Raw genomic sequence first — 57,671 nt, 5'->3', positions numbered from 1 at the left:
TGATCAGGAGATACCCATCTCCTTCATATCCAGGAACCGGTCGCCGATACGAGGGTGCAGGCGTCCACCATCGGAGGCACCAATGGCGATGACGATTTCGTCCGGTGCCGGAGCATCCGGAATGCAGAACTCCACAGTCAGGAAGTGCGAGCGTTTGCCCACTTCCGTCTTATGGGTCATCGGCAGGGATATCTTGGCTCCCATAGGGCCGCGAGTGTTCGTGAAGCTCAGATAGGTGGTCCCCTCGACGGCCTCGCGGAAGATGTTGCCAAAGCGCAGGGTGTGAATCAGGGCCGAGCCATGCTCGACCTCCCCATTGGCTCCTACCATGGCTGCCTTGCCATAGGCTTCTATCCGGTTGGCCGGACATACGGCCGTCAGGCGGGTTACGAGTTCCTGGCCCAGAATGGGGGCGAGGCGCAGGATTTCAGGGCGCAGGTCCTCGACGAACCCTTGGCCGCCCCAGGGATTGGCGCAGATGGCGGCCACTACCACGCTCGTCACCGGCCGGTCCCCTGCCTTGCCACCCTCGACAAACGTTTCCTCGATATAGCGGACGATCTTGCGGACCTCTGGGGTCATGAAACGGCCTCGGCTCTTGGGTTCGTCGATACTTCCCGTAGAGTTTAGGGGTGCTGCTCACACACGTCCTCCTCCGATCTGAAGGAAGCTTAGCATCCGCTCTCCTCCGAACAAGTGCAAGAGGGGCTGTACCCTTCCACGATCCTACGTTAGGCTGAAAGAAAAGTGGGTATGGAGTACAATGGACTACAGATCGCATTTTCGCATGCTCCGTGATGTAGCCAGCCTCATCAACGCCAGCAGCGATCTGAACACCACTCTCAGGGATATCATTCGCGCCGTCTGCCTTCACACCGAGTGGTCGATGGGAGGCATCATGAGCATCGACCGCAAGAGCGGCCTTGCCTATGTGATCGCCCGGCACGACCCCAACCTGCTCGGTGACATCTATCAGAACCAATGGGAGCTCAAATCGAGCCCGACAATCCTCGCCCTGCAGCGGAACGAGCCCGTTGTCATCAACGATGCGCAGACCGCCGACGAGTTTCCAGGATATCAGCAGGAGGCCGCCTTGCGGGGCTACCGGACAGTGGCCGTGCTCCCCATGGGCTGCAAGGACGCCCAGGATCGCGCCGTGGTGCTGTCCGTCCAGTCGAGCAAGGTCATCGACGTCACGGAAAGCAATCTCGCCCTCCTGCAGACCATCGTCCATATGGGGGCCATTGCGGTCGAGAAGGCTCACCGGCTTGCTGCCGAGAATGCTTTCGCGGCGCGTCTCCAGGGAACGCTTTCAGCCAATGCCGCCCTCATGCAGCAGGTGCTTTCCAACAGCTCCGTTGCGTCCTCCGCCGCCATGATCGGCGGGATCCTGCCGAACCCGGTCCTTGCGGTGGACCTGACGGCCAACCTGGTCGTCCCCGGACGCTCGCCCAAACCCGGCGAGATCGACGACAGCGCCTGGGAGGCCATGGTGCGCCAGACCCTGTCGAGGCAGATCATCGAGATGTCCCGGGCGGTTGCCCAGGGCCGTACCGCCCAGACCCAGGATGTGCTCTTCAGGGAATTGAAGGCGCCTCTGATCCTCCCCACGCTGATCGAGCCGCTCTTCGTCGACAAGGAAGTCGTCGGTGCGCTCTGGATCTTTCCCATCAAGCAGGACTTCAGCGACCTCGATCACCTGCTCCTCGACAGTGCGAAGTTTGCGCTGAGCGTCCAAATGATGCGGCACCACATCCGCTTCCAGAACGAGGCGCAGACCCTCAGCGACCTGTTTCAGGAGCTCGTTGAGAAGCGCTGGCGGACGCTCGACGACGTCAAGCTGAAGGCCATGCGGCTCGGCATCGACCTGGAGGCCGCCTCCCGCCTCGTGGTGGTCGGCTTCAGGAGCGAAGGGGAGGATTTCTCGGAGACATCGCTCGAGCTTCACCGGTCCTTCGCCCGCGTGGCCCAGCAGCGCTCGGCCCAGGCCACGGTTTTCTCCTTCGACAACCTGATCGTGTGCCACCTCCCGATGAAGGGGGAGAACCAGACGGATGCGGCTCTGAGCGGCTTCATGCGCCGCTTGATCGAAGAGGCCCGCTGGATCGCCGGGGATATCCCCTACGTGGTCCTCAGCAGAACCTGCCGCTCCCCGGGAGATTACAGCTCGGCTTGGCATGAGTGCCGGCGCCTGCTCCACCTGGCGCGCCGGTTCAACCGCACCGGGATCATCTCGAGCCGGGATTTCGGCCCGCTTCCTGTCCTCCTCTCGGCCGCAGACACGCGCGAGGTGTTCGAGTTCATGAACGACGCCATCGGGCTCATGGTGCGCCATGACGCCGAGCACGGCACGGCCTATGTGGAAACGCTGAAGAGCTATCTCGACAACGGCTGCCGCAGCCAGCAATGCGCCGACGCTCTTGGGCTTCACGTTACCACGTTGCGTTACCGACTGACGCGGATGACCGAGCTCTTTGGGCTCGATATCGACTCCCCGGAGCGCCGTTTCTCCCTGGAGCTGGCGATCCGCCTCCACGCCATCCTTGCCCAGGAGAACAGCGGGGCGAATGTCCCCTATGCTCCGTGACGGAGCAAGCCGAGGGCGGATCCTCCTCCCGAGCAAAGGAAGCCGCATCGTCATCTGCGGGCTAGCCTCTCCTCAGTTAGACCTGAGGCGCATTGATGCTGGCCACGAACGACCGTGAGATCCCGATCGATCCTTTGGAACTGCGGCGCGCGCTCGGAACGTTTGTCACAGGCGTCACCGTCGTGACCACGCGGGATCGGGACGGCCAGCCTCGCGGCATGACGGCCAATTCCTTCACCTCCGTCTCGCTGGATCCGCCCCTGCTGCTGATCTGCATCGGCAAGAGCGCCGGAAGCTTCCAGGCTTTCAGCACGGCGTCCTCGTTCGCCGTGAACATTCTCCATGAGCAGCAGACCGAGGTTTCGCGCCTTTTCGCCTCCAAGGCACCCGACAAATTCGCCGGGGTGAGCTACGATACCGTGCACACCGGCGCCCCGATCCTAACGGATTGCCTGTCCTGGTTCGACTGCACCGTTCACAACACGGTCGATGCCGGCGATCACCTGGTGATCATCGGATGTGTGCAGGCGTTCGGGACCACCCCGGCGGCTCCGCTCGGCTTCTGCCGAGGGCGCTACGCGCATCTCAAGGATCCGCTGCCCCCGGGCTGGATGCCGGCGCGCGACATGGTTGCAAGCTACCTCGTCGTCTCCAACGGACGCATTCTCCTGCGGGAGGACGAGGGGGGCTGGACCCTGCCCACCGGTCGCCGCCAGAGAGCGGGCAATCTCGTCACCTTGAACGAGAACGTCACTATCTCCCTCCTGCCCGACGAAACCTTCTTGTATTCGGTGTTCGACGTGGCCGACAAGGAGCCTGGCTACATCGTCTACAGGGGTGTCCTGGCCGATGGCGGTCCGGACGATCTCCAGGCTTCCTGCTCCCTTCGTTTCTTCGCGCTTGCGGATATCCCCTGGGACAGGATCGCCGTTCGGCAGATCCGGACCATGCTTCGGCGCTTCGTTCACGAGCACAACCAGGCCCGCTTCGGCATCTACATCGACACGGACGATGGAGGCCGCGTGGCCATGATCGAGGGGCCGCCAAGACCCTGGCATACGATCGACACGGCATTGGGCAAGTAACTTCTCAGCGGGGATACGATGGACAGATCCTTGGACAGCATCGAAGGTTCGCGGCAGACAATGTTGATCGGCGGGGAGTGGGTCGAGCCGAAATCCGGCCGCTACCTCCCCAGCTACGATCCGACCAACGGCCAGCCCTGGTATGAGGCGGCCGACGCGGATGCCGCCGACGTGGATGCAGCCGTGGCGGCCGCGCAGAAGGCCTTCACCAGCCCGGACTGGCGTCGCATGACCCAGACCCAGAGAGGCAAGCTCATTCGCCGCCTCGCCGAACTCGTCGCCCGGAACGGCGATATGCTGGCCCGGATCGAGACGCGGGACAACGGAAAGCTCCTGCGGGAGATGCAGGTCCAGCTCCAAGGGGCGCCCGACACCTATCACTATTTTGCGGGCATGGCCGACAAGCTGCACGGCGACACCATTCCCGTGAACAAGCTCGACATGCTCAATTTCACGCTGCGCGAGCCCATCGGCGTGGTCGGCATGATCACCCCGTGGAATTCTCCGTTGATGCTCCTGACTGGCACGCTGGCGGCCTGCCTTGCTATCGGAAACACCGTCGTCGTCAAGCCGTCCGAACATACCTCCGCGTCCACCCTGGCCCTGGGGGAGCTCTTCGAGGAGGCCGGCTTCCCGCCCGGGGTCTTCAATGTCGTGACCGGCTACGGCAATACGGCCGGCGAGGCGCTGGTCCGCCATCCCGGCCTCGCCAAGATCGCGTTTACGGGAAGCACCCAGACCGGACGCCGTATCGCGGCCCATGCGGCCAGCAACCTCGTGCCGTGCCAGATGGAGCTGGGCGGCAAGTCGCCCCACGTGGTCTTCTCGGACGTCGATGTGGATCGCGCCGTGAACGGTGTGGTGGCGGGCATTTTCGCCGCTGCGGGCCAGACCTGCATCGCAGGATCGCGCTGTTTCGTCGAGGCATCGGTCTATGACCAGTTCATGGACCGACTGATCCAGCGCGCCAACGAAATCCGCATCGGCCACCCGATGGATGAGGAGACCCAGCTAGGTCCCGTGGCTCTCCACGCGCAGCTGGAGAAGGTCGAGTCCTATGTTGGAATGGGGGTTGCCGAGGGCGCCACCATCGTCGCCGGCGGGCACCGGCCCCAGCGCGAGGACCTGATCCAGGGCTGGTATTTTGAGCCGACGATCTTCGCGGGCGCCAAGAACAACATGCGCTTCATGCAGGATGAAATCTTCGGCCCGGTCGTGGGCGTCATTCCCTTCAGCGACGAGAAGGAGCTGATCGCCCTGGCCAACGACACCCGCTACGGCTTGGCTGCCGGGATCTGGACCAAGGATATCGACCGCGCCATGCGCTTCGCTCGCGAGGTCGATGCCGGCACCGTCTGGATCAACACCTATCGCTCCGCAGCCTACATGTCACCGTCCGGCGGCTTCAAGGAAAGCGGCTACGGCAAACGGGGCGGGTTCGAGGTCATGCGTGAGTTCTCCCGAGTCAAGAACGTGGTGGTGGACTATTCCGGCGCCAACCAGGACCCCTTCGTCATTCGCCTCCGCTAGCCCCAGCCCGAGCGACGGGTACCCTTCTAGAGCAGCAAGGAACCGACCATGAAATTCTCCATTGCGATCCATATGGAGCGCTTCTCCCCCGAGGAGAGCATGAAGGACGTCATGTCCAAGACCCTGGAAGTGGTCCGCATGGCCGACGAAGGCGGGTTCGAAACCGTCTGGTCCGCGGAGCACCACACGATCGAGTTCACGATAGCGCCCAATCCCTTCACCATCCTGACATGGTGGGCCGGGCACACCGAGCGGATCCGCCTGGGCACGGCAACGGTCGTGGCTCCCTACTGGTCGCCTATTCGTCTGGCCGGCGAGGCCGCCCTGTGCGATCACCTGACCGGCGGCCGGCTCGAGCTCGGGATCGCCCGCGGCGCCTATCAGTACGAATTCGACCGGATGGCGGGCGGCATCCCGCAGCAGGAAGGCGTGGCCTACCTCAAGGAGATCGTGCCTGCCGTGAAGTCCCTTTGGGCGGGCGATTATGCCCATGAGGGGAAGTACTGGAGATTTCCCACCGCCACCTCGGTGCCGAAGCCGCTGCAGCAGCCGTCTCCGCCGATCTGGGTGGCCGCACGCGATCCCGGAACGTTCGACTGGGCCGTCCGCAACGGCGCGAACATTCTCTCGACGCCTCTCTCCCGGCCGGTGTCGGAGGTCCAGGTCCTGGCCGACAAGTTCAACGAGGCCGTCGCCAACAATCCGGGCGTTCCGCGTCCGCGGTTCATGATGCTGCGGCGTACCTGCGTCTACGAGCGCCCCGAGGACTGGGAGGTCCCGGTCCGCGCCAGCATCGACTACGGACGCGCTTTCGAGAACCTCTTCCAGAACATCGGAATGGTGCGGAACGGCTTCCCGGAGTCGATCAGCTACGAGGCGGTCAAGAACCGGACCGAGTACGATCCGAGAAGCATCCGCGACAACCTCGTGTTCGGGACCCCGGACGAAGTGATCGAGAAGCTGATGGTCTACGAGGCGGCCGGCGTCGATCAGTTCAGCCTGGGCCTTGGGTTCAATCTGCCGATCGAGGTACAGAGAAAGTCCCTCGACCTGTTCATCCGTGAGGTCATGCCTGTCTTCGCAGCCCGCGAGCGTGAGCGGGAGGCCGCGACAAAGGCGGCTCAGCCCGCACCGGCCCTGGCCGGCTGAGCCCCGCGGAACCGGCAAGGGGGACCAAGATGCCGACGATGACGTTCGACGCCGACGGAGTTGCGCTGAATTACCAGGTGAGCGGGCAAGGGCCTAACCCTCTAGTCTGTATCCACGGGGTCGGCTCGTATCTCGAGAGCTGGGATCGCGTTGTTCCCATGCTCGAAGACGAATTCCGCATCCTGCGCTTCGATCTTCGTGGTCATGGCCAGTCCGCGCGGGTGAAGGGGCGGTACGAGATCGACGACTTCGTCCAGGATACGATCCGCCTTGCGGATCATCTCGGCTTCGAGACCTTCGACCTTGCCGGCTTCTCCCTGGGAGGGCTGATCGCCCAGCGCCTCGCCCTCACCCATGGAGCCAGAGTGAGGCGGCTGGTTCTCCTCAGCACCGTGGCCGGGCGGACGTCGGAGGAGAAGGAGCGCGTTCTGCAGCGCCTGCAGGCCCTGCAGACCCGCGAGGCCGGCTCCCACTATGACGCCTCGCTCAGCCGTTGGTTCACGGACGCGTTTCAGAAGGCCAATCCCGCTCTCATGGAGGAGCTACGCCGCAGGAACGCAGCCAACGACCCGGATTGCTATGCAGCCGCCTACCGTGTTCTTGCGGAGACGGATCTCGGCGAGGAGCTCCACCGGATCGCGTGTCAGACGCTCATCGTGACGGGGGAGGCGGACCAGGGCTCGAACCCCCGCATGGCCAGATTGATGCATGAGCGCATCCGAGGCTCGCGGCTGACCATCTTGCCGGGGATGCGCCACTCCATCCTCAATGAGGCTGCGGACGCCGTTGCACGTCTCATGCGCGAGTTCCTGCTGGAGCAGGATGGCTCCGGAAAGAGCCGCAGCGGGATGGAAGCCGATGCGCCGGGGTCTGTTTGAGTCCGAGTATCGGAGCTGGTGCGAAAGAGGCCTCGTTTCATGATCATCGAAGAGAGAATCTATCGCATCAGACCTGGCCGTCTGGCCACTTATCTCCGTCTGGTTCGCGAGGAGGGCTTGGCGATCCAGCAGCCTATTCTCGGAAACCTGATTGGCTACTTCCAGACGGATATCGGTCCGCTGAACCATGTGGTCCACTGGTGGGGATACGCCGATCTCAAGGATCGCGCCGAGCGGCGGGAACGGCTGGCGGCGGATCCCGCTTGGCAGGCATTCACTCCGAGGCTTTCGGAGAATATCGACACAATGGAAAACCGGATTCTGGTCCCGACCGACTTCTCGCCTCTACGATGAGGCGGCGAGGGAGCCGGCGCCCAGACCCGGCGCGCCTGCGACCATGCCGGCGACCTGCTCGGTCGTGAGCACCCAGCCGAAATTCCGATCGAATGCGGACAGAGCGGCGGCATGGCCCATGTCGTCGTTAGACGAGACGGCGTCGGAGACAACCGCCGTCGGAAAGCCGAAATGGACTGCATGGCGCGCTGTGTCTTCCACGCACATCTCCGTCACGGTTCCCGTAATCACTAAGGAACTGACGCTCATGGCCCTGAGCCTCTGACCGAGATCGGTGAGATGAAAGGCGCTGAAATAGATCTTGTCGACGATCAGGTCGTCCGGCCGCGGTGCGAGTTCGTCGATGATCGCCGTCGTCTCCCGTTCCCCGGCCGCATCGCCGTACTGCCTGAACACGCCAGGCACACAGGCTTGCACCGGCGGCTTGAGCTTCGCGATCCAGGACAGGCGCCCCTGGAGCGGGAGGTAGAGATCGTCGGCGATGTAGCGCGTGTAGATCACCGGAAGCGAAAGGTTACGGAACAGGGTTGCAAGGGCCTGGATCCTCGGCACCGTTGCAATGGCGTTCGGAACCTCGAACGGTGCGCCGTTGCGGACGAAGTCGTTCTGCATGTCAACGATGATCAATGCCGGCCTGTCCAGAACAAACATCGTACCCTCAAATTTCAGCCCATCGGGACGATGCCGGATCGGAGGCGGAGAGGCTTGCTCCCGAACGGAGCATAAGCCACCACTTTGTTCCTAGAAATCGAGGGAAGACGCCCTCCGAATTCAAAAGCGTAATATTGCCTTGCCAGCTTGTTCTTGAGAGCCTGTTTTCAGCATACCATTACGACAGAAGGTAAGGACACGCGCATTGAACCGGATCAGGATTGAGCGTCTTTACAAGATCTTCGGGGATGCTCCGAAGCGGGCCTTCGACATGCTGGCGGCTGGCTCCGGCAAGGATGCCGTACTAGCCACCACGGGGCATGTGGTTGCTCTCAACGATGTGAACATCGAAGTTCCTGCCGGCTCGATCTTCATGATCATGGGTCTTTCGGGATCGGGCAAGTCCACGCTTGCCCGATGCATCAATCGCCTCATCGAGCCCAGTGCAGGTTCGATCCTCCTCGACGGCGAGAACATGCTGAAAGCCAACGACGCGCAGCTGCGCGAGATCCGCCGCACCCGCATCTCGATGGTGTTTCAGCATTTCGCCCTTCTTCCGAACCGCACCGTCCTGGAGAATGCGGAATTCGGCCTCAAGCTGCGCGGCGTTCCCATCGATGTGCGTCGCAATAAGGCCCGCGAGGTGTTGTCCATCGTCGGTCTTTCGGCCTGGGAGAACAAGTATCCCAGCGCACTCAGCGGAGGAATGCGCCAGCGCGTGGGCCTGGCCCGCGCCCTGGCCACCGACGCCGATGTCCTCATCATGGACGAGGCCTTCAGCGCGCTGGATCCCTTGATCCGCGGCGAGATGCAGGACGAGCTTCTGCGGTTGCAGCGGGTCCTGCAGAAGACGATCCTGTTCATCACCCATGACTTCCAGGAAGCCCTGAAGCTCGGGAACCGGATCGCCATCATGTCCGACGGCGCCGTGGTCCAGGAGGGAACGCCTCAGGAAATCGTTGCGGCGCCGCAAAACGATTATGTGGCGGCTTTTACCCGTGACATTGACCGAGCCCGGGTTTTCGACGCGACGGCAGCCATGGTCGAGGAGCATCCTCTGATCATGGACACTAAGGGATCCCTCGAGGCAGGAGGCGCAGCGGCCCCAGGGCGGTTCGTCATCAATCCTCAGGGCCGGATCCTCGGCGTGATCTCGGAGGAGGGAGCCCGGATCCACGTGGGAGCTCCGTTGAATGGGGGCGCCCTGTCGCAGAACTTCGCCACTGTCAGCGCGAGCGCCAAACTGATCGAGGTTGCCGGCGCTTGCAGAGGCAACCGCCCGGTTGCCGTGGTCGACGATGAAGGGAAGTATCGCGGACGCGTGGATCCGTCCCAGCTTCTTGCGTGCATCGCCTCCCAACCCGCAACGGCACAGCCCAAGGGGATCCATCCCTGATGTTCAATCCCGACGATCTCTACATCCTTCCTATCGACGAGTGGATCCAGGCGGCTGTCCAGTGGACGGCTCTTCATTTCAGGCCGTTCTTCACGGTCATCAAATGGCCGGTCGAAACCCTCCTCGCTTCGTTCGAGCACCTGCTTCAGACCATTCCTTTCCCGATCTTCGTCATTCTTTTCTCCTTGATCGCCTGGCGGCTCTCGACGCGCGGTATCGCCTTCTTCTGTGCCGTCTCGCTGACCTTCATCGGGTTCATCGGCGTCTGGCAGGAGGCCATGACGACCCTCGCGCTGATCGCGACCGCCATCGTCCTGTGCGTCATCATCGGCATTCCCATGGGCATTCTCTGCGCCCGGAGCGACAGGGCCTGGAACATCACCAGGCCGGTCCTCGACGTCATGCAGACGACACCGAGCTTCGTCTATCTCGTTCCCGTCGTGATGCTGTTCGGCGTCGGGACCGTGCCCGGCGAGGTCGCGGTGATCGTTGCGGCTCTGCCCCCTCTGATCCGTTTCACGAACCTCGGCATACGGATGGTCAACACGGAGACGGTGGAGGCCGGCCTCGCTTTCGGCGCGACCAGTCGCCAGCTGCTCTGGGAGATCCAGCTGCCGCTGGCCACGCCGACAATCCTGGGCGGACTGAACCAGACGGTTCTCACGGCCATGGTCATGTCCGTCATCGTCGCCATGATCGGGGCCGAAGGCTTGGGGCTTGTGGTTCTGCAGGGTCTTGGACGCCTCGATGTCGGACGTGCCGCCGTGGGAGGCATCGCCATCGTCCTGCTGGCCATCATGCTCGACCGCATCACGCAATCTCTCGCGAAAGCCAGCCCGGGCGGACGCCGGCCGCTGACTGCGGCACTGCTCCGTCTCGTCCGCAGCGAGAGGATGAACCTCGACAACAGCGGCGACCTCGCAGATTCGCGCCGGGCCGCGCACCCGGGGAGCTGACGATACGAGTTCCAGGGCGAACAAGGATGCGTTCGCCCTAAGAAGCAGAGGACATAAACCAAAGGGATCTCACAATGAGAACAAAGCTCAAATCATGGACGAAGCTGGCCTCGGGAGTGGCCCTGACACTTATGCTGGCCCCGGCGATTCCAAGCGCCTTCGCGCAGGGACAGCCCGGAGCAGGGAAGACGGTCCGGTTCGCCCAGTCGGACAGCCTTGGCGCTAACTACGTACAGGATTACATCCTGCTCGCCGCTCTGGAGAAGCTCGGCTACAAGACGACCGTCAAGAATCTTGGCATTGCCACCTTCTTCCAGGCCGCTGCCCAGGGCGATCTGGATGTTTCGTCCGACATCAACTGGCCCCAGCGCGAGCCGGCCTTCAAGCAGGTCGAGCAGCAGCTGACCCTTGTCGGCGACGGCTCCATCATCGGCGGCGGCATCAACGGCTATGTGATCGACAAGAAGACGGCGGACGCTCACAAGATCACGAATTTCGAGCAGCTGAAGGATCCCAAGATTGCAGCCCTCTTCGATACCGACGGAGATGGCAAGGCAAACCTGCATAACTGCGATCCCGGCTGGAGCTGCGGCGACGTCGTCGATTTCCAGATCGAAAAATTCGGCCTCACGGACACGGTTCGGTCCGTCCGCGCCAAATACGAGGCGCTCATGGCAGACGTCTTCGCGCGCGCCCGCCGCGGCGAACCCGTCCTCTACTACACCTGGAGCCCGTCATGGGTCGTGGACGGTCTGGTGCCGGGCAAGGACGTGGTCTGGCTGCCCATTCCCTATGACGCTCTCCCGAGCGGGGTCTCCAACAGCGGCGGTCATCTCGTGAAGGGCGTGGTAGGATGTGCCGGAGGGCAGGATCCCTGCCGCATGACCGTTGGCTCCTGGAACTGGAGAACGGTGGCGAGCCGCAAGTTCGTCCAGGAGAATCCTTCTGCTAAGAAGCTCTTCGAGGTCGCGAAGTGGCCGATCGAAACCTGGGCCTCGTGGGAAGGCGCCATCAACAAGGGCGCGAAGAACAACCGCGACATCAAGAAGGTGGCCGACACCTGGATCGAGCAGAACCAGAAGGTCTTCGACGGCTGGGTCGCCGAGGCAGCCGCCGCCTCGCGTCCTTCGAACTGAGAACGCGACGGGGGCGGATCTCATTCCGCCCCCGACCGTACCGAGCCCTAGCGATACTGCTGGGCGGCGTATAACCTGCCAGTTGGCGGCTGCACGAGGCCTGCCCTCCGCCTCAGGAGGCTGCACAGGACACTCAGGTGCGGGGCGCCGCCTTATCAAGGACTTGAAAGATCATGCGTGGACACCCGAACTCGATCTACGCGCGGGACGTGGAATACGTGCTCCATCCCGTGACCAACGCCCGGCGGCATGAGGAGATCGGGCCCATCGTCATCGACCGGGGTGAGGGCATCTACGTCTATGACGACCAGGGCAACCGCTACATCGAGGGTCTGGCAGGGTTGTGGAGCGTTGCCGTGGGCTTCGGTGAGAAGCGCCTCGTCGAGGCGGCGAGCCGCCAGATGGGCAAGCTGCCCTACTACCACACGTTCTCCCACAAGACGAACGAGCCCTCCGTCCTGCTGGCGGAGCGCCTAGTGAAGATGACGCCGGACCGGCTCAGGCGCGCCTTCTTCACCAATTCGGGCTCCGAGGCCAACGACACCGTGGTCAAGATGGCGTGGTACTACAACAATTCCCGCGGCCTGCGCCAGAAAAAGAAGTTCATCTCCCGGACCAATGCCTATCACGGCATCACCATCGCATCGGGCAGTCTCACCGGGCTCCCCGGCAACCAGCGCGACTTCGATCTGCCGTTCGTCCCCGTGCGGCACGTGACCTGTCCCCACCACTACCGGTATGCGGAGCCGGGCGAAAGCGAGGAAGCGTTCGCCGACCGTCTGGCTGCGGAACTCGAGACGGTCATCCTCGAGGAGGGGCCGGATACCGTAGCGGCCTTCATCGGCGAGCCGCTGATGGGCGCCGGCGGCGTGATGCCGCCACCCGCCACCTATTGGGAGAAGATCCAGGCGGTCTGCCGGAAGTACGATGTCCTGGTCGTGGCGGATGAGGTGATCAACGGCTTCGGCCGTCTGGGGACGATGTTCGCATGTGACTATTACGGGATCGAGCCCGACATCCTGGTGCTGTCGAAGCAGCTGACGTCGTCCTACCAGCCCTTGGCGGCGGTGATGATCAGCCAGGAGCTCTATGACAGCATCGCCGACAACTCTGCCAGGATCGGCACGTTCGGCCACGGCTTTACCGCGTCCGGGCATCCTGTCCCGGCCGCAGTCGCGCTGGAGAACCTCGATATCATCGAGGAGAAGAACCTCGTCGAGAACGCGCGCCGGGTCGGCGAGGTGATGCAGGCCGAACTGCGCAGGCTGGCGGACCACCCGCTCGTGGGCGAGGTCCGGGGCGTTGGGTTGATCGCAGCCGTGGAACTGGTGGCCGACAAGGCCACAAAGGCCCGGTTCGATCCGGTCGGAAAGGTCGGCGGACAGGTATTCTCCCGGGCGCATGAGCATGGGCTGATCATCCGCGCCATCGGCGACGTGATTGCGTTCTGCCCCCCGCTCATCATCTCCGAGGATCAGGTCCACGACATGGTGCGGCGCTTCAAGGCCACTCTCGAGGATACTGCAGCTCTGCTGAGATGAGGTAGCGCCTGATTGAGGTGACATGGCCGAAGTGGTCCAGCCGCTGTATTAGAGCACCGGACTGGTGAAGCGCTTGGGTTTGGTGGTCCAGGCCCAGCGTTAGCTTTCGCCGGCTCCTGAGCCCTGCGCCAGCAGCGAAGCGCTTATCTGCAAAGCATATTCCTGTGGCGTTCTGTTTCCAAGCGTCATGTGAGGACGGCTCTCATTGTAGTCCCTCCGCCAAGCCTCGATGATCCGCTTGGCCTCCGCGATGGTCTCGAACCAGTGCAGGTTCAGGCACTCGTCCCGCAAACTGCCGTTGAACGTCTCGATATGGGCGTTGTCCGTCGGCTTGCCGGGCCGGGAGAAATCCATGCGGGTGCCATGGTGGTAGGCCCACAGGTCGACCAGATGGCCGGTGAACTCGGCGCCATTGTCGGCAAACAGGTACTGGGGTGCCCCGCGCTGGCGCACCAGGCGATTGAGCACCTCCACTACGTGTTCTCCGCGCAGACGCTGCCCGACCTCGATCGCCAGCCCCTCGCGCGTGAACACGTCCATCACCGTCAGGGCCCGGAACGTCTGCCCGGTGCTGAGCGCATCGTGGACGAAGTCGAGGCTCCAGGCCTCGTTGGGTTGCTTAGGCTGGCAGCGGGCCTGGCGTTGGACGACCATCTTGCGCCGCCGCGGCTGCTTGCTGCGCAAGGCCAGTCCTTCCTCGCAGTAGAGCCGGTAGACGAGATTGCGACCGGCTGACCAGCCCTCGCGCTTGAGCAGAATGTGCACCCGCCGGTAGCCGTACCGCACCCGCGTGCGGACAATCTCGTGCATGCGCTGACGCAGCGCGAGACGCGGATCCTTGATCAGCGGCTTGCGCTGGGTCGAGCGATGCTGGCGTGTCAGGGCACAGGCCCGCCGCTCGCTGTAGCCGTGGGACGCTTGCACGTAGCGCACCACCTGCTTCAGGAGCGCGGGCCGGGGAACTTTTTTGACAGCACATCCTGCAGCACGGCTTTGTCGAGGCTGAGCTCGGCCACCAGCCGCTTGAGCCGGGCATTCTCCTCGACCACCTGCTTAAGCTCGTGGACCTGATCCGACTCCAGGCCCGCGTACTGCTTCTTCCAGCGGTAAAACGTCTGCTCCGAGATGCCGATCTAGCGGATCAGGTCGGCCACCGGCAGACCGAGCTTCGCCTGCTTCAGAACCGCCACGATCTGCTCCACCGAGAACCGCTTCTTGCGCATGACAAACCTCCCGAGCCCCAAGGAAATTTGCCGGCCAGACTAACACAGCGGCTGGACCACTTCGCCCGTGTCACCTCAACTATCGCCGGGAAGCGGTGGCAGGCATAGTTAGGATTATGGGCTCGATCCATACCTCACATATACCGCCATCAGGTCGCCTGCGGGTTAACCTGAAGGTGCCCCTAAACGAGCTTACCTATCGTCCATCAGATTACGGAGATCGTCGAGATGGCGTGCAAGCAGGCCGATCGTCTGGTTCATCGTGCGGACGATCTCGTGGAATTCCGGATTCGACAGCCCCTTGTGCCCAACTGCATCGTGCAGCCTAGCCCTCAGCGCCTCACCTGGTCTCACGCCCAGCTCGCTGCGCAAGAGATCTCGGCAATTCACATATTGCGCGATTGCCCGGCTGCGCTGTCCCCTCAGCGCATAGAGCTCGACTAGCATGGCATGGATATCCTCGCGATAGGGGTCGTCATTGACAATCTGGCGGGCGGCGTCGATCGAGCGTTTCAGGTTTCCGCGATGGCGGTGGAAGCGTATCAGAGCCTCCAGTCCAGCCTCATAGATATCAGCACAGGTCTGCCGAGCAGTATAAGTCCACTCTCCTTCCACACCATCCAAGAAATTGCCCCGCCGCGCGCTGACGGCCGACTCTAATGTGGCGACGTCGGCAGTGTCCCAAGTATCGATTTCGGCGAGGGTAAGCGCCTGGGTGTGCTCGGCCAACTGATGCACGTCAACGCAAAGCACGCTCTTCGGAGCAATGGCTATCCGGTTTCCCTTGTCAATAAGCGGCTCTTCCCTATCAGGGTTGCGGACCGAGTTCCTCAAGCGCCAAAGCGCAGTGCTGAGATTGCTGCGCGATTTCTCCGGCGGTGTTTCGGGCCACAGCGCTTCTGCAACTGCTTCACGCGAAATGGACGCCTTCGAACTATGCAGTGCCACATATGCCAGAAGGCCCTGACTGGTTCTGGAGAGATTGATTTCGGAGATGCCACCGTTATCGTTCATGTGCGTGAGGCTTACCGGCCCCATCAATTTCAAGAGGTACCCAGCCATTGATGTGCTCCGACCTGCTTTGAAAGCGAGATCTTAACATGACTTCAGCGCAAGGTCTGTGAGATCTATCACAATATTGGACCGAGATGTGCCGTATGAGGCCGAGACTGTGATGCTCCGCGTATCAATCACGAATGTGGCCTCCGCACTTGGGTCTCACGCTCAAGGACAAGCTTGACTCCAAGCGCGCAGCGGTTGCCGTAGCGCGGAAACTCGCCCTCACCGTGCACGTGATGCTGGTGTCCAGTTATCCCGTCAGCACATCGATCGCTCGATGGGGCTAATGGCCTTCCCTGTATAGCCTCTCCCTCATGCTGGCCCCAAGTGCCAGCAGCCATCGGTCCGCATCCCGTCTGGATGCGCCGCGAATCCCCTGCCGTAACACGGGCAGAATAACTCCCTCCGAGGCGGTTCACCCGCAAATCAATGAGACGGACTACGTCATCGACATGGGATCATTTGGCCTGGGGAAGCCCATCATAGGGCGGCTGATGTCAACCGCGAAGACGCTCCTGCCCCGGCATCCCTGCATTCGGCACGCCAAAGAACCATACCCGATCACGGCTTTGCTCAGGGCTCCCTCGTCCCAATTATATTCCAAGCGGATGAGTTGTTGGAAAAAGCTCGCAAAGTGCCCGCGATTAGGCGACCCACCACATTACGCAGGCCTCAAGGAGCGTCCGCTTTGGCTAGGTTTCGGATCACGTCGGGTCGAACCAGCTCTCGCGTGATCGTGTCGGGTCATACTGCCTTCCGCCCAAAAGACGAACGTCGGCATCCGAGAGGCTTCCGCGTCGCGGTTCAATGACTGACCTACGCGCTCCTGTGTCAACGCTTCATGAGAGGTCTCACGACCGCTCGCGCATGACTTGGGGCCAGCGTCGATCGCAGGTCCTTCCTTGAGATGAGCTTACACCATCTACCTACTCGTTGCCAGTCTTCGGACGCACCTTCTGCTAATCCCGGCTGAGAACATTCCAGGGATAAAACGCCGTTCCTCCGGCGTCTCCGATACACCCCGCCTGTGACGGAACCGTGATCAGCATGTGATTTCGTCGTGCAAGTCTCTGCAGGAAATCGTGGAAGGCAGAGGCTATGGCGGGAGTTGGCGCAGTCCATTCGGTCGGTGAGAGTATTGTTCGCTATCTCAGCGACGCCTATCAGCTGCAGCGCCAAATCGAGGCCGGCCTGCCGGCAGAGCAGCGGGTCCTCCAAGATTGCTCGTTCACCCAATTGTCCTCGACAGAACTGGCCAACAACTTTTCTCCCGATGGAAACCAGGTAACGCTATACCTGTATAGGGTTGGTATCGACAAGCTGCTACGTACAGCCGCCGACAGCCGCACGCCAGGTATCTCCCGAAGCCGACCGCTCAGCTTAGAGCTCCATTATCTTCTGACTGCCTGGAGCCGTGCGGTTGCGACAGAGCAGACAATGATGACCTGGGCCATGCGGGAGTTGCACGCCGCCCCGAGCTTAGATCGCGGACGCCTGGTGCATGCCTCCTTCTGGCGCCCGGATGAGACCATTCAAGTAAGCCCGTCAGAGCTGTCCCATGAAGATATGATGCGCATCTGGGACGCCGTGACGCCCTCGTATCGTCTCTCTACCAGCTATGTGGCACGCGTCGTGCGGATCGAAAACCCGGTACCTCCCACCGCAGGCCCGGTCGTCGCGCATCGTTTCGACATCCGGGAGGAAAGGAGTCTCGTCGATGGTTGAGCGAGTTGACCGGCGCATTATGGCAGCGATCCGTGCCGTTGATGCGGTGACCGGTGCTGCAATCCAGGGCTTGCTGAACATTCGCGGGCCGGGTCTCGCCTTCCAGCGAACGCGTTCCGGCGCTTATGCCATTGTCGAGGCTGAGGGGCTTGAAGGCCACATTGCCGCCTTCGATGCGCCGCCTACAACGCCCGTCTCCGAGTCACGCTCCTTTGCTTTCGAGATCGAGGATCCTGCGGGCCGTTACCTTCCAGCAGCGGGATCGATCCGTCTGCCCCGGCGCTGGGATCCCGCCAACGACGTACGCGACCTTATGGTTCCGATCGAAGTTTCCTTGCCGCCGAGCGCGGCGAGGGATCTTTCGCCAAGCTGGGCCAGCGTGATGGCCCACGTCGTCGATCAGGATGGCCAGCCGGTTCGCGGTGCCTTGGTGGAAGTGCTTCCAACGAGTGGGGATGCCGCTCGCTTGGGCTGGAGCATTACCAACAACCGCGGGCAGGCACTGGTGGCGGTTCCTGGCCTACCAAGCCTGCGTGAAGTCGAAAATGATCCGACACGGACCGACGACGATCAGGTCGTGACCGCAGAAACCGCGACCGACATTCGCGCTCAGGCTTATGCCGATCGCCGCTGGCCCGTGGATCCGGTCGATCTCGCAGCCGGAGGAGCAGGCATCCGGATGACAAGTGAAACCGGCGTCCAGTTGACCGCCGGGCGCATGGTCTCCGTCGCGTTAACGATCGATTTGAGCTGATGGCACAACCGCGCCGCACGGGCGCACTGCAGTGGGGAAATCACGATGGTCGAATTGCTTGCCCCTGGCGTCTATCCGATAGAGACAAGTTTCCGTGCCGCATCCATCCAGGGAGTTGGCACCAGCACCACGGGATTCGTCGGGATAACCCGCAACGGGCCGATCGAAGGGCCACCGCGGCTCGTCACCAGCTTTAGTGAGTTCGAGCGGTTATACGGCGGCCTTGCTGATTACGACATCTCCGGCCTCGGAGGCGCTCCCGCACGCAATTACCTGACATTGGCTGTCCGCGGGTATTTCCACGAAGGTGGCCGGCGGCTTTACATTTCCCGGGCTTTCCTTGCCGGCGGCAGCGACGGTTTTGCGAGGGCGGCACTGGTCGGCGCCACGCCGGCCGATGCGCGTCACCTCATTCTGCGCTCGCGGTTTCCCGGATCGGGCGCGAACGGCACCGTAACGATTTCCGAAATCGCCACGCCGGCAACCGACGTGACTCTGGCGGTTTCATCGGTCGGGACGCTGGCGCGTACCCGAGGTGTCGCGGCATTGCCCGCCCGGGTCGCCGCCACCGCGAGGGTGGGTGCTGTCGGAGCGGGCGCGACGCTTGCCATCAGAGTCAACGGTGCGGCGGCACAGACGATCACCTTCAACGCGACGCCGGCGACCGCCGAGGCAGCGGGACCAGTGCCCACCAGTATTGACGTGCCCGCAGGCGTGGTCTTGACGGTTTCGATTGATGGCCTCACCCAGGCAGCGCCGATCGCGGAGGGACAGGGGCGGGCTCGGACGGCAATCCGCGACGAGATTACGGCCGCGCTTGCCAATGGATCATGTGTCCTGAACGGCAACAATCTCGCCATCCGATCGAATGCCGTCGGATCTGCGGTCACCGTCGCCGTCAACCAGCTGGCGCTTCTGGGTTTCACGGATCCCCAGACTGTCGCCTCCGGGACGGGCCTGCCGCGCCTCGACGCCATCACGGCATCCGATCTCAACGGCCTGCTGACCGCGGCGAGCATCCCCTTGACGGCCGACACGGTGGCCGGCACGGGCTTTCTGAGACTGTCAACGCAATCGACCGGCAACACCGCGGTCCTCGATCTGTCGGATCCTGGGAACGTGGCCGCACTCACTGCCCTCGGCTTCAATGCCGCTGCTTTGAACGCGCCCGTCGCCGGGACGGACGGCGTGGCACGGCGTGTTTTCATCCGCGAGACGACGGCGGCGGCCGGCTGGCGGGAACATACCGACCAAGGCGGCGGCGTGTGGGCCGCGGGAGCAAACACTATCGACGCGGCTCCCATTCTATCCGACGCGGACCATATCGTCACATTGTCTCTGGCCTGGGAAAGCGTCGACGGCGTGTCGACCTCTTACGAAGGCCTGGGGTTCGCGGCCAGCCATCCCCGTTACTTCGGCCATAAGATGATTACGGTAACGGATCCGGTCGAGGAGCCACTTGGCGACCCCCTGGCACTGCTCACAGCGGGGCTGAACGGGGCGGAAACCCATGCTGCGTTGTTTGCCAGCGGCACGGCCAGCACAGAGGACCTTCTCACCGCCACGATCCGGCTAACCGGCGGAAATGACGGTACCCTACCGGCACTGCTGACGATGACCGATGCCCTTGAGCGCCTAAATCTGGTCGACGACATTGCGATCGTCGCCGCACCAGGCACGACAGCTTACGGCGCATTGGGCGACGCAATACGAAACGCCCTAATCGCGCATGCGGAAGACTCGAATTTCCGCATCGCCGTCTGCGATCCACCTCCTGGGCAGGAAATGACGGCTCTTCGCCGGACGCGCGGCCAGTTCGACAATACCTATGCAGCCTTCTACGCGCCATGGCTGCGGATCGCCAATCCATTCTACCGCCCCGGCAATGACGCGGTGCAGCGGGAGATCGCTGTGCCGCCCTCGGGTCATATCTGCGGAATTTTCGCCCGCAATGATGCGACGCGGGGCGTTCACAAGACGCCGGCCAACGAGATCATCCGCGAGGCGATTGGCTTCGAGCGAGATTACAACCAACGCCACCAGGAGGTGCTGAACCCGATCGGCATCAACGTGCTGCGCTACCTCAACGGACGCGGCAACCGCGTCTATGGCGGCAGGCTCGCGACCTCGGACCGAGAGATCGTTTATGTATCGGACCGACGCTTCCTCAATTTCCTAAAGCGCTCGATTTATGTCTCCATGCAATGGGCCGTCTTCGAGCCCAATGGGCCTGACCTTTGGTCTGACGTTCGTGAAGCGGTCGCATCCTTCCTGTTCACCCAGTGGCGCAATGGCGCCCTGCTCGGTGCGACGCCCGAAACCGCATATTTCGTGCGCTGTGACCGGTCCGTCATCACGCAGGACGACCTCGATAACGGGCGCCTGATTTGCGAAGTCGGCGTGGCGATCATCAAGCCCGCGGAATTCCTTGTCTTCCGGATCGGCCAGACCACCGCCGATGCACGCTCCTGAAAGGACTGACCCATGGCGCGCGAAGCACCGTATGGCAATTTCAAGTTCAACGTGATCGAGGAGAGCGGCGCTATCGTGGGCGGCTTCTCCGATGTGAGTGGCCTGAACGTGGAGGTCACCGTCGCAGAATACCGGACCGGCGCCGACAAGCAGAACCACGTCATAAAGGTCCCGGGCGTCCATAAGTTCGAGAACGTGACGCTGAAACGCGGCATCATCGACTCCAAGAGCTTCTGGGACTGGATGAAGGAAGTCTGGACCCAGGGACCGGCGGCCAAGCGCGTGATCCGCGTCGTCATGCAGTCCGAAAGCGATCAGGACGTCCAGCAATGGAAGCTCTCGGGAGCCTTTCCGGTGAAATATACCGGCCCGACCCTGGCCGCCGCCGGCGGCACGGAAGTCGCTATGGAGGAATGGCAGATCGCCTATGACGTGATGGAATTCATGCAACTCGGCACGCCCGAATAACACCGATGCTCCGGAGCCGAACCGATGACTGCGACTGCCATCCGCTTCGAAGATCACGCGCTGCCGAACCAGCCCGACCCGACGCGCATGGACGTCACCTGCTTCTTCGGCCTGATCGCCGAGCGCTCCGGCGCCGTGGTGCCGCAATCGGTCAGGGACGAGCTTCGCCGCTTCTTCGGCGATAGCGATGCCAAACCCGCACGCGCCGGACCGCTGTTGAACCGCCCCGTTACCATCCGGAATGTCGCCGAATTCGAGGCCTTGTACAACGCGGATGCCCGGGTTGAGGCCCGCGCCGTAGTGCGTGGCGGCGATCTTCCTGACGGCTTGCCCACATTGGGCGTCTCGCCCACGCTCTTTATCGTTATCGACGGGGAAATCCACGAAATCGACCTCACGCCGCTCCCGGCCACTCCCGCCGCATTAGTCGAACGGATCGCAGCAGCCGGGCTGCGGATCGAGGTCTCGCTCGGTTCCGGTCCTCGTCCCGCCCTGACGATGGCGCTTCCCCTCTCGCATGGGGCAGGATCGCTGACAGTGTTGCCCTATCCGAGTCTCGGCTTCCCGGACGCTCGCCGGGCAAGCGCCCGGACGGTGCCGAGCGTCATGGCCCAGGCTGTGCGCCAATTCTTCGCCTCGGGCGGACGTCAGGCAGTCATCGTGCGGATGGGAGACCCCCTGCCTTATGACAGCACGCGCGAGGAACGTCGCGCCGCGTTGATCCGGATCGTAGTGGAGGAGCCCGAGCAGGCCGAGCTCAGCCACGAAGAGGCGCTCGCCGCGCTTTCGACGCCGCTCTTGGAACCGGTTGCCGATGCACAATTCCGCTATGGGCCAGCCCACGCCTACGGCCTTGCCGATACAACCTTCCTATGTCTTCCCGACCTCCCCGAGCTTGTCGCGCCCCGCCCGGGCCTTACGGCAATGCCAGCGCCCGTGCCGGAGCCGGAGGCCACCTTCGCCGAATGTCTGCCGGACCCGTCGCCCGGCGGTCAGGCCGCCGCGTCCTCCTTTCTTGCGCCAGTCGCCGACGCGGAATCGATGGTGCTGTGGTCGGCCGTCATCGATCGCATGATCGGCATGCTGCGCCAATATGAACGAGACAAGTTCCTCGTCGCCGCCCTGCCCCGGCTGACCAACGATGCTACGACGGCAGCGGTGCCACACAGCGCGTTCCTGCAAGTGGCGGAAGGCTGGCTGGTCACTGCCTTCTCTCAACTCGCGCCGGAAGGGCTGATGCCGCCCGATTCCGTTCTCGCCGGGCACTTGGCGCGCTCCACGCTGCGACGAGGCACGTTTCTCTCGGCCGCATCGCTGCCACTTTCCGCACTCCGCAGCGTCGAGACGAAGCCTGCTTCGGGTATTCGAACAGTCCGCATCTTCCGCCACCAAGGCACGTTTCGGTTGTCAGGAGACTACACGACAAGCGCCGATCCGGTCTGGACTGATGGCCCTGTGGCACGGCTGATGGCCTTGCTCCTCCGGCAGGCGCGCGAGATTGGACAATCAATCGTGTTCGAGCCGTCCGGACCGTCCCTCTGGGCGCGGATCACAGCCTCGATGGAGGGACTGCTGGAGGCGGTCCGCGCGGCCGGGGCGCTTGCCGGTGAGGGCCCGCCGACGAGCTACTCGGTGCGCTGCGACACCACCACGATGACTCAGGACGATCTCGACAACGGGCGACTGATCGCTGAAGTCCGCTTTCGCCCGACGATCCCAGTCCAATCGATCGTCGTACGCCTTCCGATCACGGGCGATCGGGGACAGGTGATTGGCGTGGGAGGTCCGGCATGACCGAGCCCGTTCCGCTGCACGTCTTCAATTTCGAGGTCGAATTTCACCAGGTCGACGAGGCTGGCAAGGACAAGTCGGCGACACCGCTCTGCTCCGGCCGCTTCTCGGAGGTCTCCGGAATTGAGGCGACGATGGAGCCCAAGTCAATCCGAGTCGGCGGCCGCAACTGGGGCGAAATTCAACGTCCCGGCATAGTGAAGTTCGCCACTGTGATACTGAAGCGTGGCGTTACTCGGGCGCCCGACCTGTGGACGTGGATGGATCTCGTCGCCCGCCAGGGCCGGACGGCGATTAGGCTACGCGCCGACGTGATCCAGTTCGACGGCATGCGCAAGGAGGTGTTGCGCTGGCAGATGAAGAATGCGCTGCCGGTCAAGTTCAAGGCGGCGACCTACGTCGCAGCTTCATCCGAAGTGGGCGTGGAGGAACTGCATTTCGTCCATGAGGAACTGTCACTGAAAATGGCGGGAGGCGTCGCATGAACGGCACACCTCAGCTAGCACAGTTTACGCCGATGACCGACAGGAACGGCAAGTCCAAGAAGGGCAGGTCGATCCCGGTCCATTTCAATCCCGAAACGCTGACGCTCACCATCCGCAACACGATGGAGGCTGGCAAGAAGGGCGACAAGGGAAGGCCGCCGCAGCAGCTCGTCTCGGCATCGGAAGTCACTTTGGGCCTGCAACTGCTGTTCGATACGACGCTCACCGGGGCGGATGTGCGCACAACGACCGCGCAGATTGCCGAAATGATCCGCCCGGGCGCGGTTGTCTCGCGCGAAGAAGGCAAGCGGCGGCCGTCCGTCGCGCTGTTCGAATGGAATGCCTTCACCTTCGAAGGCATCATCACGGACTATTCCGAAACGCTGGACTACTTCTCATCCGATGGCATTCCACTGCGTTCGAACCTCAACCTGACCTTGACCAAGCATGAAGCCGCCTTTCCGGCGGCGGGCAAAGGCACGGCCGATGTTGGCGCCGGCGCCTCGCAGCCGACCGTGCCCGTGTCATCAGGCGACAGCGTCAGCAATATTGCCTCCGATGCCGGGAGGCCCGATAGCGCACCAGCCATCGGCAATGCGAACGGGATCGAGAACCTCCGCGACCCGGAGGTCGACGAGGTCGCCGAGCCGGCGGCCGCGCTCGATGCCGCGGCCGCTGCCGGTGCCTTCGGTTCGCCGCTGGGCGGCGGGGCGGCCGCTTTTGCCGGTGCCGGTATCGAATTCGGCTCCCCTCCCGCGGCTTTCGCGTCGGGTGATGCGGGGTTCGGTCTCGATCTCGGCCTTTCTGCGGGCGTATCCGCAGGAATCGGACTTTCGGCCAGCACGTCGCTCAGTGCAGGCGCGTCACTCAGCGCCGGGACGGGAAGCGGCTTCGGCGCCGATTTCGGGGGCGGTGTGGAGATCGCGAGCGCCTCCGCCGTACTTGGCGATGGCCTCGAACTGAACGCGTTTGCCGCCCTCAACCCGGTGTCCCCTGTCATGTCCTCCGCTTCTCTCGGCAAATCCGTATCATTCGACTTCGATGGCGAGATTTCCGGCGGCATTTCGCTGGAGGCTGGAGTGTCGCTCGGCGGCGTCGCGGGCATTTCGCTCGGCGCCGGCGCGGGCGCCAGTGTCGGAGGCCAGATCGCAAGTGTGGGCAAGGAGATCAACCTCGCCGACATCCTGTTCAAGGAGGACGCCTGATGCAGAGCATGCGACGTCCGGAGATCGATATCCAGTCGCTTGAAGCCGAGGTGATCGGCCCGATGCGCGAGCAGAAGGCGGAGGCAGCTCCGCCCTTGCCCTCCGCGACACGCATGGCGCGCCAGTGGCGGGAATTTCAGGCACGCGAGCGGTGGCGGGCCGATCGCCTTCGTGCCGATTGAGGAGCATCCAGCATGGTTGAAGACCAGCTTTACAAGGCTTTGATCGTCGATACCCGGCCGGTCCTCGAAATTGATGGCGAGCAGTACCTCATGGTCAACGAACTGCTCGAAAGCCTGGAGGTTTGTGAGCAGGAAGGCGGCCTGAGCGCACTTGAAGTGGTGCTCAGCAACTCTGCCGACCATCAAGGCGTGGGACTGGAATTCGCCTTCGAGTTCACCGAGACGAATTTCTTCAAGCTCGGCGCAACGATCCGGGTCCTGACCGGTGATGCGCGTGAACCGACCGAGATTTTCCGGGGCATGATCAGCTCCGTCAGCCTCGAAGTGGCCGATGGTGACCAGCCTAAAATCCGGGTGATGGCAGAGGACGCTTTGATGACCTGGCGCATGGTGCGACGCAATCGCAGCTTCGCCGCCGGCCCGCTGCGCGACATCTTCAAGAAGCTAGCGGCCGACACGCCGTTGACGCCTGTGATCACCGGACTCAGTGAGGAGGTCGACGCCCAGCAGCAACTCAACGAAACCGATCTCGGTTTCCTCAGGCGGCTGCTCGCCCGTTATGACGCTGACGTACAGGTCGTCGGCGAGGAGCTCCATGTCTCGCCGCGCGCCGCAGTCGACCGCGGCAAGGTGACCTTGGACCTTGGCCGGCAGTTGCAATCGATCAGGGTCACGGCCGACCTCTCCGACCAGAGGGTTGCGACTCAGATCAGCGGCTTCGACATACTTGCCGGCAGGATCGAGGCGGTCGAGGCCGTGGAGAGCCAACTCGGTCCGGGCACTGGCATGACCGGCGGCGAGGCCGTGGGAAACGCCTTTCCCGACAGCCTCGACAGGATTGCGGTGACGGCCTTCAACAACAAGGCCGAGGCGCAGGCAATCGCCGATACGACGCACCGCCGTCGCGTCCGACGCTTCCTGATCGCTGAGGGAGTCGCTACGGGAAACTCGGCGATCCGGGTCGGAACGAAGCTAACGCTGACTGGCCTAGGACCACGTTTTTCCAATGATTTCTATACAACGCGAGCGCGGCACGTATTCGACCTCGAAAGTGGCTATCTAACCGAATTCAGTGCCGAGAGCGCGTTTCTAGGGAGGGTGTGATGCTGCAGAGTGCCTTCGCCGCCCAATCCGCGATCGAGTCCGCGATCGAGCTTGGAGAAGTCGTTGCCGTCGATGATCCGGAGGGGCTGAGCCGCGTGGAGGTGCGCTTCCTGTCGCGTGGCCCCGTGGCAGATGACAAGACGAATGATGCACAAGAGGACTCCACCGCCTGGGCGCTGGTGGCCGTACCTGTTGCCGGCGACCGGCATGGCGCCTTCCTCATCCCCGATGTCGGCTCACGCGTGGTGCTGGGCTTCGTGAACGGCGATCATCGCTATCCCGTCGTGCTCGGCTCGATCTGGGATGGTTCCGTGTCGATCCCGGATTCGCTCGGTGGCTCCGGCAAGGCGGTGGACCGCTGGAGCTTCAAGGGCAAGGCCGGCACCCGCATCGCCATGGTCGAGGAAAACGGCAGCTCGAAGATCGAGCTCAGGACCGCGCATGGCAATAAGATCGTCATCGACGATGGTGGCAGCTCGATCACACTTTCGGGCGGCGGCAACACGATCACCATGGATGGCAGGGGGATCAAGCTCGACAGCCACACGGTGGAGATCTCGGCCGTGCAGTTCAAGGTAAGCGCGGCGCTCGGCAGTTTCGATGTCGCGCTAGCGGATTTCTCTGCCTTCGTCATGTGCGAGCTCATGCAGACCAACACAGTGATCTCCACCACTTACACGCCTGGCGCGGGGAACATATGGTAAAGCACCCGACATTGCTGGACGGACTGAAGCTCGGCGGTCAAAACCGGTCCGAGGTGGTAGCCCCTACCCTCTTGCGATACGACATGGGCCGCGACACAGTGCAGGCTTTCTTCACTGATCTCAGGCGCGACGACTGGCAAAATCACCTCCTGGCACGGTCAGATCTCGAACAGCGTTTCGGGGTGCCTCTCGTCGACCAGCATATCCATCGCAAAGCAATCCTCGTCGTCGTGGACGCCGCCTGCCTCACCCCCGGTTTTCCGCGCCTCGACCCGGCCAAGGTATTGGCATCCTCCATGGTCATCCGCCGCGAGGTCGCCGCGAGCGCCACGGCGCCTGAGGGGATCGAGATCTGGGCCTCGGACGAGGCAGGCAGTTCCTTGGGCTGGATCGGCGCGCCGGAAGGCTCCTCGCTGCCGGCGGCGCAGTTCGAGCCGGATGCGCAGCTGCGCCGGCAACGACTTGCGGGCTCGAACCGAGCTCTGACGCTCCGAACCCGCATCACCGGCGATGCCGACGGCATATCCGAGATGTCACACGCGATGTTCCCGGTCCCGCCCGACATCGCTGAGAGGATCGGGCGGACAATCTATTTCGCGATGCTGCCGACCACGTCGGGACCGGTCATCCCCGGAACGCCACCGCCACCGCCCTTTACTCTGGAGGACGTGAAGAAGCGCGTTCCGAACGTGCTTCGCGATGTCCGAAGCGCCGATCCGCTGCCGCCCACCGGCACCGTGATCGCGCGGGATACCGCCCGCAACCCGGCCGATCCGGCTTTGCGCGCTTTGCGCTCGGCCCTCACATGGCTCGGACAGGAGGCCGGCATGTTCACCGGCGAGCCCTATGCGGAGAGCCTGCGGACGGCACTTGCCGGCATCGCGATTTCCGGTGCCAGCGAGAGCAACCTGCGCGACTGGCTTGATGCGGCGAACGCCGTGATCATCGAGCGCCGCGACACCGCGCCAGCATCGATCGCCACACCCAGCAGCTGGCCTTCGATTTCCGCTTCGCAATTCGCGGCAATCGCCGCGGGCAGTTACACCGCAATGAGAGCGCGCTGGGCGAGCCTCGCGCCGTCGGTCACCCGTTTCGGCCCGATCGGCGACCGCTACCATGTCCGTTGTTTCATGCGCATCGGCGATCACGAGGGCTGCCCGCCAAGGGTGCTATGGTCGCCTTTATCACAGAGCTACACGATCCGGCCTTGGTACGAGAGCGGTGGCGCGCCGCCGCATCAGGTCGAGCTGCCGGCGCTGGATGATCTCTCCGCGATCAAGCCCGACGTGGCCATCAAGGTGCCGCCGCAGATCCAGCAGTTCATGGACAGGCTCAACCTGGAGAACCTGATCGACGGAAAGGCCGAGAAGAATCTCAACATCTCCTTCGGCATGATCTGCGGATTCTCGATTCCGATCATCACCATCTGCGCCTTCATCGTGCTGCAGATCTTTCTGCAACTTCTCAACATCCTGTTCTTCTGGCTGCCCTTCATCAAGATCTGCATCCCGTTCCCAATTGTCACTGAGGAGGAAGAATGAGCCGCGCGCCCTACCTTCCCGCAGAACCGCTGGGCTGGCCGCTACTGCCGGTGCCGGACGCCGACGGCCGCCTAACTTGGCCGAGTCTCGACGTGTCGGTCCGCCAGACCATCCGCGCCATCCTGATGACGCGACCCGGCGAGCTGCTCCTGGCCCGCGAGCGGGGCGTCGGATTGGCTGATTACCTGCACGAGCCAAACGCCGCCATGACGCGGCGGCGGCTCCGCGATGCCATCGTTGCCGAAGTCGCCGCGATGGAAGCGCGCATTCGCCTCGATGCCGTGGATATCCTGCCTTCAGGCGAACGCGAGGAGGAGATCACCGTCACGATTCGCTACTTCATCAAGCGGACGGGCATGGCGGGCAGCGTCACAGCGTCCATGAGGCTGGGAGGCTAGCGATGGCATCGGTACCGCGCTTCTCACTGGCCGATATGACTGCACGGGATCTCGCCGACGAGATGATCCGGCGCATACCGGCGCACACCCCGGAATGGAAGCACGTGCAGACCGGCGATCCAGGTCGCGTCCTGATCGATCTCGTCGCCTGGATGGGTGAGACCATCCTCTACCGCGTCAACCTGCTGCCCCGCCGGCAACGCCTGGAATTCCTGCGGCTGCTCGGCCTGAAGCTCAGGACGGCGACGCCGGCGTGTGGCCTCGTGGCGCTTGCCCACAAGAAGACGGCCGGTGCGGCGCCGCTTTTCACGCCGGTCGGCACCCGGCTCAACGGTCCGGTGCCCTTCGAGACGGCCGACCCGGCGACCGTGCAACCCTTCGAAGGCCGCGTCTACTACAAGCGCCGGCTCGAAGGCGACGAGGCGGATGCCCTTAAGGATGTCATCGATGACCTAGCGGAGCTCTACGGCATTGACGCGGCCGATCCCTATGCGACGACGGCGCTGTTCGAGGATGGAAAGGCCATTGCGGCAGGCACAGACCCGCTGACCGACAGCGTTGATCATGCCCTATGGATTGCGCTCCTCGCGCTTGACGACAAGCCGACATCGCGCGAGGCGGCCATCGCGGCCTTCGACGTCCAGCCGGCTCTGCTCAATATCGGGGTGATCCCGCGCCTCTCCGCGCCCGCTTCGGATCCGGATGCGCCTGCCCCGGGGCTTGCCGCGCACTTCGAATGGGCAATTTCCTCAAGCAAAATCGCGGGCGGTGTAGCGCAGGATACCTATCTGCCGCTCCAGGCCGCCAGTGACAATACAGGTCACATGTCTCGCGAAGGCACGCTGCGTCTCGTCCTGCCGGTGGCCGCCAATGTCTCTGCGCCGGTCAATGACCTTGAGATCGACATTGATGCGGGGCTCGGCGACCGGCCGCCGCGCGTCGACGATCCCACGGTGTCGAGCCGGATCGTTGCATGGCTTAGGCTGACATCGAAGGACACGAGCAGCGTTCTGCCTATCTCCTGGCTCGGCATCAATGCCGTGATGCTGGACGCCCAGGAAACACGACGCCAGATCCAGGTCGGCATGGGCAACGGCCGTCCAGCCCAGCAGATCAAGCTGCCGGCCGGAGATGTCGACGAATCGACTTTCACGCTGTCGGTGCAGGAAGGAGCGAAGGGCTTTGTCCGCTGGCAGGTTGTCGACGATCTCGCCTCGCTGGGACGGGACGACCGGGGCTTTACGCTGGATGCGGCGGACGGCAGCGTTGCCTTCGGCGACGGGCTTGCCGGACGCCGGCCCGATCCCGGCGCCCACATCCGCGTCGATTTCATGCGCTCGGGTGGCGGACTTGCCGGCAACATTCCAGCTGGCACCCTGACGGCCATTGAGAAGCCTGGGCTGATCGCAAGCCAGCCGGCGGCGATGACGGGCGGCCGTATGGGCGAGACGTTGGAAGCGGCGGAAATGCGGGTGCGTGCATGGCTGCAGCATCAGGACCGGTGCATCACGGTCGCGGACTATCGCGCCATCGCATCCGATCTCGGTCTCGCACGTGTGGAAGTCCTGCCGCGCTTCCGCCCCTATCAGCAACGTGCTGAGACACCAGGCGTTGTCTCCGTCCTGCCTTTGCCAGACAAGGTGGTCCACGAAGCGCCCAATCCCCGCCCCGATCGCAGGCTGATCGAGCAGGTCCGTGCCTATCTAGAACCACGCCGCCCGCTTGCGACGGAGCTCTTCGTTATTGCGCCTGACTATGTGAAGATCGGCGTTTCGGCAGCGATCGACATACGCGAGGGCTTTGCACCCGAGGAGGTGTTCCGGGCGGTGAAGGCCGCGATTCAGGATTTCTTCTGGCCGCTGAAAGGCGGCGGGCGGGACGGTGCGGGTTGGCCGCTCGGCCAGTCGGTCAACAACCTCGAGGCCGAACTGGTTACCGCCCGGATCGCCGGCGTCCGTTCGACAGCGGGTGCCGCGATATTCACACTGCAAGCGCCCGGCTTTGTCCCGGTGCCGCAGAATCCCGCGACGGGCGCGCAGGTCCTGGAACTCGAACCCTGGCAACTGCCTGAACTCATGCAGGTCGACATCGCCGTCGGCCCGACCGTGCCAACGAGCATGATCGACCATGCCGGCACCTCCGGCAGGGGCACCGCCATACCGGTCGTTCCGGAGGTGTGCTGATGCGTGACGCTCAGGGACAGAGCTACTGGCAATGGTGCCGACAGGAGGATTTCGAGCCTCTCTCGGCCAACGTAGTCTGGGACGACCGCCGCCATTCGCTGACGCTCTCATCCCGTTTGGGAACACCGCCTAACGGCGTGCCGCCGGCCACGACGAGAGCGGCCGCTGCCAAACCCGCCATCGCGCTTGACAGCTACGGCGGCTGGGCAAGGGTGGAGTTCCGGGCCGGGCGGGACAGGCTGATGGCGGGGGGCGCCGTCGACGGCGATACCGAAATCTACGCGGCGCCAGTCGGCAACCGCATTCGCGACATTCTGGTTACCACTCGCGACTGGTTGCTAATCGCCCATGAAAATGGCGAATTGCTGATCCGGGACCTGCAATCACGCTTCACTGACACAAGCATCAGCGAAACGAACTTCGCGGTCGACCGCATCTCGGAGGCCGGCGACGACACGATCTGGCTGCTTGACAGAGCCGCGAAGACCCTGCGCCGCGTCGATGGCAACCCGTTGCCCGCCAAGAGCCTCGGGCGGCAACGCTCCGCAGCAGCGTTCCAGCCGAGTCCACTGGATCCGGATCCCTTGAGGATTGGCGTGCCGCAACTGGCCACGCTGCCGATCAATGAAGAGATCATCGATGCAGTGGGTCTTCGGGACGGTCGCCTCGCGCTGCTGTGCCTCGGTTCCGGACGTTCCTCGAACCTGAGGTTCACGGACGGCATCAGACTTTCGAGCCGGATCGAGCCGCAGGGGCTGGAAAGCGCCTTCTCGATTGGTCTCTACGGCGAGGATCGGCTGGCGCTCGCCGTGCCGCAGGCGTCTGCCGCCGTCATCGTCACTCTGACCGAGGCGCCCACACCGCTTCTTCTCGGCGAAAGCCCGCCATTCCGTCGCGGTACCGGCGGACGCTTCTGCAAGAGCGTGCCCAGCCAAGCCCTGCATTATCCCTGTGAGCCAATTGCAAGGAACGATGAACCGGCCCGTCCCTTCGCGCGGCTGGTCGCCCCCATCCGGCCGTCCTATGCACGGAGCGGGTCCGCCAGAGCGGTGATCATGGAGGCTGATCAGGAGGGCAGCCTGTGGCGCCGCCTGTATATCGAGGCGCATCTGCCAACCGAATGCGGCATCCGTCTTGATATCGCCGCCGGCGATGACCGGAACGCGGTCATGGCGCTACCGCAAGGCGAGCTCCACCCTCATCGCGTCGGCGCCATTTCCGGCGACGGCCCGCAGGCCGCCTGGATGGACATGGACAGCGAAATCGGCTGGCGCGGCTCAGCTTCAGAGCTAGCCAGAAAGCGGGACCACTGCGGGCTGTTCAACATTCTGATTCAGCGCAATGGACCGGCCCCCCGCCGCATCACGGGCCGCTATCTCAGGGTCGACATCCATCTCACCGGCACCGGAAATGCCGCTCCACATCTCTTCGCGATCCGTGCATGGGGCGCGGCGACACCCTGGCGGGAACGCTACCTGCCGGACTACCTCAGCAACATGTCGGGACCGCTCGCGGAAGGATCCGATTTCCTTGATCGCTATCTATCGCTTTTCGAGGGCGTGTTCACGCCTATCGAAGATCAGGTTGCCGCGAGCTATCGGTTGACCAGCCCCGGCTCCGCACCGGAAGACGCGCTCAACTGGGTGGCGGGCTGGATCGGAGCTGAGCTCGATCCGGCGCTCGATATTACGGCGAAACGGCGGCTGCTCGCCGGCAGCGTGTCGCTCTGGCGTAGGCGGGGTACGTTGGCTGGGCTCGAACGGGTCCTCGATATCGTTACGGACGGCGGCATTCAGCGTGGCGATCTGGTCGTGCTCGAACATTTCCATCTCCGCCGCACATTCGCGACCATCCTCGGCATGGACATGTCGAATGCGACGAACCCGCTGGTGCCCTATGCGCAGGCGTCCGGCAATTCGCATCTCGGTGCGACCTTCTTTCTAGGGGCGGAGGAAAGCCGCGCCTTCTTCGCTCTTTTCAAGCCGTCGCTGCTCGACGATCCGCTAACGGGTGAAGCCGAGCGCGTCGCGGCCCTGACAGAGTTGGAAGCCCTGTTTGCCGACCATGCGTTTCGGGCCACGGTCCTCGTCCATGCCGGCATGTCCCAGACCGAACGCGATCTGGTAAGCCGGGTGGTCGAGCGGGAGACGCCCGCCCATGTCGCAACTCAGATCCTCGACGCACCAAATTCGCTGGTGCTCGCACTCTCCTCGCTGGTGGGCGTGGAGACTCGGTTCGGCAGAACACCGCCGAAGAATCCGCTGACACTCGACACTGCCGAAATCGGCCAAGTTTTCCTGAGCGATACCCCATCGCTCGATCCCCGTTTCGAAGGAGGTGCATGATGGCCTCATTTGTCGCCCACCCTGTCGAAGACGATCTGGAGCGCCGCCCACCGACGGAGCGGCTCTATCTCTTCGATGGCGCCCTGTTGACGCAGGAGCACTTTCGTGCCGAACAGCTCTATCATCGTGGGCAGGCCTCCCGGTTGGGACTGCATCTTCACGGCGCCGGCACGATTGCGGGCCTTGACGTCCGCTATGCGCCGACCAGCGGGCCCGATGTCGAGGTGCAGGTCTCTCCTGGGCTGGCCCTGGATCGGCTCGGACGCATTGTCGAACTGCCGTACCTCTCCTGCCTCGATCTTGGCCTCTGGGTCGGTCAGCAAGCGAACGATATCTTGGACGCAGCGCGTCTGACCGCTGGGACGCGGGCGCCGGGTACCGACCCGATCCGCGACGATCCGGGAACCGGCGATCCGATCCAGATCCCATCCGATCATGTGGTGGTGGATGTCTATCTTTCCTTCCATGCTTGCGCACGCAACCCGGAGCCGGCCTTTGCGACGGCCAATGCGGATACCATCGACGGCGTTCAGCCATCCCGCGTGCTGGACACTGGGCATCTCCGGATGATCGTGCGGCCTTCAGGCGACAATAGGATACCCTCGAGTCTGCCGGCGTCGCAGCTTCCCGCTCCGGTGACGCTCGAGAACCTGCGCGACTATAAGCGGCTCGTCGCATGGGGACTGGTACAGCCGAGCGCCAATCCATTCAGCATGCCCGCCGGCGGGACGATCAGCGAGCACGTGACCGCTGGCAATTACCAGGACGGTTCGGAAGTCCTGCTTGCCCGGCTGACGATCCCGCTCGATCTGAGTGGCGCCGCGCCTGCCTTCGACGACACGATCGACCTCGACCAAGCGCCCTATCGCCCGAACCAGGACATCAGACCATATTCCTATTCAGCCGATGAGCTCGCTCTCATTGCCGCGAACATCCGGAGTTAACATGATGGCCGACCTTAGCCCAGCCTCGTTCCGCCGCACCCGAATAGCACCAGCGGCGCTGCCACCTGGCGCGGTTCTGATCGACCAGACCCGCGAGCGCACCTCCTGGGCCGAGGGCATGTTTGTTACCTCGGCGCACTTCAACCGCGACCAGTCCTATGTTGTTGCCCGTCAAGGCGATCTTGGCCGGGCGATCGGCGCGGGCGTGATCGACGGACTCGAAGTAGCGATCGCGGCGGACGATCCGACGTCAGTAATCGTAGAGCCTGGCCTGGGGATCGGCGGCGGCGGCGAAAGCATCGTCCTGCATGCCTCGATCCGAATCGGCCTTGCCGACATCGCGCTCCAGCGCACCCTGACGCAGGGCGCAGGGCTGCTCGACAGCCTTCAGTTGATCTCTGAAGCGCGATCCGGCCTTTTCGTGCTCTGCGCGACCCCCGTTGAATACACGTCCAACCCGATCGGCTCCTATGCGACCGGTCCGGATGGCAAGCGCCGGCTGCAGGACAGCCTAATCACCGAAGCGACACTCTTCACCCTCGTGCCCTTCGCGCTCACCGCGAGTTCCGAAAGCCCCGAAGCACGGCGGGCAATGGCAGCGCGCCGCATCTTCCTCGACGGCGCCACGGCGGAACTGCCGCCTTCGGCGTTGCCGCTGGCAATGGTGGAACTCGACGGCAACATCCCCATCTGGCTCGACATGGAAATGGTCCGCCGGCAGGCCGGCGCAGCCCGCGCCGATGCCTTCGGGCTCGGTTTCGTCGACACACCGACACGCATCGCGCATTTCCGTCAGTATGACGCGCAGGTGACGCAGATGGTGACGTCGGCACCGAATGTCGGTTTCGCTGCCGCAAGCCGCTTCGACATCCTACCACCGATGGGCCGCATGCCGGCGGCCTGCGTCGTGCCGCGTTCGCCGGCTCCCGGACAGCCGCATGTTCTGTCGCATAACTGGCTGCCCGCCGAGATGCCGGTCGAGCTTACCGCGCTCCCGGAGGATGAGATCGACCAGCTTCTGGAGGAAAGCCTGACGATGCCCGTCATCGACCTCTCGGCACCGTCGCGGGCGCTGGCGCAGACGCCCGTCACCATCATCGTGCCGATCCCGCGGGCCGATTGGGCAAGCGCACCTTTGGAGGTGGTCCAGCAGACCCGTACGCTCGCCGCCGCAGCCCCTCTGGGCGCCGCGCCGACGACACCGATGGAGCTGATCACGGCACTGCTGGAGCAGAGTGTCGATCCCGATCTTGTCGATCCCACTGCGGATGCGCCATGGCTGGCCCTTCTGCTGGGTCGAACCACGCTCTGGTATGCGCGGCGACGGCAGTTCCTGCGCACCGACGCACTGACCGGCGAAGCATCGCCTTATCGTCCGGCCCCTGAAGCGCCCCAGCCGGAACCACAACCGGAGCCAGAGCCGGAGCCAGGGCCAGCCAATCCGGAACTTGCGCAAGGAATCGCCGAGCGGTTCACGGGCGTCATCATCAACAACTTGATCGGCTGGGGTCTGATGGAGATCACGGACGCTGTCCGACCACCGCAGGACGAAAATTGGGCCATGACCTGGGCGCGTCTCAACTCCGCGCTCGGATTGGCGCTGCGAGCCGATTCCGCCACCGTCGCCACGGACCTCCTCCAGCGCGCGGCGAAAATCGGAGCGATCAAGCTCGCGGATGCGGAGGCTCTCGAAACACTCTATAGCGGCTTCGACATCGAGAACAGGTTCGCGCCAATGGAAGGTTTTCTGACCGGCGGTCCTGTCGATATCGTCATACCAAGCTACCCGGGCAGAACGGGAGAAATCGCCGTTAGTGCCGCGCTTGCACTGGCCCTGAACCAGCGCATCGAGCCCAAGCCGGGGCAACACATACCGGCGGTCACCACCGACATGGACGAACGGGTCAAGGAGATGCTCAGCAGCCTTTCTCTCGATGCATCCGTCATTGAGTCGATCGTCAATCGTGGCGGAGGATCAATCCCATTTGTCGACCCGCGCGACATGGATACACGTGTCAGGGCCATGAAGGCCGCAATCGAATTCAAGGTTCCGATCATTGCGCGCCCCCTGGAGCGCGGGTCGATCGAGGCGCAGACGCGACGCAACCTGCTCAGCAACACCGATCTTGTCCCCGACCTTGCCAAACGCCTCGACAGCAGCGGCCTGGCCGACCGTTTGGACGGGTTCGTGAGGCACATGGAAGTGATGGACCAGGCGCTGGCGACATCGGCGCCGCAGGCGATTGATGCGGCGACGCAATCCGTCAAGCAGATTATCGATGGGTGATGCCATGACGATCGCGCTCCCCGCCCCCCAGACGTTCCTCACCTCCCTCGTTGGCCTCTCTCCTGCCAAAGCCAGGCATGTCGATTCGAGCCTTGCCCTGCAGCGACTGAACTATGTGCAGGGGCGGACCATCACCGAAACGGCGATCGAAGCGGAACAGGCTTGGGTCGAGGCGCGCATGGGCGTGGCAGGCCGCTGCCTCTCGGCCGGCATCGTCTCAGGCTTGGCAATCGGAGTTCCGGACCAGACGGTGGCTCGCGGAACCTTCACCCTCTCGCCCGGTCGAGGCATCGCACCAGGCGGGCAGGATCTGCAGGTATCGAAAGCAGCCAGCTTCAAACTGGATGAGTTACCCGAAGCCGCCTCTCCTGCCGCTGTCGGCGGTTTGCCGCGCGGCTTTGTCGTGCCGGTGCTGCAGCCGATCGTCCTCGAAGCGGAGGACCTGCCGCAGGATGCAAACCGCCTCCACGCTTTTGCGGATACGTGCCCGCCCGATGGAACGGCTGCACCCTACCTTGATTTCGTGTTGCAGGATGCGACGCGCATCGGATGGATCGCGATCGATTCGATGCTTGCGGGCATAAATGGGCAACGTGCGGCAAACATGGCAGCCGAGGCGGTCCGCCGCCGAGAAGAAAGAGATCCGGCCTCGCTTCCCTGGGCCAGTGTTGGCGTCCCCCTCGCCCTACTTCAGGTGGCAGAGGACGGCACGATCGAGTGGCATCACAGGTCCGCCGTTTCTCGGCGCGGTGGCATGCTTCCGCATCCCGAAATGCGACCACAAGCGCGACTGCGCCAGAGCCGCGTCGAAGGGCTGGTCGAAGAGACTGCCATGGCGACCCGCAGCATCGGTTGGGACGGCACGAATGCGGCTGCGTTCCTTCGGTTCGTGCCCCCCGCCGGTGTCCTGCCTCGCAAGGCTTGGTCTGGACACGCGTTCTTTCCCACAACCTGGAGCCAGGCCGAGGCTCCCATTCCCCAGTCGCAATTGGACGCGGCGCTGGAAGCGGCGGCGGCACTGGCACCTTACGATCTCGACAGTGCTGCCGAGAAAGTCAAGTGGCTGGTGCCGGTGCCCGATCGTTTCTATTCGCCCGATCTCCTGGCCCCTGTCCCGGCACCGGATTTCCTGCCCGTCACGATACCCCTTCAAAAGCGGATCGCAGACACGCTCGCACTCCGCACGGCCTATCGTGTCCAAGCCCCGCAAGTGCAGGGTGCACTGGATAGCTCGGCGATCAGCGACTTTGCGACAACCGACGATGATCCCGTCCAGGACGAGATAACCTTTCCCGTCGATCAGCCGGGAACAGCGATCGATTTCTCACGCGATGCACTCGCGGTCTTGAAGCAGGTGTGGGACCAACTCGATCCAGTGCTTTTCCTCGTGCCGCAGCGGGCGATGGTCGACCCGTCCCAAATGCCGCAGGCCATCGCTAACCGCACGACCTTCGGCCTGACGCCCTTTACGAAGAGCATGCGCGCGTTGATTGATAACTGCAATGACCGGATCGACTTTGCCTTCAATCGCGTTCAGGCGGAAATTTACCGGGTACGCCAGATCACGCTCGACAACGAGGAAGCAACAAAGCTCGCGACATTTCCTGCCTTGGCAGGACTGGCCAAGGGCAACAACAGCTATGCCCTCTCCGAGGGTTTAAAGGCTCACTTCGCGGCCGAAAAGTCTGCGATAGAGCCAGCGACGAATCCCGGGGGAGCGGGGACGCCGCGTCCGGTAATGACGATGCCGCAGATCCGAAGTTTCTCATTCCTGACGCCGCAGGCGAACACTGCGCGCATCCGTGCACTCGACGCGCTCGAAATCAAGCCGGTGGTCACCGAGGGCGTCACTATCAAGGAAATCGTCAAACTCTCTGCGTCCAGCACTGTCGGCGATGTCCTGGCCGCTGGCGCGAAATCATCGACAGCGCTCACCGGATTCGGCAACAATTCCGCCTCGCTGAACTTCGGTGCCTTCTTCACGGATGCGGCCCTCCTCAAGACCCAGAGCACAACGCTGGTTAAGGACCTCGTCGATGCCACCCGCGCGGAACTCGTTGATGACGTGCTCCTCTCGGATTCTGCCTCAAAGAAGACCGGTATCCTGCGTGCTGTGCCCCTACCCGGAGATATCCGGGATATCCGAACGACCACTATTGCCGACCGGTTGAAAACAAGTGCGGCCCTCAATGCCAAGGCGTCGGCGGTTCGGATCAAGGCTGATGTACTGCGGCAGATGCAGGAGCTCGGCATCTCGCTGGAAGGCCTTGAAGGACCGTTGACCTCCGGCCGCGACCGCGTCCTGCTTCCGCGTGACGACATCGACAACGTGATTTCCACGACACTCTCCACCGAAGAAATCGATCGGCACCGAAGCGAGATCGACGAATTACGCCGACCGGTTTCGGATACTGGTGACGGCAAAAACTGGCAAATGTTCATGATTCCTGCGCTCTCGACGCAGGTTGATCACGCCGTACAGGCAAGTCCCCTCACGCGCTTGTCGACCGCACTCTTGCGCCGCACCGGCCCGATTACCATGCCGCTACTGCCCGCACTGACCCTGACAAAGGTGCTGGACCCTGATCCGGTCGCAGGCGGTCCGGACGCCGAGGGCGATGATGAAAGCGCGTATCTCTCCGCGGCGATCTCCACGCTCGAGAGCGCGATAGCCATCCTGCGTGTCGTCGAGGGACGAGTGGGTGCGATCTCGATGATCATGGAAGGGGTGGAGGCCCAGCTCAAGCTGACTGCCAGCATCGCTCAGCGCTGGCAGGCCGCACTGACGTTGGCAGACCAAGACCTCGACGAAGCACGCCATGACTATCGCGTGGCGCTCAGCCTGGTCGATGAGGAATTGCACCGCCTCGACGCGCTGCGCGCCGAGCGCCAACGCATCATCGCCGAAGAGGTCAAATTCGTGGCCTATATTCGCCCTCGCGTGCTGACTTCGCACAGTGCCGGCGATACGCTGGGTATGATGCTTCCTGGAACGTTCGAGGACACACTGCCCGCCTCGTTCATACGGGACGTCGATCTGCCCGACGAACTCCAGGACATGATTGGCGCACTGCGCGAGATGCCGATCCTCTGGTTCGCGTCTAATCCGGAACTAGCGGAAGAATTCTCATCGCCGGGCTATCTTTCGAGTCTCTACGCCGGCATCAAGTTCCGGGCGGAGACCCGCCTCAAGAGGCTCGGGGCGGCGGAACCGGCAAAGGCTACGCTGACCGCCAGTACGCCCGCGAAAGTGCAATCACTGAAGATCGCGACGGCGTACCGGTCGCTTGCCACCAATGTGCTGACCGCGCGCACCAGCCTCGACCTCAATGCATTCGACGCGGCGAGCTGGGCGGGTAAGCGGCGCCGGGCGCTCGCTGACCTCTCGCTCAACGACCTGATCGAAGCCGGCACCCAGCCCAAGGTTACGAAACGCGCCGCGGCGGAGATCGAGGACATCGAACGGGTGGCTTTCGCGCTCCTCCAACTGGTGCGGCAGGTGCCGGCCGCAATTCGGTTGCTCTGGGTTCAGCAAGTGTCCGAATACGACAATGTCGCAAGCCTATCGCGACTCAACCGCCTGCCGGCCTGGAACCGGGTCGATTTCGCAACGCGATCCAAGCTCGAACAGCTGAACACCTGGCTGTTTTCACGAATGGAAAGTGGGCTGAAGGAAGCCGAGGGGTTGATGACCGATCTCGTGCGTGTCGCAATCCTGATTGCCGGGCATGCGCCCGTTGCCGACATCATCGCGGCGCGGCTGGCCACCGATCAGGTGGCATCGAAGGGCGGCGCGATCGACCTCTTTATCCGGCGGGGCGTGCCGAAGATCGGGATGCAGGTCGCCTTCTCCGCCGCACAGTCCGTCCAGGCGCGCGGCATCGTGCGCGATCTCTTTGGCACCAAAGCGAAAGTTGAAATAACCCATGTCGCCCAACCGCTCGTGTCGCTAACAACGCTCCATCAGGTGGCGATCTTCTCGCCCGCCGCAATCACCAGGGTAGGACGATGAGTGGGGAAGTCTCCGTACGGATCGAGCGGCTTGACTTGAAGGTCGAGCATAGAGACCTCGCTGTTCCTTTCCGCAACGATCTCGAGGACGCGCTCAGGACGGCGGGGCGGCCGCGCCTGCCCCCGGGCGCCCGACTAACGATCCGAAAACTGAGGCTCGGCCGCATTCCGGCTGGCTGGGGCCGGCAGGTGCTGTCGCTCTACCTCGACGCCCAGCTAGCCAACGTTGATTATGCCATAGCGCTGCCAGACGTGCCGCCTCCGGATGGGGCCAACGCGGTGTTGGTGCCCGATCTTGTGACGGCCGCGGCAATCGCCTTCGATGCCCTCGCAACCGGCCGCCCTTTGCCGTGGTATGTGAGGGACATATTTCCGGGAGTCGACGGCTTGGCCTTAGGATCCGCTGCCCATCGCATCATCGAGATCCTGATCGCCGAAGCAGGCCTTCAGGCGCCGGGCCGGCTCGCGGAAATTCGTGGCGGATTGCGGCGCATGATCTGGGTTCTGGACATGCTCACCGAGCAGCACTTGAAGTTGATTCTTGCCATGTACGACCATGTGTACGAGCACGACTTTCAGTGCTTCGTCGCCGATGTGCTGTCTCCGCTGTCCAATGCGACATCATCGTTGCCGCTCCATACCTTCCCTTCCGGACGAGGATTGATCGAGATTATTCTCTCTTCTGCCAGCTCGAGAGCACGCGATGAGATCCTGGCCGCTTCATCCGCGATCCCGGCCTCACCTGTTCGAGTGGGTTTGCTGATCGTATGGTTGGCTGCGGCAAGGACGGGCCCGTCAACGGTTCGCTCTGCATTCAGGCAAATGGTCAACGCTCTGAGACAAGCGAACCCCGCCCCCTCCGAAAACCAGGATCCGGCGCAGCCTGTCTCCATTTTAGGATTGAGCCGGAAAAGCCAGGACATGCCGGATTACTCTCCAACCGTGCGGCTTCGCGAGATTATGCCATCGTCAGCATCGTCGCCCAAAATGGAGGTAGCCGGACAATTGCCAGACGCTCCATTGCTCGAAGGCGCATTCAGCGATTATGCGGGTCTCTGGTTGCTTCTGCCGGCCTTGCAGCTGGTCGGGCTCGACATGGCCGAAAGAGCGACCGGCCTGTCGCTGGGACACGGCGTCTTGTCGGCATTTGCCGCAAGGCTCGGGCTTGGCGGGACCGATCCTGCCGCCAGCTACCTCGAACAAGTCACGCCGGGTGAACCACTGAGTCCAGAGACATGGCTGCCACGACGAGACTTGCTGAAATTGACCAGCAACGCCTACCTGAAGTTGACGCGTCTGGCGCCGGGCAAAGCATCAATCGGCTTTCGACACGGCAATGGTGAGCTTTCGGTAATCGGGCCAGAGGAATTGCGGACCCTTCGGGCAGAGGGTTTTCGGCTGCGCACCGCACAACGGACGAGGGGCGATTTCCCCTCGCGGCTCCATCGTGGTCTGGCGCTTGCCGCGCAGCGGCTTGTGAGCCATACGACGGGAATGGGCTGGCGACGGCTTGCGACGCGGCGCGGCCGCATCGTTGTGACGGCGACGCATCTCGACATAGAGTTCGACGGCCGCGACGTGAATACAGCCATTCGCATCGCCGGGCTCGATCTTGATCCCGGCTGGGTGCCCTGTCTGGGACGCGTCGTCAGCTTCCACTACGATTATTCGAAGGTGCGTTACTTTTCGACGGGCGGGCTAAAGACATGAGCGGCGAGCGCTTCCAGTTGCTGAAGGAGGAGGAGCACAGTCTCGCCGATGCACTGGCTGCCGCGCTCGCCGATATGATTCCTGTGGATTATCCGCTCCGAGCCGATCTCTTGGGCCGGGTTCCATGGGGCGCATCGCCGGGTGCAACGTATGACGCCGCCTTTCGATGGAGCGCGACGGAGGACCGGGCGCTTCTTGAAGCGGCGCGCGCACTTGATCTCGGACAAGCCGACATACTCGCCATCGCGCTTGCGCTGGAACTCGAACGCGATGCACATTTCCCAGCCGCTCTGCGGGCGATCCAGGGCGATGCCTTGGGGCCATGGCCGAGCCTGTCGCTCATCTGGCGGCTTCTCGAACATGTAGGGCGGCCGGCGCATTCTCCTGATCGAGCACTTGCTCTGGGCATTCTTCTCGTCCTCGGCGAGCGTGCGCCGGGACCGGAGCAACGGCTTGCACTTTCGGCCGCGGCGCTGCGTGCGCTCACCCAGCAGCAACAATCCGCATCGGCCGACGCTCCCGAGCAATGGCATAAACAGGCGGCCGCGCTTGCAGGCCGGATCGGCGGGCGAATGGCGGCGCTGGTTCTTCGGCGAGGCGAAAGGCAGGATCTGGAATCCTATGCGCAGCTCGTTGCAGCGAACCTCGCTTTGCGTCCAGAAATGCTGAAGCGGGAGGAACCCGGGCTTGGCGCAGCCTGTAGGCTCGGCAACTGGCTGCCTGTCGAAACGGTCGAGACCGTTGCTGGCCGCAGCATGCCGGCGCTCTCACTGGACGGCTATCGCGGCCCGCGTGTGCTGATCGCCAATCGCGAAGGCGGCATCCACCTTGCCGGATGGGATATGGTCGATGCCGCGCCGCCTCAACTGACGCCAGAAACGCGCCATCGTCTCTGGAGCCGTGCGCTTCCGGGCGAGATCCTGCCGTTAGCGCTTCCAGCCCTTCGGCTTGGTCCCTGCAGAATCGCTGCGATCGGCGCGCGTGCCGCGATGGCCGACCCCGATGATCTCTTGCACAAGCGCCTGCGAGCTGCAATGGGCGCCGAGTTCCGTTCGGACATGGAGCCGCATGCGACTCTGATACCAAGTGATGTGGACGATCAGGATTTTGCCGCGAACGAAGCACTGAAGGCCGAGTTCGAAGTATTGCTGTCCCGATGCCGCTTCCGAGCGGCGGCGGGCAACCCTGTGCCCGGTGTCAGGACGCTGCTGTCAGGCCCCTCGGGTACCGGGAAAACCCTCGCGTGCTCATGGCTTGCGACGAGGCTATGCCTGCCACTGTTCAAGGTCGACCTTTCCTCAGTCGTGTCGAAATATATCGGTGAAACCGAGGAGAATATCGCCCGTCTTCTTGACCGCGCCGAAACCGGTGACATGGTGCTGCTTCTTGACGAAGCGGACAGCCTGTTTGCCTCACGGGCCGAGACGCGCGACAGTTCCGACCGCTTTGCCAACAACCAGACGAACTACCTGCTGTCCCGCATCGAGACTTTCGACGGCATTGCCATCCTGACCTCGAACGGGCCTGAGCGCATCGATGCGGCCTTCACGCGCAGGCTCGACCAGGTGATCGAGGTGCCCCTGCCCGCTCCGCCGGAACGACGCATGATCTGGCAGACTCATCTGCGTGACGGCCATGTTGTGAGCGCGGCCGAGATCAACCGCCTCGCCGGGCTCGTCGATCTCGCCGGCGGCCATATCCGCAATATCGCGCAGACCGCGCGGGTGCTTGCCGGTGATCGCGCCATTGCATGGTCCGATCTCTTGCGTGGCATTGAATCCGAATACCGCAAGCTCGGGCGCTCTGTCCCTGGGGGACTTATCAGATGATGGATCCCTTTCTCCTGCCGCAAACGCTGATCCTGCCGCTGGGGACGCTGTTTGCGGATATCGAGGCCTGCCTGTCGGATCTAGGCTTCTCGCAGGCGGAATCAGGGGTCGTCACCCGCCCGGTGCTGCCCGGTGAGCCGGAGCTCGCCCGCTGGCGCTTCCGTGGCGGCCTTCCGATCGTGGAATACAGCTTTAACCCGGTGGTAAGCCTCAGGCTTCTCGAGGTGGCGACCGTACCGCCCGAACTGCGCGGCAAGATCGCCGAGCGTCTCCGCCCCCTGCCGCCTGAGGCGGTGACGGTGGCCCTCGCCTCGGATGACACGCGCCAACAACTGTTCGGCGTCTGGGCCGCAGTGGAAACGGAGCGCATCGATCTCATCTACGAGGTGACGAAGGTCTACGAAGCCTCGCGCGGCGTACTGAGGGAGGAGGCCGAAGCCGCGCTGCACCGGCTCGGCGATCGCGCGAATATGCGCATGGAGATGCTGCAGGCGGTGCAGATGATCCGCGAGGCGGCAATGGACGTACTGACCTCGATCCGGTCTCCTGAAAGCCTCGTCGAACTCATGCCCGACGAAAACGATTGCGCCGAGCTTTTCGATGCTAGCATCGCCGGAAAAGTCTTTGACGCATTGGATGCTCAGGGTGCTCCGGGTCGACGCGTGCAGGCCCTACCATCCGCGCTTTCCGATGTCTCACCCGCACCCGCTGGTGCGCTGCGCTGGCCGAACGAACTCTCCGATCGCTTCCCCCGTGGCTACCGGCGGATCGCCGGCTGGATGGTGCCGAGCCGCATCTGGCTCGCTTGGACCGGCCGTGAGCCGGATGGCGGTGTCTTGCGCATGGACGGGCTGGTCTTCGTCAACGGCCGCTGGGTGTTCTTACCGAAACCATGGCGCCTCATCGAGCCGATGATTGCAGACAGGCTCGGCCGCATGGACGCATCGAACTGAGGCCAAGCCCATGAACTTTGCCTTCGGAAAGCGCGGCAAAGTTGGGGACACGAAGCCTCCCGGGGCAGTCGAGACCTGCGATCCTCGCCCCGGCCTGCCAGTCAGCTTGGCGACCCACCAAAAATCGCAAGGCACCGAGGCGGCTTCGGCCCGCAATCTGGCCCGGCGGGCGGCGGAAGCCCGTGAGCACGACCCTCGGGAGCGGCGCGGCGACAGGGGCAAAGCCGCTGGATCCGCAAGCGGCGGCATAGCGGAAAGCGAGACCCGAAGCTCTGAAGCGGCGAAAACTGAAACCGGAGAGCAAAGCGCGGCTAGAACCGAAGCGTCCGGTACAGACGAAGCTGCAGCTGCTGCAGCCCGGCCCGAAGGCGCCAGTGTCACCAGCACCCCCGTTTCACAGGGCAGGACCAGGTTGCCCGATGTCTTCCGCTCCGTCGGCGCTCCCGCTCTGCCGCCGACTCCGATCCCGGACCTCTCCCGTATTCGCTCGCTCGTCGTTCCGCCGCCGCCGGCGTCAGCCGTGCGCCGCACATCCGAGATCCTGCGCGCAACCGGCAGTACACCGGCAGGCCACCACGCCCAGATCCAGCGCGCGCTCGACAGCGTTGCGGATCGGGCGAGGGCCGCCGAGCGCAACGTGATCTTTCAGGTTGGCGGGATTGCGGCCGATGCCCGGCATTCCATCGAGGCGCTGGCCCAACGCATTCCCAGCATCGTCGGCGGTGGCGTGGCCCGGATCAAGGCCACGGCCGCGGCCGTCGTCGCCGACATCAATGCGCATGCAGACGCTCAAATTCAGGCGGTGCTGAATCACAAGTACAAGGACAAGGCCGGACTGGCGGAGCGTGGCAAGGACACCGAAGTCAGCATGCATAAAATGCTGATGCAGGAGGCGCCACGGGTCCTGAAGGACGCAAAGGCGGCAATGGATGCGGAAGTCGACGGCCTCGCCGCGGAAGCCGGCAATCGCATTGATCGCATCAAATCCGGAACGAAACCAGCAGCGATGGATACGGGCGTCGCACCCGACCCTAGCGCCAAGCCGGCCGATATGGCTATTCCGGACAGCGGCAAGGACGGCGAGCAATACACGACGTGGCCCGCCGCACGCGAGGCGCTCACCAACAAGCTGATGACCGACCTCCCGGCGAACCGTACCGCGCAGTACGGCAATCTGCAATGCGCCGCGGCTGTCCCAATGATGGTCGAGGCGCAGCAACGTGGCTACGAAGCGGCAAATGCCGAGACGATCAAGGAACTGACGAGTGAGGAAACGAAGACCCGGTTTTTCGACATAACCTTCGGCCTGATCATGCCGACTGTCAGGGAGGAACAGGAGAAGGCCGATCCGGTCGCCGATGAATCCTATACCGGGCACCTCAGCTTGAACCTGTCGCTTCAATATTCCATGCTCGACGGCGCCACCCGGCGCATCGTTCGGCAGATCGACGAGAAACGCGGCGTTCTGGTGGACGAGACGCTGGACCCCAGCGTCGAAAAGAGTCTGCCGGCCCACTCGATCAAGGGAGTGCGGGAGGCCGGCAAGAAGATGATGGACGGGCTCAACGACCAGGCGCGGGTCGTCGAGGCGTCGCTCAAGGCCAATCTGGCCGCGCTCGCCGCCCACTATCCTGATCTCGTGAAGCGGCTCGAGCCCATGATCGCCTCCGGAGAGTTCCTCGAGGCGACCGCAACGCTTGCGCAGCTGGCAGAGGCCGAAAAGAGCATTGCTGCGCTCGAAGGTGGGCAGATCGAGTCCGTCGCCCAGCAGGCCATGACCACGCTCGCCAATGCCCGGAAGGGCTTCGATCAGCAGGTGGCATCGCTCTACAAGATGACGGGCAGTAGCGTCGACAGCCTGCTCCAGACACTGGCTCGCGCCCGCTACGACTTCGCCCGCACCACGATGCTCTACACCGGCACCATGGACAGGGGCGTGGCGGCGGTTTTCCCGCAAATCCACGCCCATGCGGCGCAGGTCGCCGATCGGCTGCTGGGGCCGAAGAACAATTCCCGTCAGCAGTTCTCCAATATCAAGACGGCAGCCATTGGCTACATCAACGGCGTCATATCGGCCGAATGGGCCGGATATCTGGCGCGGGTTAACGGGATGGAAAAGGGCTTCGGCGGCGTCGCGGATGCGTCGTGGAAGCAAGGCGATTCCGGCTCTGAGTTTAACCGCATTCGCAATGGCGCCGCGCAGGATGCCGGCGCTCGCGGGCACGACGTCGAATCCGCCCTCACACCCGCGCCCATGACCACCGGCGAGCGCGTGGGCGGCTACATGTTCCTCGGGCTCGGCGCACTGGCCTGGGACATCTATTCCGATCCCAACGAGTCGAAAGTCACGACAGCACTTTCCATTCCGTGGCCGGGACCGAATGCGGTGGACGAGCAGCACAAGGCGAATAGTGGTAGGGGCGTCATCCAGCTGATTGAGGAGCGGATGAAGAGCGAGGAGGAGCAGGCCGACATCCTCAAGCTCTTCAATCCCGACCAGAACGTACGGGCGTCCGGTAAGGCGGGGCTGCTCGAAGGATCGTCGGCATCGACCGGCATCAATGCCGAGGCCGCACTGGCGCTCTCGCAATCCTTGACGGCCGACGAACTCGCCTCGCCCATCATGACGCCCGAGCGGCGGCAGCGGATCGCGGAGGAACTGCGTTCCACCCTCAAGCCGGCCAACATGGAGGTCGCGGCCGCGTATCTCAACGGCGAGCCCGATCAGGCGCTGGCCATCCGAATGCGCCAGCTTTTCGACAAACAGGCCTCCAAGCAGGAGAAGGACCAACTCCAGACCGGCGAAGAGCTGGACAGGCTGATTCGGCAGGAACTGTTCGCCAGCGGGCCGAATGCCTATGTCCCGAACGAGCGACTGGAGGCGATGCGCAACGCGGCCTTCTTGCGCTTCGACGAGATCAGCCGTGAGGGGCGCCAGCCGGTGACGGTCAGAAACGCACCCGTCGCGCCGCCGCCAGATCGCCTTGCGCTGACGCCGGCACAGCTGCGCTACGAGGGCCGGCCGCTCCCGCCGCCGCAGCCGCGCATCGAAGCCTCCGGGAGGACCGCAGCGCCCCCAGCCCGGACGGCTCCCGTGCAAAAACCAGCGGCCAGAACACCGCCTGCGCCCTCACCCGCACCCGCCCCGGCGCGCGCCGTCACCGGGCCGGAAGCCTCGAACGAGAAACTCGCTCCCGAGAAGGTTGCGACAGACCAGACCCGCAAGCTGGACGAGGCGCGCCGGGCGATCGTCGCCTATATGAACAAGCCGCACGCGTCGTACTTCCGCCAGCCGAACGACCGATTTGCCGAAGAGGATATGAAGCGGTTTTCGGAGATGGATCGGAAGGTCCGCACCTACGATCCGGCTACGGGCCGCGTGACGATCGCCCCGGCTCTCGCGATCCAGGCTTACAACACCGCCATCATCATGCACGGCACGAACTCGCCAGAGGCGATGGGGGCCCGTGCAGCAGCCGCCTACTCGCGCATTTCGGGCGACAGTTCGCTCTCGACCAATCAAGTCAACGAGCTGAACCAGAACTTCAGCAACATGGAATATGCGCGCTTCCGCGCCCGCTGGGAAAGCGCGACGCCCGCCCAACGCGCGGCTATGGCCAAGCAATGGGAGGACATCCAAGCGCGGCACCGGACCTTCCTGCGCGAAACGGCGCGCGGGATGGGGATGGAAGGCGATCTCGACGACCCGATAGCCGTCGAAGCCTTTGTTTCGCAGCGGCTCGGCGCGCAGTTTGCCAAGGAGGGCGAGGAGTTCCGCAAGGCCGGGACGGAAATCACCAAGCAGGGGCGGATGGCGATCGATACCGGCGTAGCACTCGCTGCCGATGGTCTCGGCACCAACGAAGCGCTGATGCAGAGCGTGCTCGCCAACCGAACGCACGCGGAATTCAACGTCCGCCGCGCCAACGGCGAGACCATGCATGACTATGCCTATCGCGTAGCCGATAATGAAATGTCCGGCGACGACTGGCATCAGGCCAAGGAGAAGCTGCGCGGCGAGGATGAAAACGAATTCGAGCGCTACGAGACGCTGCGCTTCCTCAAAGACCAGCAATTGAAGGAGGGGACCGGCTGGCTCGGCAGGAGCGTCATGGCCGACGCTTGGCAGAAACGCCATCTGGAGAACACCGAAACCGAGGCCGACAACAGGCTGCGTACCGCCACACGCGCCGGAATAGAAGACTATAACAAGCGCGTCGAAGCGGCTGGCCGCCGCGATCTCAAGATCGATCCCGCGTCGGATGACATGCCCGTTCGGCTGCCAGGAGGTCAGTTGAACCCGCTGGTCCAACGCTTTGCCGTGAACGGCGACGGCAAGCTCAGGGGCAATGGTCCGTCAATGGACGTGCTGCAGGCGAATACCCGCCAGGCGGCCGATTTCTATCAGCAGGAGGTCGACCGCAACGAAAGCATATTTACCAGCCTGATCACCGCGCTGGCGGTGGCGGTATCGGTGTTGCTGCTGTTCATCCCGGGCATCAACCTGATCGCGGCCGGCATTCTCGTCGCGTTGATTTCGGGGGCCGCGACAGTCGCGGTGAAATCCGGAATGCGTGGCGGCCGCTACGGCTGGGAGGAAATGGCGACGGATATCGGTATGACGGCCATCGAGGCGGCGACCGCAGGAATTGGTGGCGCGATGTCCAAGGGAGCCACGGCAGCCGCCAACGCAGCGCGAACCGGCCAGAAAATTGGCAAACTCGGCACTTTCGGGCGCGTCGGCGCGGGACTTCACACGCGCCTCGGCCCCGTGGCGGCACCCATTGTTCAGGGTGGGATCACCGGTGCGGCTTCAACCGCCGCAACGGCCGCACTCGACGACAAGCTCTGGGACGATGGTATCGGAACCGGCATCGGGCGAGTCCTCGGGCATTCCGTCAAGGGGGGGCTTTCCGGCGCCGCGAATGCTGCCGTCACCGGTGCCATCACCCGCGGACTAGACCGCCGACTTGCGCCGACTGCCGTGGGCAGAAACGCCAGCACCGACCGGCTGAACCGAATCGGCAAGTCTCTCGGTCCGGGCGGACGGGAATTCCTCACCGAAGTACTTGCCAACACACCGGGATCGCTTGTCGGCGAAACGATCAACATTCTGGCCGACGTCGCGATGGACAAGCACGTCGGAGGCTGGTCAGGCGCGTTTGAACGACTTGGCAAGGCAGGCGTGCGCGAACTGGCGTCGGTGGCCGGGCGAACTAAAGCACAGCAGATCCAAAGGGCCCAATACAACCGGATGTCAGCTGACATTCACGGCCAAAAGCGGAACCCGAATCCCAGGGAAGCTAGAATCCTCAACTGGCTCGGTCAGAACGGGAGCGTCATCCCGCTGGGTACGAGGACCGACGAGTTCGCGCGTGGATTCTCAAACGTCCGTGCTCGGATCGATGAGTTGCCTCCTCAGATTCGCGACGAGGTCGCGAAAATGGGTCCCAATAAGGCCATGGACGTGATCCGCATGATGGACAGCGGCCAATTGGGCAACCGCGCCCAGCGCCTGCAGTTCACGATGCAACTCGGCAAGGAAATCGTCGGCCTGGATGTGGAGGCGTTCGACCGAGCGATGCAATCATCCAGCCGGGACTTTGCACGCAACCGACATGCGCGGAAAGAACTGAAGGCCCAGACGAACAAGCAGCTTCTTTCCGCAATACGCGGGCCGGAGCGCGCGCATCTCCAGGAGCTGGATTTTTCGGATCTCATCAGCCTGCCGCCTGCGACGAAAGCGAGACTGGCTACCGCGCTGGCCGAGGGAGGAGCGGACCTTAGGGCGCTAGTCCAACGAATGATCCCGGAGGACCCGCATCTCGCCGCCCGAGTGGCAGCACGCATGGTGGATGCGGACGCAGCCGTCACGCGGGCCCGCAACGCAGTGGCGACGCGCCGCGCTGGCATTCGCGACGACCTGATGGAGGCCGCGCCCGAAGCGTCGCGCGGCCGGATCGCAGGTCTTAGGCCGCGCGAGGCCGAGGCCCTGCATGCGGCGCTCAGGGAAGGAGAGCCGACAGGCTTTGCGCGCGCGTCCGCGATCCTGCGTGGTGCCGGGCTTGACCGGGAGAGTGCGAACAAGGTTGCCCGATCGATGATGAGCCGCATTATGCGCGCGGCGTCACGTGTCGCCAACCTCGACAATGTGCCTCCCCCGCATATCAGGGCGATGCTGGATCTCCGCGACGACGCGCTGATGGAAATCCGCGTGGCGCAGTTTACCCGCAGACCGCTTTCGGATGCGCGCGTCGACGAGATCGTTGCGGCGACAGCGGCACGGCGGCCAGGCATCGACAGGCAGGCGTTGCTGGCCGCCATCCGCGCGACGATGGCAACCCGACACGGTCGACCGGGCTTCCGGGAGGCTTTGACGCAGAAGCGTGCGCTTCTGGACATGATCCCCTTCGGGATGAAGCGCGTGGTTTATCGCACGCCAGTCATCACGCTGCCGGAGGATTCGTTCCTCGCTTATGTCCGAGGCAAGGGCAATGAGCATGCCGTGACCCTCATCGTAAATGGTAACCCGGTGATCCTGATGCGCCAGGGATCCAACCCGAAGGTGCTGACCGAAGAAGGTTTGCACGTGCTGCAGTATCGCGATCCGCGTTTTCGCGAACGGGTCGCGACACTGGGTGAAGAACACATGGCCCGCTGGGACGATCTCGATCTGGACACACAGGTCCGCGCCTACCGAGCCAAGATCGATGTCGAGATCGATGGCCAGCAGCGGATGATCGGCAAGCTCCGCGCTCGCGCAAATAACGCCTTTTTCGAGGATATGCGAAATCAGGCCCTCAAACAGCTGCAGGCAGCTGAAGAAACCCTGACGCGCCTCATCACACGTCGTGGGGAGGCCAATGCACTGACGCCCGCCGAGTTGGATGCGATCGCGGCGGGCATCGTCGACCCACCGGGCTGGCTTCGCCAGCCGGCGCGCATGTTCAGCAAATCGGCGGCGGACCAGGATTTGTTCGAGGAGATCGAGGCGGCTGCCAGGACGCCGCTGCGCGATGCCTTCCGGGCTCTGACCAGCCGAGTGCCGGAAATGTCGAAGGGCAACCGGCGGCAACTGGTGCAGACAATCCACGCCCTCGCCGAGGTGGTGCCGGCGGACGAACTCGTCCGGTATCTCGGGCGCATTCGTAGCGGCCAGCCGCTCACAGGCGATGAAGACTTAGCGAAGATTCCGCCCGAGCGGATCGCGGTTACTGTCCGGAATCACTTCCTTGCCGTGGGTGATCCGTCACAGGCCGGATCGATCGCGCGCAGGGTGCTGGACCGCGTGACGGCGAAGCGAGGTCTCGAAGACAAGGACCTGAAACTGGTGCGGGCGACGCTGAAGCGCCTCACTCGGGCAGAGCCGGGCGATCTTCATCCCGAGCTGGAATTCGCCAAGCGCGCCCTCGTACTCGCCCTGCACAGGCTACCGGACAATACGCCGGACGCTGCGGTGATGGACCGGTTCCGCAGCGCCGCCAAGGTTCTCGGCATTTCCCCCACAAGGCAGTTGAAGGGGCTGGCAAATAAACCGGAGATACAGGCAGCGATCCTCGAAGCGCTGGCCGGGCCGAGGCCGCCAGCCGTGCAGGATGCTTATTTCAAATCTGTGAACGAAATGCTGAATGCAAGCGCAACTCTACCTAGAGCCATGCAGCACATGGCGTTCAGGCTCTTGACGCAAGCCTATTTCGAAAACACCCCGGTTGAAACGTTCGAACGGATCATTCATCTCGTTCACGCTTCGGGGGAGACACTCGGTCCCCCCACCCTGCTCTTCGTATCGCAACATCCGCACAGGATCACGGAACTGTTGCCCAAGATGTCGGGCCTGATGAGTTCGGCGGTCGACCCCCAGGCAAAACCGCCGTCCACCAATGCGGCGGCGGGTAAGGTGACGGTTCAGGATATGCTCACCTACTGCCATGCCGCGCTGCTGGACCCCGAACTCCGCAACAGCCTGATCCGCATGGGCTCGCGCGCCATGAGCAACGGCAAACTCTCGGCGTCCGATCTCGACGCCATACGCAAGGGCGAGCCGATCGCTGTTGGACAAGAGCCCTTCCTCGCGCGCTTTGCCGATCCGCTCGAGGACGCAGAGGATTGGGGTGCCTACAAGCCGATCGTGATCAAGCGCGAACAGGCGGCGCAGGACCTGGTGAAGGCTGCCAAGGGTCTGTCGGCAACCGGCGCCAGTGTGATATCGATTGAGGAGGCGCGCTCTATCGTCCAGAGGCTGGAAGTGCTGGAGGCATCCGTCGCCTTCTCCACACTCACGGGAGCAAGCCGCTCGCGCAGCGATCTGATGAACGATTTTCTGCAGAGAGTCACCAAGCTGCCGCAAGGTACGACGGAGGTGGATCGCAACCGACGCGGAACGATCATCGAGGAGGAGTTCCGCAGGTTCGTGCGCGTGCAGGCCGAAACGGTGATCACCAGCATTGCGGCTGGCGTCGAACTACCCGGCCCGAACGGAACGCGGCTCACCCTTTCGCAGGAAGCCCGGATCGGCCTGATCAACCGCCTGATTCGAGGCGTCAACGATGTCAAGAACCCCGTTGCGGTCAATGAGGCTGTGCAGCAGGAAATCGATCATGCCTTGAGCGTCATGCGCGAGGCGTATCTCAGGGCCGCGCGCACGACGCAGGATACAGAGTCTCTTGCCAAGCTCGAGGCCGGTTTCGATTCGCTCGTCAGACGCGGCCTCGTCGAGGCGGAACCGACAGCAAAAGGCAAGATGCAGGAAAACCTCATTGAGGTGCTGCTCAAGTTGAAATCTGATCCGACGAAACCGGGCGAGGTTCCGCAGATATTCGACGACGTGAGTTCCGCCACGTTCAAGGCGCAGCGGAACTTCCACAGCATCGACCAGGAGGATGCGGCCAAGGTTGCCACCAGCCAGAACAAATCCGCGCCCAGCAGGAGCACGGACCATGTCCTCAAGGTGGAGACGGACAAGAACCTGCCGCCGGGGATGAGCAAGGGTGATCTGATCCAGACCGACAGCAAGGCTGGCGCAGGCGCATTCGATCCCGACCAGTTTAAGCGTTATTTCGTGGAGATGGCCCGCATGGTCGCCGGCGACCGTACCGTTGACCCCGATGGTGGCCTGTTTGCGCGGAGCGGTGCAAAATCGGTCGCCTACATCACCGACAATCACGAGAATCTTTTGCGGACTCAGCGCAAGGTGATGGCCGTGCTGGAGGAGATGTTGAGCGATCCAAAGGCGGACAGGCTGGTCATCCGGATCGAGAACGAAAATTTCGATCTCACTCAACGCTACGGTATCACGCCAGATAGCATCCGCAAGAATGCGGATAAGTTCATCGTTCACTTCGGGCGCATCGCCCAGGCCAGCGACGCCCATCTCGACACCAATGCACCGGAAGGCCGCACGTCGAGCCATTCGCTCGGCCCATTCCTGTTCCAAAGGTTCGCGACAGATGTTGCAGCCATGATCCGCAATCTGCTGGACGAGAGGAGCGCGATCAACCGAGCCAAATCCTCGCCCTGAATTGGGAACGGCTTTGATGGGGTTGTCTAGAGCATCGGACGCTTACACCGTCGCATATCCGGCGGCCCTGGGATAGCTTCAGCAATCCTGCAGTTCGAGCAAGTCGCGGATGGCGCGCCAGAGCGCGTCGAGCGTTCGGGCTTCGGCTTTGCGCAAGTACGCTCTAATCTAGGGGAAGGCCTGTTCAATTGAATTCGGATCGCGACTGTAGGGTGGCAGCAACAGGAACCAAAATGGTCTGGTTTTTCCAGTGGCCGAAGGGTGCCTTGGCGAACAGCCGCTGCCCCTTGGGACAGCGACCGCGCAGGCGCGTCATCTTGGTGGAGGTGCCTGCCGGTCTCGTCGAGAAAGACCAGCCGGTGCGGCTCCTGGCGCATACCGGGCTGACGTTGCGTGCGCCAGTGCTCGCGGGCTTGACGGAGGTCGGAGCGTCCTTGTTCATTGGCCCGCAGCGCTTTTTGAGTGGCTCAAGTGTTTTGCCCCTATGGAAGCCAAGGCGCTCTGGCTGAGATTTAAGGGGCCCGTCTCGGCTGGAGCGCGCTTTCTTGTTCTGGTTGACTCTGGATAAAGCACTGCTACTCAGACCGCGCATGGCGCTCAGAGCCTTTGCACACGCCCCGGCCCGGGGAGCACGCTCGATCTCCGGACAGGGGTGTTTCTGGTGCAGGACCGATACGGATCGCAATGACGCCTGAAGTACCCTTCCTAACACCTGGTACGTAGAAAAAGACCATGGACCAAGCTAACCAGCCTACTCTCGATTTTGCCAGCATTACGGCGGAAATCGTCTCTTCGTACGTCGCCAATAACGCTGTGCATCGAGCAGATCTCCCCGCCGTGATTGCATCTGTTTATGCTGCGCTGCAGGGCCTTGCGGCTCCTAAGGAGGCCGAGCCGGAGAAGCCGCAGCCAGCTGTTTCGATCCGCAAGTCCATCACACCTGATTTCCTGATCAGTCTGGAAGACGGGCAGAGGTACAAGTCGCTCAAGCGCCATCTTGGGAAGCTGGGACTGACCCCCGAGCAGTATCGGGCCAAGTGGGGGCTTCCAGCCGACTACCCGATGGTTGCGCCAAATTACGCTCTGCGGCGCTCTGAACTCGCCAAGAGCATGGGCCTTGGCCAGCAAAGGGTGACGAGCCCCGCGAAGGCAGCTGCTGTGTCGGAGGAGACAGCTCCTGAGGTGGCTGAGGCCGCCAAGCCGAAGCGCCGTGCTCCAGCAAAGAAGAGCAAGTCGAACGCGTAAGGTCCGGCGCCTCGGGGTGGATTACGGCCGTCCCGAGGCGCTATCAATTGAGCATAACCGCCTTGTGCTCGGGCGGTAACTTAATTGTCCTAGCCCAGGCGAGGCTTTCCTACCCGTCCGTTCGAGGCTTGCAGCCGAACCCTATTTGCTTCGGCCTTTGGCGAGATCGGGCGATGCAAACCCCGTCGATAAACACCGCGTAGGTTTGCCTCACCTCGTCATCCAGCTCGATCGAGACGTTCATGCGCAGTCCCTTCTTGGCTGAAGTTCCTGGTGGATAACGCAAGGTGGTTCGCGCGGTTCTCGCAGCGGTGCTCGACCTATTAACACGGTGCTTACGGACCTGCCGGATAGTACTCGTCCATATCCGGCAAAGGAGACACTATGAGCGACGTCGCTGGTATTGCGGGAGATAGAATCCGCTCGTTCATCGAATGAATCGAACAGATAGAGGCCGAGCTTAAAGAGCTGACCGAAGCTAAGAAGGAGATCTTCTCAGAGGCCTAGCCTAGGGCGAGGGCTTTGACGTGAAGGTGCTGAAGGAGATCCTCAAGCTGCGCAAGCAGAACCAGGAAGAGCGCGACGAACACGAGACGCTGCTCGACGTCTACATGCGAGCCATGGATGAGGTGAGCTCAGCTCCGGCGGCTCAGGCGGCTTGATCGTCTCCCTTATCAGAGATGGAAAGGTCGCCTCATTCGGCGGCCTCTTCGTTCACCGGCGTGCAAGACGATGCATCAGTCACACGCCGCTTAGAACAAACCACCATCATTTGCTTTATGGGTGAAACCGCAACAAGGGTCATACGAGTATCAGGACTAGTGGGACCGTGCCGCCCAGCCTCTGTGAGGAAGCGGCGTCAGGCGAATGACATCCCGAGCCAGAACGTGACGAAGGCAAGCGAGCTGGCGATGGCGGTCCACTCTGACGCTGTCGCTGAGACACTCAGACAGACTGGAAGAGCCCGGTAGGAGCTTCCCTGGTGCATAACAACCGCCCTCCCAGAAGCCGATCACGGTAACCGGGAGGGTCTAATGAGTTGTGGGTTCGTCAGAGTATTCTTACGAGCATCCCCAACCTCTTCCAATTAGGCTCTTAGGGATGCTCCTTCGCCCTTCACCAGATGCTCTACAGCCCACATAGCCGCTTGTGTGCGATTGGCCGCTCTGAGCTTTCTCAGAATGGCTTTGATGTGAACTTTGACGGTTGCTTCGGTAACATCAAGCTGTCGCGCAATAACCTTATTGGACGCTCCTCGTATCAAGCATCTTAGAATCTCAGTCTCCCTTGATGAGAGCTTCCGCATTATTGGGTCGCACACCTTCGGTTCAGCCGCATCCTCCTGAGGCCCTATCTCAGAGTTCAATGAGTCGCCCTCCATAACCGGGCGCACAGCGGAAAAGGGCACAACCAGTTCCTGCAACATGACCAATTCAAGTGACTTGATTAAAGCCTCGGAATTGCTCGTGGAGCAGAAACCAGCAACCCCAAGCGCTATTCCAGCCTTCACGTCGTCAAAGGTGAATTGATCGGCAACAATGGCAACCTTCGCTTCGGGATGGTGCGATCTGATGCTGCTGATAGCGCCGAATGCGTTGGACTGGTTCCCACAGCCATCCACAACGAAGAGATTGATAGTTGGATAGGCGGCAATCACAGATAAGGCATTATCATAGGTGGCTACCTCTGACACTTCAAAACAGCTAACGGACAAGAGATTCTTCAGCCCCAAACCAACCAGGGAATTTTGGCAGATAACGACAGCAGTATAACTTTTGCTGACTGCCTCTAATCTGCCAGAAGTACGATCCTGATCGGGGTTGACGTATTGGAATTTCGCTGCGCCCATCTTTGCTCTCTGAAGGAAAAGTTGAAGCCCCCTTTGCTCCTAAGGAGGGTAGGTGGAGGAGGATAGGCGAAGTGGATTTCGTTCAAGGCATAGGCCAATTGTTATAATCCAAAAGAGGTATACGGTACCTCCAAAGAGATACCTAGACGTAGGCTTCGTATCAGCTTCTCTCCCAGGTCGCTCCTCGCCGCGGCCGTAGGCTAAGTTCGCTGCAAACCTAAGTTCTATTATTACTTACAGAGAGTTCATAAGAGTGACGGCGGCGTCCTGCGATTCAGCTACGAAATTACCTGAGCCCATCGCTAACCTGACGTGACCGTGGTTTTGGACCAGGCGCATTGAGAGCCTACTGCATGCTTGCGGATGTGGGTAGCTGCTGTGTGAGCGCCTCCATTGTCATGGGTGCGGGTGGCCGGTAGCCCAA

36 protein-coding genes and 2 pseudogenes are annotated in these 57,671 nt (G+C 62.9%); 33 read left to right on the top strand and 5 right to left on the bottom strand.

The genetic code is table 11. From position 1 onward, the window contains the following. Window positions 1–3 precede the first annotated feature (3 nt). On the bottom strand, window positions 4–582 hold the full coding sequence (locus E4K09_RS14630; protein WP_134498204.1) for an amino acid synthesis family protein: 579 nt from the start codon (window positions 580–582) through the stop codon (window positions 4–6). 205 nt (window positions 583–787) lie between these two features. Between E4K09_RS14630 and E4K09_RS14625 the strand changes: the two genes are divergently transcribed. The 6 genes from E4K09_RS14625 to E4K09_RS14600 all read left to right on the top strand — a co-directional run bounded on the left by E4K09_RS14625 (window position 788) and on the right by E4K09_RS14600 (window position 7,583). Then, on the top strand, window positions 788–2,587 hold the full coding sequence (locus E4K09_RS14625; protein WP_166802330.1) for a helix-turn-helix domain-containing protein: 1,800 nt from the start codon (window positions 788–790) through the stop codon (window positions 2,585–2,587). A 95-nt stretch (window positions 2,588–2,682) separates the two neighbouring features. Continuing rightward, window positions 2,683–3,672, top strand: a complete 990-nt coding sequence (locus tag E4K09_RS14620; RefSeq protein WP_134498200.1) for a flavin reductase — start codon at window positions 2,683–2,685, stop codon at window positions 3,670–3,672. A gap of 18 nt (window positions 3,673–3,690) precedes the next feature. Then, the gene (locus tag E4K09_RS14615; RefSeq protein WP_134498198.1) at window positions 3,691–5,202 is read left to right on the top strand and encodes an aldehyde dehydrogenase; all 1,512 of its coding nucleotides are present in this window, start codon (window positions 3,691–3,693) and stop codon (window positions 5,200–5,202) included. 48 nt (window positions 5,203–5,250) lie between these two features. After that, the gene (locus E4K09_RS14610; RefSeq protein WP_134498196.1) at window positions 5,251–6,351 is read left to right on the top strand and encodes an LLM class flavin-dependent oxidoreductase; all 1,101 of its coding nucleotides are present in this window, start codon (window positions 5,251–5,253) and stop codon (window positions 6,349–6,351) included. A 29-nt stretch (window positions 6,352–6,380) separates the two neighbouring features. After that, window positions 6,381–7,229 (top strand): alpha/beta fold hydrolase, encoded by an 849-nt coding sequence (locus E4K09_RS14605; protein WP_134498194.1) that lies wholly within the window; start codon window positions 6,381–6,383, stop codon window positions 7,227–7,229. A gap of 39 nt (window positions 7,230–7,268) precedes the next feature. Beyond that, window positions 7,269–7,583, top strand: coding sequence for an NIPSNAP family protein (locus E4K09_RS14600; protein ID WP_134498192.1), 315 nt, complete (start codon window positions 7,269–7,271; stop codon window positions 7,581–7,583). Here E4K09_RS14600 and E4K09_RS14595 read toward each other — a convergent pair. Beyond that, window positions 7,575–8,234, bottom strand: coding sequence for a cysteine hydrolase family protein (locus E4K09_RS14595; protein ID WP_134498190.1), 660 nt, complete (start codon window positions 8,232–8,234; stop codon window positions 7,575–7,577). The genes E4K09_RS14600 and E4K09_RS14595 overlap by 9 nt on opposite strands. A gap of 205 nt (window positions 8,235–8,439) precedes the next feature. Here E4K09_RS14595 and E4K09_RS14590 point away from each other — a divergent pair, with 205 nt between their 5' ends. The 4 genes from E4K09_RS14590 (at window position 8,440) to E4K09_RS14575 (ending at window position 13,263) form a co-directional block, all read left to right on the top strand. After that, the gene (locus E4K09_RS14590) at window positions 8,440–9,630 is read left to right on the top strand and encodes a quaternary amine ABC transporter ATP-binding protein (RefSeq protein ID WP_244610505.1); all 1,191 of its coding nucleotides are present in this window, start codon (window positions 8,440–8,442) and stop codon (window positions 9,628–9,630) included. Further along, window positions 9,630–10,586, top strand: coding sequence for an ABC transporter permease (locus tag E4K09_RS14585; RefSeq protein ID WP_134498188.1), 957 nt, complete (start codon window positions 9,630–9,632; stop codon window positions 10,584–10,586). The genes E4K09_RS14590 and E4K09_RS14585 overlap by 1 nt, the downstream gene beginning before the upstream one ends. Window positions 10,587–10,660: 74 nt before the next feature. Then, window positions 10,661–11,722, top strand: coding sequence for a glycine betaine/L-proline ABC transporter substrate-binding protein ProX (proX, locus tag E4K09_RS14580; RefSeq protein WP_134498186.1), 1,062 nt, complete (start codon window positions 10,661–10,663; stop codon window positions 11,720–11,722). A gap of 173 nt (window positions 11,723–11,895) precedes the next feature. Then, the gene (locus E4K09_RS14575) at window positions 11,896–13,263 is read left to right on the top strand and encodes an aspartate aminotransferase family protein (protein ID WP_134498184.1); all 1,368 of its coding nucleotides are present in this window, start codon (window positions 11,896–11,898) and stop codon (window positions 13,261–13,263) included. A 99-nt stretch (window positions 13,264–13,362) separates the two neighbouring features. Here E4K09_RS14575 and E4K09_RS14570 read toward each other — a convergent pair. Both E4K09_RS14570 and E4K09_RS14565 read right to left on the bottom strand, forming a co-directional pair. After that, window positions 13,363–14,486: pseudogene (locus E4K09_RS14570) on the bottom strand (IS3 family transposase). A gap of 192 nt (window positions 14,487–14,678) precedes the next feature. Then, window positions 14,679–15,548 (bottom strand): AfsR/SARP family transcriptional regulator, encoded by an 870-nt coding sequence (locus E4K09_RS14565; RefSeq protein ID WP_134498182.1) that lies wholly within the window; start codon window positions 15,546–15,548, stop codon window positions 14,679–14,681. 1,095 nt (window positions 15,549–16,643) lie between these two features. On the opposite strand from E4K09_RS14565, the gene E4K09_RS14560 reads away from it, so the two are divergent. The 23 genes and pseudogenes from E4K09_RS14560 (at window position 16,644) to E4K09_RS14445 (ending at window position 56,060) form a co-directional block, all read left to right on the top strand. After that, window positions 16,644–17,270, top strand: a complete 627-nt coding sequence (locus E4K09_RS14560) for a Pvc16 family protein (protein ID WP_134498180.1) — start codon at window positions 16,644–16,646, stop codon at window positions 17,268–17,270. After that, complete coding sequence (locus tag E4K09_RS14555; protein WP_134498178.1) at window positions 17,263–18,024, top strand: hypothetical protein; 762 nt, start codon at window positions 17,263–17,265, stop codon at window positions 18,022–18,024. Before E4K09_RS14560 ends, E4K09_RS14555 begins: the two co-directional genes overlap by 8 nt. Window positions 18,025–18,069: 45 nt before the next feature. Further along, on the top strand, window positions 18,070–20,496 hold the full coding sequence (locus E4K09_RS14550) for a phage tail sheath subtilisin-like domain-containing protein (protein ID WP_134498176.1): 2,427 nt from the start codon (window positions 18,070–18,072) through the stop codon (window positions 20,494–20,496). Window positions 20,497–20,508: 12 nt separating this feature from the next. Then, entirely contained in the window at window positions 20,509–20,964 is a 456-nt protein-coding gene (locus tag E4K09_RS14545; protein ID WP_134498173.1) for a phage tail protein, read from the top strand. Between the two features lie 24 nt (window positions 20,965–20,988). Next, window positions 20,989–22,758 carry a phage tail sheath family protein gene (locus tag E4K09_RS14540; RefSeq protein ID WP_134498171.1) on the top strand — a complete coding sequence of 590 codons (1,770 nt, stop codon included), beginning with the start codon at window positions 20,989–20,991 and terminating at the stop codon, window positions 22,756–22,758. Further along, on the top strand, window positions 22,755–23,240 hold the full coding sequence (locus E4K09_RS14535) for a phage tail protein (RefSeq protein ID WP_134498169.1): 486 nt from the start codon (window positions 22,755–22,757) through the stop codon (window positions 23,238–23,240). The genes E4K09_RS14540 and E4K09_RS14535 overlap by 4 nt, the downstream gene beginning before the upstream one ends. Continuing rightward, window positions 23,237–24,445 (top strand): CIS tube protein, encoded by a 1,209-nt coding sequence (locus E4K09_RS14530; protein ID WP_342211354.1) that lies wholly within the window; start codon window positions 23,237–23,239, stop codon window positions 24,443–24,445. Before E4K09_RS14535 ends, E4K09_RS14530 begins: the two co-directional genes overlap by 4 nt. Then, window positions 24,445–24,627 (top strand): hypothetical protein, encoded by a 183-nt coding sequence (locus E4K09_RS14525; protein WP_134498165.1) that lies wholly within the window; start codon window positions 24,445–24,447, stop codon window positions 24,625–24,627. The genes E4K09_RS14530 and E4K09_RS14525 overlap by 1 nt, the downstream gene beginning before the upstream one ends. 12 nt (window positions 24,628–24,639) lie before the next feature. Next, entirely contained in the window at window positions 24,640–25,731 is a 1,092-nt protein-coding gene (locus tag E4K09_RS14520) for a phage late control D family protein (protein WP_134498163.1), read from the top strand. Further along, window positions 25,731–26,435 (top strand): phage baseplate assembly protein V, encoded by a 705-nt coding sequence (locus E4K09_RS14515; RefSeq protein ID WP_134498161.1) that lies wholly within the window; start codon window positions 25,731–25,733, stop codon window positions 26,433–26,435. Before E4K09_RS14520 ends, E4K09_RS14515 begins: the two co-directional genes overlap by 1 nt. Before the next feature lie 83 nt (window positions 26,436–26,518). Continuing rightward, window positions 26,519–27,976, top strand: a complete 1,458-nt coding sequence (locus E4K09_RS14510; protein WP_134498159.1) for a hypothetical protein — start codon at window positions 26,519–26,521, stop codon at window positions 27,974–27,976. Then, window positions 27,973–28,374, top strand: coding sequence for a GPW/gp25 family protein (locus tag E4K09_RS14505; RefSeq protein WP_134498157.1), 402 nt, complete (start codon window positions 27,973–27,975; stop codon window positions 28,372–28,374). Before E4K09_RS14510 ends, E4K09_RS14505 begins: the two co-directional genes overlap by 4 nt. Before the next feature lie 2 nt (window positions 28,375–28,376). Further along, window positions 28,377–30,557, top strand: a complete 2,181-nt coding sequence (locus E4K09_RS14500) for a putative baseplate assembly protein (RefSeq protein ID WP_134498155.1) — start codon at window positions 28,377–28,379, stop codon at window positions 30,555–30,557. After that, on the top strand, window positions 30,557–32,902 hold the full coding sequence (locus tag E4K09_RS14495) for a phage tail protein (RefSeq protein ID WP_134498153.1): 2,346 nt from the start codon (window positions 30,557–30,559) through the stop codon (window positions 32,900–32,902). The genes E4K09_RS14500 and E4K09_RS14495 overlap by 1 nt, the downstream gene beginning before the upstream one ends. Then, the gene (locus E4K09_RS14490) at window positions 32,902–33,846 is read left to right on the top strand and encodes a hypothetical protein (protein WP_134498151.1); all 945 of its coding nucleotides are present in this window, start codon (window positions 32,902–32,904) and stop codon (window positions 33,844–33,846) included. The genes E4K09_RS14495 and E4K09_RS14490 overlap by 1 nt, the downstream gene beginning before the upstream one ends. Before the next feature lie 4 nt (window positions 33,847–33,850). Then, entirely contained in the window at window positions 33,851–36,133 is a 2,283-nt protein-coding gene (locus E4K09_RS14485) for a hypothetical protein (protein WP_134498149.1), read from the top strand. Next, entirely contained in the window at window positions 36,126–40,145 is a 4,020-nt protein-coding gene (locus E4K09_RS14480) for a hypothetical protein (protein WP_134498147.1), read from the top strand. The genes E4K09_RS14485 and E4K09_RS14480 overlap by 8 nt, the downstream gene beginning before the upstream one ends. Beyond that, window positions 40,142–41,854, top strand: coding sequence for a hypothetical protein (locus E4K09_RS14475; RefSeq protein WP_134498145.1), 1,713 nt, complete (start codon window positions 40,142–40,144; stop codon window positions 41,852–41,854). Before E4K09_RS14480 ends, E4K09_RS14475 begins: the two co-directional genes overlap by 4 nt. Beyond that, a complete protein-coding gene (locus tag E4K09_RS14470; protein ID WP_134498143.1) occupies window positions 41,851–43,683 on the top strand; it encodes an ATP-binding protein in 1,833 nt (610 codons plus the stop codon). Before E4K09_RS14475 ends, E4K09_RS14470 begins: the two co-directional genes overlap by 4 nt. Then, the gene (locus E4K09_RS14465) at window positions 43,680–44,636 is read left to right on the top strand and encodes a hypothetical protein (RefSeq protein ID WP_134498141.1); all 957 of its coding nucleotides are present in this window, start codon (window positions 43,680–43,682) and stop codon (window positions 44,634–44,636) included. The genes E4K09_RS14470 and E4K09_RS14465 overlap by 4 nt, the downstream gene beginning before the upstream one ends. A gap of 10 nt (window positions 44,637–44,646) precedes the next feature. Then, window positions 44,647–54,153, top strand: a complete 9,507-nt coding sequence (locus E4K09_RS14460; protein ID WP_134498139.1) for a hypothetical protein — start codon at window positions 44,647–44,649, stop codon at window positions 54,151–54,153. A gap of 732 nt (window positions 54,154–54,885) precedes the next feature. Then, window positions 54,886–55,398 carry a Ros/MucR family transcriptional regulator gene (locus tag E4K09_RS14450; RefSeq protein WP_134498137.1) on the top strand — a complete coding sequence of 171 codons (513 nt, stop codon included), beginning with the start codon at window positions 54,886–54,888 and terminating at the stop codon, window positions 55,396–55,398. A gap of 438 nt (window positions 55,399–55,836) precedes the next feature. After that, a pseudogene (locus E4K09_RS14445) lies at window positions 55,837–56,060 on the top strand (DUF2312 domain-containing protein). A gap of 425 nt (window positions 56,061–56,485) precedes the next feature. On the opposite strand, the gene E4K09_RS30230 reads toward E4K09_RS14445, so the two are convergent. Continuing rightward, the gene (locus E4K09_RS30230; protein WP_134498135.1) at window positions 56,486–57,247 is read right to left on the bottom strand and encodes a helix-turn-helix transcriptional regulator; all 762 of its coding nucleotides are present in this window, start codon (window positions 57,245–57,247) and stop codon (window positions 56,486–56,488) included. Window positions 57,248–57,671 lie beyond the last annotated feature (424 nt).

The organism is Microvirga pakistanensis, assembly GCF_004458765.1.
Taxonomy (GTDB): domain Bacteria; phylum Pseudomonadota; class Alphaproteobacteria; order Rhizobiales; family Beijerinckiaceae; genus Microvirga; species Microvirga pakistanensis.
The sequence above is the reverse complement of the archived record's forward strand: the minus strand, read 5'-3'. Positions and strand labels throughout refer to the sequence as shown.

What these genes read in the sequence shown, in the direction of transcription:
- E4K09_RS14630 (WP_134498204.1), bottom strand. Translation starts at nt 582, where the DNA reads ATGACCCCAGAGGTCCGCAAGATCGTCCGCTATATCGAGGAAACGTTT.
- E4K09_RS14525 (WP_134498165.1), top strand. Translation starts at nt 24,445, where the DNA reads ATGCAGAGCATGCGACGTCCGGAGATCGATATCCAGTCGCTTGAAGCC.
- E4K09_RS14575 (WP_134498184.1), top strand. Translation starts at nt 11,896, where the DNA reads ATGCGTGGACACCCGAACTCGATCTACGCGCGGGACGTGGAATACGTG.
- E4K09_RS14595 (WP_134498190.1), bottom strand. Translation starts at nt 8,234, where the DNA reads ATGTTTGTTCTGGACAGGCCGGCATTGATCATCGTTGACATGCAGAAC.
- E4K09_RS14460 (WP_134498139.1), top strand. Translation starts at nt 44,647, where the DNA reads ATGAACTTTGCCTTCGGAAAGCGCGGCAAAGTTGGGGACACGAAGCCT.
- E4K09_RS14520 (WP_134498163.1), top strand. Translation starts at nt 24,640, where the DNA reads ATGGTTGAAGACCAGCTTTACAAGGCTTTGATCGTCGATACCCGGCCG.
- E4K09_RS14550 (WP_134498176.1), top strand. Translation starts at nt 18,070, where the DNA reads ATGGTCGAATTGCTTGCCCCTGGCGTCTATCCGATAGAGACAAGTTTC.
- E4K09_RS14530 (WP_342211354.1), top strand. Translation starts at nt 23,237, where the DNA reads ATGAACGGCACACCTCAGCTAGCACAGTTTACGCCGATGACCGACAGG.
- E4K09_RS14500 (WP_134498155.1), top strand. Translation starts at nt 28,377, where the DNA reads ATGGCATCGGTACCGCGCTTCTCACTGGCCGATATGACTGCACGGGAT.
- E4K09_RS14540 (WP_134498171.1), top strand. Translation starts at nt 20,989, where the DNA reads ATGACTGCGACTGCCATCCGCTTCGAAGATCACGCGCTGCCGAACCAG.
- E4K09_RS14495 (WP_134498153.1), top strand. Translation starts at nt 30,557, where the DNA reads ATGCGTGACGCTCAGGGACAGAGCTACTGGCAATGGTGCCGACAGGAG.
- E4K09_RS14545 (WP_134498173.1), top strand. Translation starts at nt 20,509, where the DNA reads ATGGCGCGCGAAGCACCGTATGGCAATTTCAAGTTCAACGTGATCGAG.
- E4K09_RS14585 (WP_134498188.1), top strand. Translation starts at nt 9,630, where the DNA reads ATGTTCAATCCCGACGATCTCTACATCCTTCCTATCGACGAGTGGATC.
- E4K09_RS14560 (WP_134498180.1), top strand. Translation starts at nt 16,644, where the DNA reads ATGGCGGGAGTTGGCGCAGTCCATTCGGTCGGTGAGAGTATTGTTCGC.
- E4K09_RS14450 (WP_134498137.1), top strand. Translation starts at nt 54,886, where the DNA reads ATGGACCAAGCTAACCAGCCTACTCTCGATTTTGCCAGCATTACGGCG.
- E4K09_RS30230 (WP_134498135.1), bottom strand. Translation starts at nt 57,247, where the DNA reads ATGGGCGCAGCGAAATTCCAATACGTCAACCCCGATCAGGATCGTACT.
- E4K09_RS14505 (WP_134498157.1), top strand. Translation starts at nt 27,973, where the DNA reads ATGAGCCGCGCGCCCTACCTTCCCGCAGAACCGCTGGGCTGGCCGCTA.
- E4K09_RS14565 (WP_134498182.1), bottom strand. Translation starts at nt 15,548, where the DNA reads ATGGCTGGGTACCTCTTGAAATTGATGGGGCCGGTAAGCCTCACGCAC.
- E4K09_RS14625 (WP_166802330.1), top strand. Translation starts at nt 788, where the DNA reads ATGCTCCGTGATGTAGCCAGCCTCATCAACGCCAGCAGCGATCTGAAC.
- E4K09_RS14555 (WP_134498178.1), top strand. Translation starts at nt 17,263, where the DNA reads ATGGTTGAGCGAGTTGACCGGCGCATTATGGCAGCGATCCGTGCCGTT.
- E4K09_RS14480 (WP_134498147.1), top strand. Translation starts at nt 36,126, where the DNA reads ATGGGTGATGCCATGACGATCGCGCTCCCCGCCCCCCAGACGTTCCTC.
- E4K09_RS14515 (WP_134498161.1), top strand. Translation starts at nt 25,731, where the DNA reads ATGCTGCAGAGTGCCTTCGCCGCCCAATCCGCGATCGAGTCCGCGATC.
- E4K09_RS14510 (WP_134498159.1), top strand. Translation starts at nt 26,519, where the DNA reads ATGGGCCGCGACACAGTGCAGGCTTTCTTCACTGATCTCAGGCGCGAC.
- E4K09_RS14535 (WP_134498169.1), top strand. Translation starts at nt 22,755, where the DNA reads ATGACCGAGCCCGTTCCGCTGCACGTCTTCAATTTCGAGGTCGAATTT.
- E4K09_RS14620 (WP_134498200.1), top strand. Translation starts at nt 2,683, where the DNA reads ATGCTGGCCACGAACGACCGTGAGATCCCGATCGATCCTTTGGAACTG.
- E4K09_RS14470 (WP_134498143.1), top strand. Translation starts at nt 41,851, where the DNA reads ATGAGCGGCGAGCGCTTCCAGTTGCTGAAGGAGGAGGAGCACAGTCTC.
- E4K09_RS14475 (WP_134498145.1), top strand. Translation starts at nt 40,142, where the DNA reads ATGAGTGGGGAAGTCTCCGTACGGATCGAGCGGCTTGACTTGAAGGTC.
- proX (WP_134498186.1), top strand. Translation starts at nt 10,661, where the DNA reads ATGAGAACAAAGCTCAAATCATGGACGAAGCTGGCCTCGGGAGTGGCC.
- E4K09_RS14490 (WP_134498151.1), top strand. Translation starts at nt 32,902, where the DNA reads ATGGCCTCATTTGTCGCCCACCCTGTCGAAGACGATCTGGAGCGCCGC.
- E4K09_RS14615 (WP_134498198.1), top strand. Translation starts at nt 3,691, where the DNA reads ATGGACAGATCCTTGGACAGCATCGAAGGTTCGCGGCAGACAATGTTG.
- E4K09_RS14465 (WP_134498141.1), top strand. Translation starts at nt 43,680, where the DNA reads ATGATGGATCCCTTTCTCCTGCCGCAAACGCTGATCCTGCCGCTGGGG.
- E4K09_RS14600 (WP_134498192.1), top strand. Translation starts at nt 7,269, where the DNA reads ATGATCATCGAAGAGAGAATCTATCGCATCAGACCTGGCCGTCTGGCC.
- E4K09_RS14610 (WP_134498196.1), top strand. Translation starts at nt 5,251, where the DNA reads ATGAAATTCTCCATTGCGATCCATATGGAGCGCTTCTCCCCCGAGGAG.
- E4K09_RS14485 (WP_134498149.1), top strand. Translation starts at nt 33,851, where the DNA reads ATGGCCGACCTTAGCCCAGCCTCGTTCCGCCGCACCCGAATAGCACCA.
- E4K09_RS14605 (WP_134498194.1), top strand. Translation starts at nt 6,381, where the DNA reads ATGCCGACGATGACGTTCGACGCCGACGGAGTTGCGCTGAATTACCAG.